The sequence below is a fragment of the Pseudomonas sp. On1 genome, from assembly GCF_033783325.1.
The window spans coordinates 267,663-324,453 of record NZ_JAWPOA010000001.1 but is presented as its reverse complement, the minus strand read 5'-3'; the positions used below and the strand labels follow the sequence as shown (position 1 = coordinate 324,453).

Annotated in this window: 56 protein-coding genes and 1 pseudogene (2 of these 57 only partly in view); 34 read left to right on the top strand and 23 right to left on the bottom strand. The window is 56.1% G+C overall.

The annotated features are described in order from the left end of the window. The 5 genes from R5C80_RS01985 to R5C80_RS01965 all read left to right on the top strand — a co-directional run. A protein-coding gene (locus R5C80_RS01985) for a hypothetical protein (RefSeq protein ID WP_319049588.1) crosses the window boundary here: on the top strand, positions 1–1,088 show its 3' portion. The gene continues 124 nt to the left of window position 1, outside the view; 1,088 of the gene's 1,212 nt are visible here — the last part of the coding sequence; its start codon lies off the left edge, out of view; it ends in the stop codon at positions 1,086–1,088. 187 nt (positions 1,089–1,275) lie between these two features. After that, positions 1,276–2,391: a hypothetical protein gene (locus R5C80_RS01980; protein WP_319049587.1), complete on the top strand. Its 1,116-nt coding sequence runs from the start codon at positions 1,276–1,278 to the stop codon at positions 2,389–2,391. 12 nt (positions 2,392–2,403) lie between these two features. Next, positions 2,404–2,652 (top strand): hypothetical protein, encoded by a 249-nt coding sequence (locus R5C80_RS01975; RefSeq protein WP_128683535.1) that lies wholly within the window; start codon positions 2,404–2,406, stop codon positions 2,650–2,652. A 208-nt stretch (positions 2,653–2,860) separates the two neighbouring features. Beyond that, positions 2,861–3,946 carry a sugar diacid recognition domain-containing protein gene (locus R5C80_RS01970; RefSeq protein ID WP_319049586.1) on the top strand — a complete coding sequence of 362 codons (1,086 nt, stop codon included), beginning with the start codon at positions 2,861–2,863 and terminating at the stop codon, positions 3,944–3,946. A gap of 123 nt (positions 3,947–4,069) precedes the next feature. Then, positions 4,070–5,212: a glycerate kinase gene (locus R5C80_RS01965; RefSeq protein WP_319049585.1), complete on the top strand. Its 1,143-nt coding sequence runs from the start codon at positions 4,070–4,072 to the stop codon at positions 5,210–5,212. A 10-nt stretch (positions 5,213–5,222) separates the two neighbouring features. Here the strand turns inward: R5C80_RS01965 and R5C80_RS01960 are convergent, their stop codons facing one another. Continuing rightward, entirely contained in the window at positions 5,223–5,726 is a 504-nt protein-coding gene (locus R5C80_RS01960) for a hypothetical protein (protein ID WP_319049584.1), read from the bottom strand. Between the two features lie 256 nt (positions 5,727–5,982). Here R5C80_RS01960 and R5C80_RS01955 point away from each other — a divergent pair, with 256 nt between their 5' ends. Next, positions 5,983–7,233 carry a TerD family protein gene (locus R5C80_RS01955; RefSeq protein WP_319049583.1) on the top strand — a complete coding sequence of 417 codons (1,251 nt, stop codon included), beginning with the start codon at positions 5,983–5,985 and terminating at the stop codon, positions 7,231–7,233. Between the two features lie 45 nt (positions 7,234–7,278). Here the strand turns inward: R5C80_RS01955 and R5C80_RS01950 are convergent, their stop codons facing one another. The 3 genes from R5C80_RS01950 to R5C80_RS01940 form a co-directional block, all read right to left on the bottom strand. Then, positions 7,279–7,803 carry an RES family NAD+ phosphorylase gene (locus tag R5C80_RS01950; RefSeq protein WP_319049582.1) on the bottom strand — a complete coding sequence of 175 codons (525 nt, stop codon included), beginning with the start codon at positions 7,801–7,803 and terminating at the stop codon, positions 7,279–7,281. Further along, a complete protein-coding gene (locus R5C80_RS01945; RefSeq protein WP_019437782.1) occupies positions 7,800–8,195 on the bottom strand; it encodes a hypothetical protein in 396 nt (131 codons plus the stop codon). Before R5C80_RS01945 ends, R5C80_RS01950 begins: the two co-directional genes overlap by 4 nt. A 163-nt stretch (positions 8,196–8,358) precedes the next feature. Then, the gene (locus tag R5C80_RS01940) at positions 8,359–10,293 is read right to left on the bottom strand and encodes a helicase (RefSeq protein ID WP_319049581.1); all 1,935 of its coding nucleotides are present in this window, start codon (positions 10,291–10,293) and stop codon (positions 8,359–8,361) included. Positions 10,294–10,701: 408 nt separating this feature from the next. On the opposite strand from R5C80_RS01940, the gene R5C80_RS01935 reads away from it, so the two are divergent. The 5 genes from R5C80_RS01935 (at position 10,702) to R5C80_RS01915 (ending at position 17,649) form a co-directional block, all read left to right on the top strand. Next, the gene (locus tag R5C80_RS01935) at positions 10,702–11,001 is read left to right on the top strand and encodes a hypothetical protein (RefSeq protein ID WP_136342214.1); all 300 of its coding nucleotides are present in this window, start codon (positions 10,702–10,704) and stop codon (positions 10,999–11,001) included. A 784-nt stretch (positions 11,002–11,785) separates the two neighbouring features. Continuing rightward, positions 11,786–12,190, top strand: a complete 405-nt coding sequence (locus R5C80_RS01930) for a response regulator (RefSeq protein WP_019486702.1) — start codon at positions 11,786–11,788, stop codon at positions 12,188–12,190. After that, the gene (locus R5C80_RS01925; protein WP_019486703.1) at positions 12,187–13,032 is read left to right on the top strand and encodes a prepilin peptidase; all 846 of its coding nucleotides are present in this window, start codon (positions 12,187–12,189) and stop codon (positions 13,030–13,032) included. The genes R5C80_RS01930 and R5C80_RS01925 overlap by 4 nt, the downstream gene beginning before the upstream one ends. A gap of 129 nt (positions 13,033–13,161) precedes the next feature. Then, the gene (locus R5C80_RS01920; protein WP_319049580.1) at positions 13,162–14,457 is read left to right on the top strand and encodes a site-specific integrase; all 1,296 of its coding nucleotides are present in this window, start codon (positions 13,162–13,164) and stop codon (positions 14,455–14,457) included. A gap of 2,100 nt (positions 14,458–16,557) precedes the next feature. Beyond that, the gene (locus R5C80_RS01915) at positions 16,558–17,649 is read left to right on the top strand and encodes a TrfA (RefSeq protein WP_272837822.1); all 1,092 of its coding nucleotides are present in this window, start codon (positions 16,558–16,560) and stop codon (positions 17,647–17,649) included. Between the two features lie 30 nt (positions 17,650–17,679). On the opposite strand, the gene R5C80_RS01910 is transcribed toward R5C80_RS01915, so the two are convergent. Both R5C80_RS01910 and R5C80_RS01905 read right to left on the bottom strand, forming a co-directional pair. Beyond that, positions 17,680–18,885, bottom strand: coding sequence for a hypothetical protein (locus R5C80_RS01910; RefSeq protein WP_319049579.1), 1,206 nt, complete (start codon positions 18,883–18,885; stop codon positions 17,680–17,682). Between the two features lie 133 nt (positions 18,886–19,018). Further along, a complete protein-coding gene (locus R5C80_RS01905; protein ID WP_319049578.1) occupies positions 19,019–20,053 on the bottom strand; it encodes a DNA-binding protein in 1,035 nt (344 codons plus the stop codon). A gap of 489 nt (positions 20,054–20,542) precedes the next feature. On the opposite strand from R5C80_RS01905, the gene R5C80_RS01900 reads away from it, so the two are divergent. Next, entirely contained in the window at positions 20,543–21,394 is an 852-nt protein-coding gene (locus R5C80_RS01900) for a hypothetical protein (RefSeq protein ID WP_319049577.1), read from the top strand. Here R5C80_RS01900 and R5C80_RS01895 read toward each other — a convergent pair. Then, entirely contained in the window at positions 21,391–21,771 is a 381-nt protein-coding gene (locus R5C80_RS01895) for a hypothetical protein (RefSeq protein ID WP_209419197.1), read from the bottom strand. The genes R5C80_RS01900 and R5C80_RS01895 overlap by 4 nt on opposite strands. A gap of 194 nt (positions 21,772–21,965) precedes the next feature. On the opposite strand from R5C80_RS01895, the gene R5C80_RS01890 reads away from it, so the two are divergent. Continuing rightward, entirely contained in the window at positions 21,966–23,273 is a 1,308-nt protein-coding gene (locus R5C80_RS01890; protein ID WP_209420863.1) for a hypothetical protein, read from the top strand. A gap of 31 nt (positions 23,274–23,304) precedes the next feature. On the opposite strand, the gene R5C80_RS01885 is transcribed toward R5C80_RS01890, so the two are convergent. Further along, positions 23,305–23,478 (bottom strand): hypothetical protein, encoded by a 174-nt coding sequence (locus tag R5C80_RS01885; protein WP_185830153.1) that lies wholly within the window; start codon positions 23,476–23,478, stop codon positions 23,305–23,307. Positions 23,479–23,608: 130 nt separating this feature from the next. Between R5C80_RS01885 and R5C80_RS01880 the strand changes: the two genes are divergently transcribed. The 3 genes from R5C80_RS01880 (at position 23,609) to R5C80_RS01870 (ending at position 25,270) form a co-directional block, all read left to right on the top strand. After that, the gene (locus tag R5C80_RS01880; protein WP_319049576.1) at positions 23,609–24,247 is read left to right on the top strand and encodes an SOS response-associated peptidase; all 639 of its coding nucleotides are present in this window, start codon (positions 23,609–23,611) and stop codon (positions 24,245–24,247) included. A 169-nt stretch (positions 24,248–24,416) separates the two neighbouring features. Then, a complete protein-coding gene (locus tag R5C80_RS01875) occupies positions 24,417–24,761 on the top strand; it encodes a hypothetical protein (protein ID WP_209418724.1) in 345 nt (114 codons plus the stop codon). Between the two features lie 74 nt (positions 24,762–24,835). After that, positions 24,836–25,270 (top strand): GTP pyrophosphokinase, encoded by a 435-nt coding sequence (locus R5C80_RS01870; protein ID WP_319049575.1) that lies wholly within the window; start codon positions 24,836–24,838, stop codon positions 25,268–25,270. Positions 25,271–25,315: 45 nt separating this feature from the next. On the opposite strand, the gene R5C80_RS01865 is transcribed toward R5C80_RS01870, so the two are convergent. Continuing rightward, positions 25,316–25,612, bottom strand: a complete 297-nt coding sequence (locus tag R5C80_RS01865) for a helix-turn-helix transcriptional regulator (protein ID WP_319049574.1) — start codon at positions 25,610–25,612, stop codon at positions 25,316–25,318. A gap of 212 nt (positions 25,613–25,824) precedes the next feature. On the opposite strand from R5C80_RS01865, the gene R5C80_RS01860 reads away from it, so the two are divergent. From R5C80_RS01860 to R5C80_RS01815, 10 genes are all read left to right on the top strand, one after another. Then, a complete protein-coding gene (locus tag R5C80_RS01860; RefSeq protein ID WP_010794461.1) occupies positions 25,825–26,181 on the top strand; it encodes a hypothetical protein in 357 nt (118 codons plus the stop codon). A gap of 125 nt (positions 26,182–26,306) precedes the next feature. Further along, positions 26,307–27,587, top strand: coding sequence for a site-specific DNA-methyltransferase (locus R5C80_RS01855; protein ID WP_319049573.1), 1,281 nt, complete (start codon positions 26,307–26,309; stop codon positions 27,585–27,587). Positions 27,588–27,919: 332 nt separating this feature from the next. Next, on the top strand, positions 27,920–28,690 hold the full coding sequence (locus tag R5C80_RS01850; protein ID WP_319049572.1) for a DUF6685 family protein: 771 nt from the start codon (positions 27,920–27,922) through the stop codon (positions 28,688–28,690). Between the two features lie 3 nt (positions 28,691–28,693). Continuing rightward, complete coding sequence (locus R5C80_RS01845) at positions 28,694–28,966, top strand: hypothetical protein (RefSeq protein WP_319049571.1); 273 nt, start codon at positions 28,694–28,696, stop codon at positions 28,964–28,966. Positions 28,967–28,989: 23 nt separating this feature from the next. Then, entirely contained in the window at positions 28,990–29,592 is a 603-nt protein-coding gene (locus R5C80_RS01840; protein ID WP_319049569.1) for a hypothetical protein, read from the top strand. 82 nt (positions 29,593–29,674) lie between these two features. Then, positions 29,675–30,457 (top strand): N-6 DNA methylase, encoded by a 783-nt coding sequence (locus R5C80_RS01835; RefSeq protein ID WP_319049568.1) that lies wholly within the window; start codon positions 29,675–29,677, stop codon positions 30,455–30,457. A gap of 118 nt (positions 30,458–30,575) precedes the next feature. After that, positions 30,576–31,304: a cell envelope integrity protein TolA gene (locus tag R5C80_RS01830; RefSeq protein WP_319049567.1), complete on the top strand. Its 729-nt coding sequence runs from the start codon at positions 30,576–30,578 to the stop codon at positions 31,302–31,304. 94 nt (positions 31,305–31,398) lie between these two features. Further along, positions 31,399–31,872: a hypothetical protein gene (locus tag R5C80_RS01825; RefSeq protein WP_319049566.1), complete on the top strand. Its 474-nt coding sequence runs from the start codon at positions 31,399–31,401 to the stop codon at positions 31,870–31,872. Between the two features lie 55 nt (positions 31,873–31,927). Then, entirely contained in the window at positions 31,928–33,196 is a 1,269-nt protein-coding gene (locus R5C80_RS01820) for a phospholipase D family protein (protein ID WP_319049565.1), read from the top strand. Between the two features lie 140 nt (positions 33,197–33,336). Further along, positions 33,337–34,917 carry an alkaline phosphatase D family protein gene (locus tag R5C80_RS01815; RefSeq protein ID WP_209418737.1) on the top strand — a complete coding sequence of 527 codons (1,581 nt, stop codon included), beginning with the start codon at positions 33,337–33,339 and terminating at the stop codon, positions 34,915–34,917. A 6-nt stretch (positions 34,918–34,923) separates the two neighbouring features. On the opposite strand, the gene R5C80_RS01810 is transcribed toward R5C80_RS01815, so the two are convergent. Both R5C80_RS01810 and R5C80_RS01805 read right to left on the bottom strand, forming a co-directional pair. Then, a complete protein-coding gene (locus tag R5C80_RS01810) occupies positions 34,924–35,220 on the bottom strand; it encodes a hypothetical protein (protein WP_209418738.1) in 297 nt (98 codons plus the stop codon). 1 nt (position 35,221) lies between these two features. Then, the gene (locus R5C80_RS01805; RefSeq protein WP_319049564.1) at positions 35,222–35,647 is read right to left on the bottom strand and encodes a hypothetical protein; all 426 of its coding nucleotides are present in this window, start codon (positions 35,645–35,647) and stop codon (positions 35,222–35,224) included. 195 nt (positions 35,648–35,842) lie between these two features. Here R5C80_RS01805 and R5C80_RS01800 point away from each other — a divergent pair, with 195 nt between their 5' ends. Beyond that, a complete protein-coding gene (locus R5C80_RS01800) occupies positions 35,843–36,226 on the top strand; it encodes a hypothetical protein (protein ID WP_209418740.1) in 384 nt (127 codons plus the stop codon). Positions 36,227–36,324: 98 nt separating this feature from the next. After that, the gene (locus R5C80_RS01795) at positions 36,325–37,377 is read left to right on the top strand and encodes a site-specific integrase (protein ID WP_282853811.1); all 1,053 of its coding nucleotides are present in this window, start codon (positions 36,325–36,327) and stop codon (positions 37,375–37,377) included. Positions 37,378–37,462: 85 nt separating this feature from the next. Here the strand turns inward: R5C80_RS01795 and R5C80_RS01790 are convergent, their stop codons facing one another. The 4 genes from R5C80_RS01790 to R5C80_RS01775 form a co-directional block, all read right to left on the bottom strand. Next, positions 37,463–37,966 (bottom strand): hypothetical protein, encoded by a 504-nt coding sequence (locus tag R5C80_RS01790; RefSeq protein ID WP_209418744.1) that lies wholly within the window; start codon positions 37,964–37,966, stop codon positions 37,463–37,465. Positions 37,967–37,998: 32 nt separating this feature from the next. Continuing rightward, positions 37,999–38,295 carry a hypothetical protein gene (locus R5C80_RS01785; protein WP_209418746.1) on the bottom strand — a complete coding sequence of 99 codons (297 nt, stop codon included), beginning with the start codon at positions 38,293–38,295 and terminating at the stop codon, positions 37,999–38,001. Positions 38,296–38,321: 26 nt separating this feature from the next. After that, positions 38,322–39,167 carry an alpha/beta hydrolase gene (locus R5C80_RS01780; RefSeq protein ID WP_319049563.1) on the bottom strand — a complete coding sequence of 282 codons (846 nt, stop codon included), beginning with the start codon at positions 39,165–39,167 and terminating at the stop codon, positions 38,322–38,324. A 78-nt stretch (positions 39,168–39,245) separates the two neighbouring features. Further along, complete coding sequence (locus R5C80_RS01775; protein WP_319049562.1) at positions 39,246–41,834, bottom strand: autotransporter domain-containing protein; 2,589 nt, start codon at positions 41,832–41,834, stop codon at positions 39,246–39,248. A 21-nt stretch (positions 41,835–41,855) separates the two neighbouring features. On the opposite strand from R5C80_RS01775, the gene R5C80_RS01770 reads away from it, so the two are divergent. Further along, positions 41,856–42,140: a hypothetical protein gene (locus R5C80_RS01770; protein ID WP_319049561.1), complete on the top strand. Its 285-nt coding sequence runs from the start codon at positions 41,856–41,858 to the stop codon at positions 42,138–42,140. A gap of 231 nt (positions 42,141–42,371) precedes the next feature. Next, positions 42,372–45,308, top strand: a complete 2,937-nt coding sequence (locus tag R5C80_RS01765; protein ID WP_319049560.1) for a hypothetical protein — start codon at positions 42,372–42,374, stop codon at positions 45,306–45,308. Between the two features lie 24 nt (positions 45,309–45,332). On the opposite strand, the gene R5C80_RS01760 is transcribed toward R5C80_RS01765, so the two are convergent. Together R5C80_RS01760 and R5C80_RS01755 are read right to left on the bottom strand one after the other, a co-directional pair. After that, positions 45,333–45,734, bottom strand: a complete 402-nt coding sequence (locus R5C80_RS01760) for a hypothetical protein (RefSeq protein ID WP_209418755.1) — start codon at positions 45,732–45,734, stop codon at positions 45,333–45,335. A gap of 303 nt (positions 45,735–46,037) precedes the next feature. Then, the gene (locus R5C80_RS01755; protein ID WP_413470259.1) at positions 46,038–47,183 is read right to left on the bottom strand and encodes a DUF4113 domain-containing protein; all 1,146 of its coding nucleotides are present in this window, start codon (positions 47,181–47,183) and stop codon (positions 46,038–46,040) included. 460 nt (positions 47,184–47,643) lie between these two features. Here R5C80_RS01755 and R5C80_RS01750 point away from each other — a divergent pair, with 460 nt between their 5' ends. The 4 genes from R5C80_RS01750 to R5C80_RS01735 are packed head-to-tail and all read left to right on the top strand — an operon-like array spanning position 47,644 to position 51,363. Further along, positions 47,644–49,131 carry a SulP family inorganic anion transporter gene (locus R5C80_RS01750; protein WP_004574009.1) on the top strand — a complete coding sequence of 496 codons (1,488 nt, stop codon included), beginning with the start codon at positions 47,644–47,646 and terminating at the stop codon, positions 49,129–49,131. Positions 49,132–49,145: 14 nt separating this feature from the next. Continuing rightward, positions 49,146–49,997, top strand: coding sequence for a universal stress protein (locus tag R5C80_RS01745; RefSeq protein ID WP_004574008.1), 852 nt, complete (start codon positions 49,146–49,148; stop codon positions 49,995–49,997). Beyond that, positions 49,997–50,356 (top strand): TraR/DksA family transcriptional regulator, encoded by a 360-nt coding sequence (locus R5C80_RS01740; protein WP_004574007.1) that lies wholly within the window; start codon positions 49,997–49,999, stop codon positions 50,354–50,356. The genes R5C80_RS01745 and R5C80_RS01740 overlap by 1 nt, the downstream gene beginning before the upstream one ends. 44 nt (positions 50,357–50,400) lie before the next feature. After that, a complete protein-coding gene (locus R5C80_RS01735; protein ID WP_014003922.1) occupies positions 50,401–51,363 on the top strand; it encodes an SdiA-regulated domain-containing protein in 963 nt (320 codons plus the stop codon). A 90-nt stretch (positions 51,364–51,453) separates the two neighbouring features. Here R5C80_RS01735 and R5C80_RS01730 read toward each other — a convergent pair whose 3' ends face one another. From R5C80_RS01730 to R5C80_RS01705, 6 genes and pseudogenes are all read right to left on the bottom strand, one after another. Then, complete coding sequence (locus tag R5C80_RS01730) at positions 51,454–51,870, bottom strand: hypothetical protein (RefSeq protein WP_004574005.1); 417 nt, start codon at positions 51,868–51,870, stop codon at positions 51,454–51,456. Next, the gene (locus R5C80_RS01725; RefSeq protein ID WP_223198351.1) at positions 51,863–53,602 is read right to left on the bottom strand and encodes a tyrosine-type recombinase/integrase; all 1,740 of its coding nucleotides are present in this window, start codon (positions 53,600–53,602) and stop codon (positions 51,863–51,865) included. Before R5C80_RS01725 ends, R5C80_RS01730 begins: the two co-directional genes overlap by 8 nt. A gap of 98 nt (positions 53,603–53,700) precedes the next feature. Then, positions 53,701–55,278, bottom strand: coding sequence for a hypothetical protein (locus R5C80_RS01720; protein WP_004573996.1), 1,578 nt, complete (start codon positions 55,276–55,278; stop codon positions 53,701–53,703). A gap of 40 nt (positions 55,279–55,318) precedes the next feature. After that, the gene (locus tag R5C80_RS01715; protein WP_004573994.1) at positions 55,319–56,476 is read right to left on the bottom strand and encodes a tyrosine-type recombinase/integrase; all 1,158 of its coding nucleotides are present in this window, start codon (positions 56,474–56,476) and stop codon (positions 55,319–55,321) included. Positions 56,477–56,595: 119 nt separating this feature from the next. Continuing rightward, a pseudogene (locus R5C80_RS01710) lies at positions 56,596–56,739 on the bottom strand (hypothetical protein); the annotation flags it as partial. Next, a protein-coding gene (locus R5C80_RS01705; RefSeq protein WP_319049559.1) for a hypothetical protein crosses the window boundary here: on the bottom strand, positions 56,700–56,791 show its 3' portion. The gene runs 337 nt beyond the window's last position; only the last 92 of its 429 coding nucleotides appear in the window; its start codon lies off the right edge, out of view; it ends in the stop codon at positions 56,700–56,702. The gene R5C80_RS01705 and the pseudogene R5C80_RS01710, both read right to left, overlap by 40 nt.

The following is a 56,791-nucleotide window of genomic DNA, read 5'->3' as shown; positions in this document are numbered from 1 at the left end:
ACAGCTTCAAAGAGCGTTACTACCTGCAGGACGTCCTTTCCGAAGGCGAGATTTCATACTCCTTCTTCTCCGGCGACTTGACCGTTAAAAATCCAGAAGTCCGCCTCGCAGCGGTCCAAACCAACGGTGCTGAGCAGTTCCTTCAGGGCTTGCGCGGCCTTTTTGAAACGGCGATTGGCCGGTCGAGCGAAGAAGGCCTGATGGGGTGGACCAAGTACCAGATGCTGTCCACTACCGGCCGCAACGCCGCGGGCGTCTACCTAAAGGCGGATGCGCTGAAGATCAACCACTCCGGCGACAGCAAGGACGGTGAGATTCACGTCCAATTGCTGGGAATGGAAATGGCAAACCCCTTCATCTCCCGCAGAGGGGCCGAAGTCGTTCTGGTGAGCGACCTGGCTGCCGACAACGAATGGGCACCTGCAGAGACTGCCAGCAGCGAAGTCAAGTTGCCTTATTCCTGGGGCACCAACATGGCAGTGCGTAGCCCGGTCACAGGTGCCTTCATCGTTGGTGCAACCGGAGACTTTGGCACCAAGGTCGACCTCGACTTCTACATCCAGCGTAGCGACGATGGGGCGGGCTCCATGAGGTTCGTGGTGACCCACCGCAATGACGGCAGCGAGGTTGGGCAGATCGTTCGTGAGGCGGAGTTTGCTTCCCTTCCTGAGCTCGATGAGGTGCAGACTTTGCTCAGGAATACCCTGAGCAGCTTCATCATTGGGGCCTACAGCTCTTTGACCGGTCAGTCCGTCCTGTTGGACGCAGTCAGCAAGTTTGCGCTCCAAACCAAGGTCGAAGACTACTCGGTGACCTTTAAGGGCTTCTCTTCGATCAAGGACGCCTTTGATTCCTACCAGGCAAACGCCGGCAAATCGCAGTTCGATGCGTTCTGCCAAGCAGCTGGCCTATCGACTTGGCAAAGTGACTTCGGGGCCAAAGCGAGAGAACACAGCGACAGCGAATGCGCGATCGCACGCAAGCTAGTCGAAGAAGGTAAGTTCGAAGAGCACTACAAGTTCAGCGAAGGAAAGCCCCTCTACGCCTCTCTCTTCGTGGGCCGGTCCTACGAACTCAACGCCAACTGATCCTCCTGCAAGCAGCCCGGGGGAACCGGGCTGCGATCTCTTCTCTCGACGTGCTTACGGCACAATCACCCCGCCGGCATCATCGCCGAACTGCCACTGGCAAAGCACAGCCCTGTCATTCCCTTCAGCTTGCCTGAAGCTGGGATAAGTCAAGGTGCTGTTATGCTGTGCCCCTGTAATTCATCAAATGATCGATGCCATGACTACGGAAACTCGGAGCAGGACCACTCTCATCTCGGTAGGCAAGCAACTCCATGCCTCCCCTCAAACCGGACAGGACCGCGCCTGTCTTGTTCGCCAGAGCGATGGGACAGAACGCTTAGCATTGATCCAGCTTGTAACCTCCAAGCAGCAAGGATCACTGCACAAAGGGGCAGAATTCTTCCGCGTTTCGTTTCGATTCGTAGGGGATGATTCAGATCCGGACTGCCAGTACCACCTCGATCAGAACACCGTGTGGTGTGTCATCGACCACAAAGACTGCCAGATCGTATTTGGCCCCACCGAAGGCATTGAGATCAGACAGCCGGGGCTGGGCATTGGCTCCTACCTCATGGCGCAACTCATCCGACTAATCCAGCAGTCGGAGATGCGTGGCAACTACCAGGTCCAGGCGGTACACCTTCCCACCGGGGCACAGAGCAAGGTCAAACCAGAGGATGCACGGGCTAACGACGCGCGGATCGAGACATTCCTGACTCGGGTTGGGTTCTACGTCTCACCAGCTGCTGGACAGAAGGTGATTGGGGTGCGGCGTGCCCAAGACCTCCGCCCTTGGTGGAACCAACAGAAAGTCAGTTTCTTGTCCTTCCCCAGTTTCGTGGAGTTGGCCGCGAGGTGGCAACGAGAGAAAAACCAGTCTGAGAAAGCCGTCGAGGCCGCACAGCGCATTGTTGAAGGCGCCCACCTGCATGCCTCCGAACTTCAAACCACGCATGCTGAAGAGGTCGCATCTCTCGAATCCAAGATTGAGCAACTGGAAGGAACGGTGCGTTCGCAAGAAGAACAACACGCAGCGTTCATTCGCGAGTTACTGGAGAAGCAGGCAGAAGAAACTCAAGGCCTGCGTAGGCAGATTGAAGAAATCCAGAAGATGCACATCCAGATCGAAGATCGGGTTACAACCCTGAACCCTGCACGGCCCTCCGTCGGGGATTCGTTGGAGGCCCGGGCGGAATCTGATACCCAGCTGCAAAGAAGTCTGACAATCAGCTTGGCCCCGGCCCTCATGAAGCTCCTCTGGGCAGCTTTAGCGCTTTCCGCGTTTGCCTTGGGTGCTGGCGCGCTGACCAACCACCTCTAATCAGGTCACCGTATGAACGCAATAGACGCTACACCTCCGGACGACTTCCCGGAACAAGTCATCATGATGGACAAGGACTTAGCGAAAAGGCATCCCGGCAAAGCCTTCTACCTCAGGATCAAGGTGGAAGCAGGGATCGAGCATGTCGACCTCGATAACGCTGTGACCCCACGCGAGGCTCGGCAAATGGCGATCTCCCAAGGCTACGCCCCAACGCATTGGATGACTGTTGGTGATCTCCGGCCGACGCGGTTTTATTAAGCATCCTGGGAAACAGGGCAGAGGAGCGGCCGAAGGGGTAGACGGTTCAAGAGAGTGGACCGGAATTTCATGAGCGCTCCCATCAGCCGCGGTGGAACTATTGCGACTTCCTCAGGGATTCTGGGCCCCGAGCAATGATTTTCCGAAAAGCTGGTGGCAACCGCCAGCCTCGGTACACTGGCCTGAAACAAAACACAGGCCGCCGGCAATGTTCGATCTTGACCACTCCCTCGCCCAGGAAATCGCTGACCGAGCGATGGCCATCCTTCCGCGTAACGTGAATGTGATGGACAGCCAGGGCTTGATCATTGGGACTGGAGAGGCAGAGCGCCTCTATACCCGCCACGAAGGGGCTCAATTGGTCCTTGCCAACAACAGGGCTGTGGAAATCGACAGTGCTGCTGCTGGCGCTCTCAGAGGCGTTCAGGAAGGGGTGAACCTTCCACTGTGCCTGGATGGCCAACTGATCGGCGTCATCGGCGTATCTGGCGAGCCCGAGGAGGTCCGCACATTCGCTGAGATGGTACGAATGACCGCTGAAATGTTGGTGGCCCAGCGGAACGACCAGCAGCACCAGATTTGGCTCAAGAAGAGGACTGAAGATGTACTGTCTGCCATCCTCCTATCCGGCCAGTCTGCCCACCGAGCCATCGTTGAGGCCCAGCGATTGGGTCTGAAACCTGATCTTCGTCGGACGGCAATCCTCCTCGAGCTGACCAACCCATCCGACATTGAGCAGGTCACCAGATGGATGCAGCACCAGGTAGCCGACGCTTGGTGCGTTCCGATGCATGCATCAGGCCTGGTCTGGTGCCCACCTCGCACTATTCCACCGGATTTTCGTGAGCGGGTAACTCGCGCCGGCATTTCACTCAGCAGAGTGGCGATCGGCACCCCAAACATCGAAACCGGATCTCTGCGCTCTGAGGTAGAGCAGCTATCTGACCTGATGGCCTACGCCCAAACGAAGATTCCAGATATCCAGTGGCTTGATCTGGCCGCTCACAGAATTCCGGTCGCAGTGTGGCGTTATCGTTCCGAGGATGGATTTCGGCAGCTGGCTGAGCCTTACCTCGCCCTGCAACAAGAGGACGGTAATGGCCAGCTACGAAAGACATTGAAGTGCTGGGTTGAGCACGGAAATGATGGTCAAGCCTGTGCAGAGTCACTGAACATCCATCGGAACAGCCTTCGCTACAGACTGGAGAGAATCGCCGATATCACCGGTTTCGACCTCGCATCCCCCAAAGGCATCACTGAACTCTATCTGGCTATGATCCTGGCTGGGGAGTAGGGATTCGTGGGCCTTGTGAAATTGCACAAAAGACCGTCATAAAGTCTGTGATTCCCACCTACCCGCCGCGCATCTGAAGCAGGAACAATCCCCTCAAACAACAGCTTGGCCCGAGGGGACTGCATGAAAGTCGTGATCGCACCGGATTCGTTTAAAGAAAGCCTGTCAGCAGAGCACGTGGCGGAAGCCATTGCCCTGGGAGTACGAGATTCGGCTCCTGACGCTGAAATCGTATGCGTGCCGATGGCAGACGGAGGGGAGGGCACCGTCGACGCGGTCCTGGCTGCCACCAGGGGGGAGCGCCGGTTAAGCCGCGTCCGTGGACCACTTGGGGCAGAGGTCCAGGCAACCTGGGGGTGGTTGAGCGAATCCCGTACGGCGGTGATCGAAATGGCGGCTGCCAGTGGCATCCATCTGGTCGAGCCTGCCGCCCGCGACGTGACGCGCGCATCCACCTTCGGCACAGGTCAACTGGTCCTGCAGGCTCTGAACGCCGGCGCGCAACGAATCATCATGGGGTTCGGTGGTAGCGCGACCAATGATGGCGGTACCGGAATGTTGCGAGCGCTTGGTGCTAAGTTCCTGGATTCTGCTGGCGATGAGCTCAAGGAGGGTGGCCTCGCGCTGAATGCTCTTCGGCGGATAGACCTCAGGAGTTTGGATGAAAGGCTACATAAAGTCCGGATTGATGTTGCCTGTGATGTCGACAACCCACTGACCGGGCCGAAAGGAGCCTCTCACGTTTTCGGCCCACAGAAAGGTGCATCACCTGATCAGGTCCTGGCTCTGGATGAAGCAATGGCCGCATATGCCGACATCGTGGCAGAGCAACTCCAGGAAGACGTTCGAGACTTCCCCGGGGCTGGCGCTGCTGGAGGTATAGGCTTCGCTGCAAAGGCATTTCTCCAGGCAGAATTCAGGCCCGGCGTTCAGTTGATCGCAGATCTGTCTGGGCTGAGCCTGGCAGTTCAAGGAGCCGACTTGGTGATCACCGGCGAGGGCAAGTTGGACGAGCAAACCCTTCACGGGAAGACTCCTGCTGGGGTGGCTGCCATCGCCACAGCTGCAGGCGTGCCTACTGTGGCAATTGCCGGTACGCTTGGAGCCGGATATCAGCGCCTACGTGACATTGGAATTGTTGCAGCCTTTTCCATCACCCCTGGTCCCATGACACTCGAGTCGGCCTGCTCTGACACTGCAGTGCTTCTGCGACATAGGGCATCTGACCTGGTGCAACTGTGGCGGCTTGCCAGTCAAAAACCTTGATTTGAAAAATCTAATTAACAGAGTCCAAAAATTGTGAAAGTTCATCGTTAGATTCAGGAAGTGAAACCCCCTTGGTGCTAGCCTGTGCGGCAATGTTTGAGATAGACAGATAACTGAAGCCATTCAAGAAAAACCACGGTGCAACGACATGAACTTTCTTGGCCTGCTTGAGTGCTTCCCATTTTTTTAAGTCGAATCCGATGCCTCCTTCACTGATTGGGGCGCAAATGAACCGATCGAAATCCTTAAATCCCAGTGAAGGAAGCAGAGAAGGCTTTTTAACTAAGGGGTTTGGGCTCAACTCAGGCTCAACACACAATGCGAGGTCATAAAAAAGCAACCAGTCGTGCTGGGAGAAAGTCTTGCTTTGGTACAAAGATATCATCAGTTGTCGGAGTTGCTCACCAAGAGCGACGTGGTTTAAACGACCTTGTGTTTGAGAACCGCGGGGCCGCTGAAGAAACAAAGAAAGCCGGTTCTTTAATTTCTGCACTGTGCTGCTCCAGTTGATCATGTGCGTTCCTTGGGTTAAGCCAGCTGAGCTGGGGCATTCAGGTGAACGGGTATCGTATCGAATGACTCTGCAGACTCAAGCAAAGCCCCATGGCTAGGATTCTCTACGACGATTCGCACCTATGCATTGGCTCCAATGTATGGTTTGGTCCTGTTACTCTTCAGCGATGAGATGGCCCGGAAGAAGTGAGTGCTGATCTCAAGTTGCAATCCAGGCGAGATCGCCTGCACATCAACCAAGGAATAGGCGACCCAAATTGAGTCAATCCCTGAAACCCGGCGAGAACACAACGATCAACCAGCCCAAGGGCCAGGTCCTGGTAGCGCATTCTGCCGGCGCAAATCTCGACGTGAACCTGACGGCCTTCCTCGTCACTGACACAGGCAAAGTGATCGATGACAGCGGAATGGTCTTCTTCAATGCACCAGAGCATGTTTCCGGCGCAGCCGCTTTCTCTCCTCCCATCAACCAGGCCGGAACGGTCAGCCACAGCATTAGCTTTGACCTGAGCCGTCTTCCACCCACAATTTCGAAGATCGCCATCACCTTGACCCAGGACGGCAGCGGTGGAGGCTTCGCCGAAGTGCCCAACCTCACTGCGCGAGTCATCGCCGGCGAACAGGTACTGGATCTTGCGCCCGGGGCCTTCGACCGGGAGACGGGGATCATCGTGCTCGAACTCTACATTCGAAATGGCCAGGCAAAGGCGCGTTCAGTCTGGCAGGGTTTCGTCTCGGGCTTGGCCGGGCTCTGTGGCATGTACGGTGTAGAGGTCGATGAAGCGCCGGTAGCTGCTCCAACCCCGGCCGCTCCCCCTGCAAAGCCGGTGAACATCACCAAGTCAGTTGTTACCTTGGACAAGCCAGGAACCTCACACAAAGTCTCGCTGGAGAAAGGTGCGGCCGCGCCTAAGGCGATCAAGGTAAGCGCCACCTGGGTGGACAACGGGGACGGTCGGGACAACGATGACCTAGACCTCCGCATCGGCATCCTTCGCCCAGATGGTCGAATGTCCATAATCCAGGCGCCTGACAAGCGAGGCTCCTTCGATGCTGATCCCTTTGTGTCCCATACCGGTGACGTGGTCAGTGCCAGCGCCTCCGCTCCAGGGATCGAAACCGTCGAGATCAACCCGGCCATCTCCCATCGCATGGGTGGCAAGGTTGCACTGGTCTGCAGTGTCTATTCCGCGGTCGACAATGGCGCAGTGTCGGTTGCCTCCCTCAAGCCGAGAATGCGGATGGAGTATGGGGACCAGGTAGTAGAGTGTGCCTTCGAATTTAAAAGCGGGTTCTTCAGCAGTCTGATTTACACCTACGTCTTGGGGACGATCGAAATCGATGCCGATGAAATTCGGATCAGCCCCAGCGGAGTGACCTCCAAAACCGGATCTGAAGCCACGCCCTGGCTGACCCGCAAGGGAGACAAGGTCGAACTGACGATGGACGGGCCGCACGTGTTCAAAGGCCGTCCGCTCGAGCGGAAAGGAAGCAAACAGTACGTGTAAGGCGCTAGCCCAGTTGCCAGGCGTGAGCCTGGCACAGGGCTTGCACTACGGGCGCGTCCAGGATGACTGGTCGGTAGGAAGATCCCCGCGAGGATCGTTGACCACAATATTCCCATGCACCGGCAACTGATCGGTGAAAAGCACCAGGTTCCGACCTCCAGGGTTCGCAACGGACTCGAACAGAATCCCAGCACAGTCAGCCTCGATAGCCAGATCCCCGATAATCCAGCTCGGCGGTTCAACGCCGTCGTTGAAGCGAATCTTTCTCCAGTCGCAGAAGAAGTCTTGCCAGATCGGGGCCCAGGTATCGTTATAGCCGCCGGTGAAGTCGATCACTCGATCCAGACTGAGGGAATAGCTGACCAGCAGACCAGGAGGAAGGAATGCGCTTGCTTGCTGAAACTCAGCGATGGCCGTTGCCGACTCAAGCGAGAGGTATAGAGCCTCTAGCCCCTTTCGGTTAACCCGGCCACCCTGAGTTGCAGCTCCAGCTCCAGATGTAGGCGCAACGGACCACTTGGGAGTGTGCATTCGGTAGCAGGGGAGGTCCTGCACTCCGATGATTTTCATCCTTGGGCACCAGCTTCCCAAGATTGAAGGAAAGCGATCAGCTGCTCGGTTTTTCCTTCGCTGACCACTTCCTCCGCTGTCTTATAGCCGAACGTGGAAAGAGGCTCGTTCTTAAACCAGAAGATGGCATTCGTCACGTCCGTGCCCATGTCGGTCACTGCGCGCAGAACCTTCACTGAATCACGAATGTAGGCCTGGACCTTTTCCGATTCAGGCGCGTTGCGCACAGTGTTGCGATGGACATGGGCCCGGAGCGCCAAGGTCTGCTGGTCCATCGAAAAAACCTTGAGGAAGCGCTCAGGAGAGAACATCACACGGTTCACCTCTTTGAGAGCGTCCATCAAGCCCGCGAAGTTGGTGGGGCGAAGCTCTAATACGGCTTTGCTGGCCATGGGTTGCCTCCTTTAGGATTGCACTTACTATGCACAATTCTCGCACAATATGCGCATCTTTCAAGCTGCCGCGACGCTCGGCCCCCAGATCGCCCGGTTGGCCGCCGGCTATGATCGCGGACAAGCCGCGAGCAAGCGGAGGAGGGGGATTGCCTCCCGCGGGCTAGGAGCACCTCGCCCTGGCCGCAGTATCGGAAGCCCATTCCTGAAGATGCCCAGGTACAAAAAGCTGATGACGGGCGCGGGTACCTCCTGTGTAGACCGCAGCAAAAGCCCGGGCAGCATCCAGACGATCGGAACCGCTGCTATCCAATAGCTCAGGGGCCAGCATCACCGAATTGACCTCCGAGTTCTTGGCCGCAACGACCGTTCCCAGTTTGTAGGGCGCCTTGCCAGCCTGGTCCAACTTCATGAGGCTGCGCTCGAAGTCCATTGTGGAATATCCCTTTTCAAGCATCCGGTCTATTCGATCAAAGGCGCTCTCCCTCTTCGAGACCTCCTTTCGCAGCGCGTCCCAGGAGGTGTACTTGAACAGGGCGCCGTGTGTCGGTCTGATTCCTTCGCGGTAGAGCCCTATGCAGTCGAGGACAAACCACCTGAAACCTCCCTCGCACCCTGGCAGAAGGCTGAACTGAGCCTTCGCGTTGGCCAGGCGCTGGAACCACTCAAACATTCCCCACTCAGACCACACCAAGATGGTAGTAGGCTGCTCGGGAATGAAGGGCCGGCTATAGAACACAACCCTTGTGTCTTGTTCGCGGTTCCCCTCGAGCGGGTGCACGTCGACCACTGGGTTCTGCTCAATCAGGGTGTTCACCGCAGCTTCCATCTCTCGGCCTGAACGGAGAGAGTGGAATATTTCACGCCGGCGAACGTGTGGCGCACGCTCCACAGCGGCCCCGTCCAGGCGCTGGCAGGAATCCCCCAAGGTGATCACCGGGATAGAGCACCGATCCAGGAATTGAGCCATTGGGGCAGGGAGGTCATGGGCCTCATCGACGATCACGTGAGTGAAGCCTGGCTCGACTACCGCTGTACTGCTGAGCGAAACCTCTTTGATCCGGTGGTAGCCACGGACAGGTAGCTCCAGTGATGAAGACGAGGGGAAAATGGTCTCTTGCCAGAGTCGATTTGCGCATTGGACCAGAAGCTCTTTCTGGGGCACCGAGTACGACCCGCCCAATGATGGAAGATGATGAACTCCAATCTCGGCGTCACGGCTTGTGCAGTACCGGAAGACCGTCCTGTTGGCCACTGAGGCGACTTGACTGGGAGTGAGGTTACCAACGGGCTTGAATTCCAGGTGGTTGGCAATCTGGCTCATCTCTACACGCGCTCGTCTCATCGATAAGCGGAAGGATCTGGAACCATGCCGTCCGACATCCAGTTGAAGCGAGCGGACTGCAAGCTCCGAGAAAGTCATACCCGTTACCCGGCCAGTCCCGACCCTCTGCTGCAGGGCATCAAGTTGCACCTTGGTCATGGCCAGGACAAGAGGGCGGTAAGAGGTGAGGCAGTCGATGAGGCGCTCGATCATGAACGTCTTTCCCGTTCCAGCGAGAGCCTGGAGGTGAAAGTCCTCATCCAGTTCCGACTTAAAGACGCGGAATGCCCGGGCCTGTTGGGGGGCGAGGGTGAAGGACTTTCCAGCTGCGTCAACAAACCTCTCGGTAAATGGATTCAATGCCTCAGCATGGCGTGAAGCGAATTCGAAATCCCATTTTCGGTTTTCTGTGAGGTAACCCTCTGCATCCAGATCTTCGGGGTCGAGAAGACGGACAGACAGTGACCGCAGCTGATTTAGCCCGGCGCTGAACAACTGAGGATTGAAGCGGCTGAACACCAGAGAGGAGAAGGAAACACCCTGGCCAGCGGATTCCAGGTCAAAGCCAGCATCTATAAGGCCCGCTAAAGCGCGCTCCAGCCGAGCACTGGGATCTGTTGTCTGGGCCAGCGTCGGCAAGGACTGAATAGCGATCACGGCGGCCAAGGACGGAATAGACCACTGCGCAAGCAGCGCTGCTGATGAGCAGTCGCGATCTTCCAAGGCATTCGCCTGAGGTCGGGAGAGAGGGAGGAACAAACGTGTTCGTGGCATACCTTGGGCACCTTAAGCACACAGCACCCAGCGCGTAAATCACCCGGGACGTACTTGAACTAGATTCTGAAAGTGAGTGTAACGACAACGAAGGTGGAAACCAGCCAAACAGTGCACCTGCCGAACGTGAGGAGACATGGATCAAGCGAACGCCTGATCCCGTGCGGCTCAGGCTTCTAATTGCCTTTAGCCAGCCGTGCGGGAGCAGAGAGCACGAGACTGGGCCTTGCTTCCTGTAATCGTGATTGCGCCTCAGGCATTTCCGATTATTGTTATAATCGGAAATGCTAGGCATATCTGTTTTTATACCCTTTAAGAATCAAAGGCTCACACTGATTCCCTTGCTGACCAGTTGCCTCATCAGTCCGCTGTGCGCCTCCTAGCCGTTTCCCAACACCCAGGTCACTGATGGACAACAATCGCGGCGGCCACTCGCATGTAAAGAAGCGAGCCAATAATCCTCACAACCTTGCCGGCAAACGCCAGATTAGGGTGCACAATTACGCTAACGAGGTCGTGCCCTTCATCGTTCACGGCAAAAAGGCCTTCCGCGAAAAGCATGTGAAGAAAGATTTCGTAGCGAATGGCGGCGTTTCAAAGGATCACACACGAACTCTTTCTCGCCAGGCCAAGCGCAGCAGCGTCCCCAAATGCTCTTTGGAAAGGCCCAGCGCTTTGTTGCGGGCTCACCAAATAGGCCGTTGGTGATATCTCGGCAGCCGGTGTACATCAGTAATGGCAATGGGTTCCAGGAAAAGGTGTTAATACACGTCTTCGATCCGAGACATCGGGCGTTCATCGCCAGACAATTCCAAGATCCATAAATCGTGCAAACAAGGCCAATTCTGGGTTTGAGGTAAATTCAGCAAGTCAAAGGGAAAGTTCGGTATTTACCCTGCCCTTATATATTGGCGAAGGACTATTCCGTTCGGATTTCCGCTTTATAAGTTAAGCGGAAATGCGGAGTTACGAACAGCTTGTATACAGGTTGCAAACAGAAAATAGCCTTGTTATCAACAGGCTACCGGAATTCGATGTGCGGGACCGGAATTTATTGAGCGCCAACCGGAGTTCTATGTGCGGTGGCCGGATTAGCATGTACGGTTACCGGTAATTCATGAGCGGTCACCGGAATAATGTGTACTAACACCGGAAAGCTGTGCGCGTCAAGACGCAGTGTAAACGCAAGCCCGCTGCTTGTTGCAGCCATCTATCCACACCCTATAACCCCAGTTGGTAATCCCACGTTTAATAACCCGATTCTTTCTAACCCCTCTACTTAAACCGAGCATCGCACCCTGCTGTTGCTTGCAGCTAACCCGCCAGCAACTGGAAAGCGTCATCCTGGTTTGACTGCAGGTGCTCCTCGCTCCCTACCCTGGCCAGTGCAATCCGGCCCCTGTTTTGGTTTGACCTGGCCATGGACGTCGATAGGCTGACCTAGCCCGCTGGATCGTGCTCGTCCAGCATTCACAACAAACGGAAGGTCACTATGTCCAAGGCCCTGATTGTCGACGACTCTCGCACCGACGCCTACGTATCCCAGAAATGCGCGGATCAACTGTTCGATGAAGTCAAAGTGGTGGGTACCTTGCAGGAGCTCCTGCAGGTGGTGCCGTCGTTCAAACCCGACGTGATTTTCATGGATGTGTACCTGGGCGAATGGCACAACGGCCTTTCCCACATACGTGAACTCCGCTCGGGCCAGGGCGATCTCAGCATCACGCCGATCATCGTTCTCTCGAGCAAAGCCGCTGAGGAAGATAAGCGCCTGGCAGTCGAAGCTGGCGCGGCCGGCTACATCGTGAAGCCAGCAACTCTCGACAACATGATGGAGTCCCTTCGTCGCTACGTCCCTGGCTTCATCCCGAAAAGCTGGGGGACTGTCATCGCGTGATTGAAATACTCCAAGCAGACCAAGAACTCTTCATTGGCATCGTTGCGCTTGTGAGCCTCATGGTTGGGAGTTTCCTCAACGTCGTGGCATACCGGCTGCCAATTATGCTGGAACGCGCCTGGACAGTTGAGGCTCAGGAATGCCTGGGCCTGCCTTCAAGCGAACCAGTTGATCGATTCACCCTGTCGTCGCCCTCCTCTGCTTGTCCCAATTGCGGGCACAGGATTCGCCCTTGGGAGAACCTACCAGTGGTGAGCTACATCGCGTTACGCGGCAAATGCTCAGGCTGCGGTACCAAGATCAGCATCACTTACCCTGCCGTTGAGTTGGCGACCGCCCTCCTCTCCGCGTCGCTGGCCTGGCACTATGGTGTAACTCATGCTGCTTGTGCCGCAATAGGGCTGCTGTGGATGCTCATAGCCCTTTGCCTGATCGACCTGAAAGTTATGCTGCTCCCTGATGTGATTACACTTCCAGCCCTTTGGCTCGGTCTGGTTGCCAACTATTTCGGCGTATTCGCGTCATTGCACGACGCGGTAGCAGGGACAGTGGTGGGATATATGACGTTCTGGACGATAGGTAAGCTCTTCTACGTCGTCCGCGGTGTCGAGGGCCTGGGCCAGGGTGATTACAAGCTGTTTTCACTATTTGGTGCCTGGGGAGGATGGCAAGTGCTGCCCGCGACTTTGCTGATCGCCAGCTTGACCACTGCTGCTGTGGGGATGGCGTTCAGACTCGGCCGAAAGGACCGCTATCTGCCGTTTGGTCCTGGTCTGATCGTAGGTGGGGTGATCTCCCTGGTCTTCGGCAGCGAAATCAATCATTGGCTTCTGTACCGGTAAACGCTGAAAAACGGGACCGGAATTTCCTGAGCGCCCCATGATCCGGGCGCTTCAAGGACAATCTTGGCTTGTGCTACGAAGCAACGCGGTTAACCTTGGGTATTCGCTTTCTATTGCTCCGAGGTCCGCTTGCCAGCTCCAGCAAAAACACCGAACAGTGGCGTCCGCCCTTCCCCACTGTTTGATACCTACGAAACCTTTCTCTCGTCGTCGGCTGCTGAGTATGTTGCAGAGCGGCCGGCGATTGAGGAGTTCCTAAAGGTTTTCGCTCCCCATATTCCGGCAGCAAATGACCTCGCCCATGCGCGAGCGTTTTTGAAGTCCTATAGCGGCCAAGCAACTACGTTTAAGGCTTATCGCACGCAGGTAGAGCGCATCCTGTTGTGGTCCTGGATCATCGCAGGGAAATCGATTCTGGACTTGCGACGGTCTGACGCTGAGAGATTCATGGATTTCAACGTGGCTCCGCCCGCGAGCTGGGTGGGAGATGCTGTGCGCCAGAGGTTCCTCCCAAGGGGGGGCGTCTACGAACCGAACCCTGCCTGGCGCCCCTTCGGCATCAAGATTCCGAAAAGTGATCGAAAGAGAGCCAAGGAAGCCGGGGAGGATTTGGGGGTGTCTGGTTACAAAATGGCTCAGGGCAGTATCCGGCAGGTCTTTTCTATCTGTAGTTCGTTCTTCGAATTTTTGACCCAGGAGGACCTGGCTCAAGGAAACCCCTTCAAGGCGATCAAGGGCAAAAGTCGTTGGATTAGGACCACAGCCAAACGAAGTGGCGGGAAATCCCTTACCCAGCTGCAGTGGGACTTCGTGATTGAGACCGCGGAGCTCATGGCTAACGAAGCACCGGAATCTCATGAGCGCACGTTGTTCATTGTCTCTTCTCTGTTCTCTATGTACCTACGAGTCTCGGACCTGGTAGGTAATCAGCTCTGGACTCCAACGATGGGTTCGTTCGTCAAGGAGGATGAAACTTGGTGGTACGAGGTGGTTGGTAAAGGGAACGTAGAAGCGCGCATTGCAGTGAAGCCTGACTACCTCAAGTACCTGAAGCGGTACCGCCAGAGCCGTAATCTCACGCCCCTGCCACTGAAGGGAGAGCAGGCCCCTCTCCTCACAAAGTTGAATGGTGCCCCGGGATTGAGTGATCGTCAGGTGCGGAACATTGTCCAGGAGGTCTTTGATCGGGCTTTGAAGCGAATGCACGAGGAGGGACGATCGGATTGTGAAGTTGACGACCTACGGGTTGCCACCCTGCATTGGCTTCGTCACACAGGGGCGACCTTTGATGCTCCTCATCGTGATGCAAAAAACCTTCAGGCCGATCTCCGGCACAAGTCGATGAGCACGACTCAGGACATCTACTACAACTCGCTGGACGATCAGCGTGCGGCTGAAGTTGAAGGTCTGACAGTCAAGCGCTGATCCAGCGGGCGGGTTAGCGCAAGCAACAACAGGGATTAGCCTGCGATCGGCTTACCGTCTGGGTTAGAAAACAGGGTTATCTTTCTTGGGGTTACCGATTGGGGTTATAGGGTGTGGACAGATGGCTGCACCCCAAGGCCTGTCTACAGTAGGCTGCTCTGACGCTGTACACCAGATTCCGGGACCCGTACAGCCTGATCCGGTAGCCGTACACGAGGCTCCGGTCAGCGCTCAGAGGACTCCGGTTGATGCACGCAAGATTCCGGTCGCGCTCAGGGGATTCCGGTGGCGTACACCGGAATCCGGTCTCCTGTTGATAACTAGCTTTAAATTAATGGATAACCTGTGTTTAAGCTGTGCGTAACCTGTGCATGGTAACTGCTTTGCTTTACCGACACATCAGTCAATCGGCTTTAAATACAGTGGCTTGCAGCTGCATCCGGCAACTTTTTGATGAAAGCTTGAGTCCCGCCTAGCAAACGACCGGAATGCTGTGAGCGTACGGGTAAAGCCTCTTCTGAACCGGAATTTGTTGAGCGGGTGCGTTCAGGTCTGGGATGCGGCTAATGCGAGACCGGATTTCTCTGAGCGCTGCCCCCCCAAACGCCCCTACCCGCGGGTAGGGGCTCTACGAACCGGAATCTCCTGAGCGCGAAGAGAGGCAATGGGGGTGGACGTGGACCGGAATCTTGCGAGCGCCCGGGATCTTGCCGGCCTGCGCCAACATGCTCATCGAGACCAACCGGAATTTCGTGTACGCCTAGTCCGACGCAGGCTCTGCCAGTCAGACTAGCCGATGCGCAGATCGACCGGATTTTGGTGAGCGGGTACAAGGCACTCACACAAGAATGAAGCGGTCTAGGAGCAGCTCGAGCTCCTTGGCGGCCGCTACCCTCGTGAGTTGTACGGGGGCCAGCAACAGCGGAAGGTCCTTGATCACGTTCCTGATCCACAACTGGTACTTGATGCCCTGTTCTCCAGCGTCGACGCCTGACTTATGGAGCGCGCGGCCGAGCCAATAGCCCCAGCGCCGGCGCCATCATGGTCTTCGGCGACCAGGAAGAAGCGATTGTGATGACCACCAGGCTCTCATGCTGGAATTGCCGGAATTCCGTGAGCGGGGAAGGTGCTGGGGGAAGGCCACGAGATTACGGCTGTGCTGAACTGGCTCTTCCGGTACCGGATTCCCTTGAGCGCCAATTGGCTTGAAGCTGGTTACCCAGATAGACCGGATTCTATTGAGCGGTGCTTACTGCCTCCCAATCATCGAGGTGGATAGACCGGAATATCGTGAGCGCAAGTCATAATGACTGTTCTATGGTGAACCGGAATCTGGTGTACACCTACTCCCCCGGGGCTTAGAAGCTGAGCCATGGGGGCAAGAGTTGGTGTGCGATTGAGAGGTAGAGGTCTGAACACCGGAATTTCATGAGCGCTGCGTCCACCTGGGCGCTACACCGTTCAACTCCGGAATCTGGTGAGCGCCCGGTTGCGCGCCGGCTGGGGAGGCAGAGGACGACCGGAATTCTGTGTACGGACCGCCACGCCTGGTCTTCTCCCTGTTGGGGCATCGATCCAGGCGGGGAAGACCACATCAGCGCGTTGCCGCGGATTTTAGTGGAAGACCAGATCCTATAAACCGGCCGGAATTTGGTGAGCGGCCTGTATTTCCTGCCCTGAGGCGTGATCGGAGATCGGCGCTCCGCAGAATGGACCGGAATTTCATGAGCGGTGAGTCAAAGAGCGCGCATTCTCGCGACCGGAATCTGGTGAGCGTTCAAGCTTCGGATCAGTTGCCACGGTAACCGGAATCTGGTGAGCGCCCCGTTTTTCACGGGATACAGGAAAGCCTTGCTCCGTTTTAGCGACCGGAATCCAGTGTACGGTATGAGCGATGCCAAGCAGGTTGGTCGATTTTCTTCGAGCCGGAATGCTCTGAGCGCTCACAGGATTCCGGCGATCCGAACCGCCAAAGCGGATCTCAGAACGGCTTATGCGAAAACGGTCTTGATTTGGACTAAAAAATCAAGATGAGGGAATATATCCTTTGCATCAGGTTTGTCGAGACGGACGAAACGCGAAAAGTAAGAGAGATAGGCCATGACCGAGTTGAAGCTGACACCTGAAGAAGTACGGCAGGTAGCTGTAGATGACAGGCGATTCAAGCTGCAAACAAAGTTCGATCTGGAATCAGGTCAGGGCGTTCTCCCTTTCACCAACGAGCGTTTCTTTGAGCAAAGCAACCCCATCGTCCGTTCAGCCCTCTTCTCAGCGGGCAAGATTCCCAAAGGCCTCTTCTTCCAGGAATGGACAGAGATCTTCTCCTTGGGATCGGGCTCGATCTGGTACCGCGGTCCGGCGCTGTCTACTGATCACGAACTCGTCCTTGCTCGAATCATGGTGCTGGCCCGCGGCAGGTCACTGACCCAGTCCGTCAAAGTCAAACAGGCTGATGTCTGTCGTTGGCTCAAGCTCGACGACTCCGGTGCGAACTTCAAAAAGGCCCGAAGGATTCTTGATGACCTCGCCGGCGGCGAACTGCGGATATCAAGCAAGCCTGCTCTGAAAAGACTCTACAACCTGCTCACACGGCCTCCGCTCGGGCTGCCAGATAGGGACTTCTTTCTCGAGTACATCAAGAATCGGTACGGCGACCAGATCAAGGAGATCGCGGCGGCAATTGAGTCAGATGATACGGTGGTCGATATCAGCATGCGGTTCTTGACCAACCAGGCAAAGAACCACAAGACAGGGCGACTTCTGCTTAACCTTGACCCGATCGCTGCAATTTTCTTCGATGGTGTGAATACCACCCTGGTCCCCTTTGAGATCATGGATCAATTGGATCGATTTGGGACCAAGCTTTTGCCCTTCATCGCATCCCATAGAGATGGCGTATGGCCTATCGGGCTTGAGAAGTACCACGAGTTCAGTGGTTCAAAATCCGAGTATCAGAAGGTCAAGCGGCGGGTGAAGTCGGATCTCAAAAAGCGATTCGAAGACTGGCAGGCGAAGGCCTGGATTGAACCTGGTTGGGACATCTCCAGGAACGATGACGGGGACGAAATAGTCCGAGGGCTGAAGATCGGAGCTAAGGTGCGCATCCGTTCTGAGCTGGAAATCCTTACAGCTGTAGGGGATGACTTAGAGGATGCGGATGACATTGATGCCGCCGAGGCTGAATCAGCATGAGGCGCGGTGACCGCGCCTCATGGGGATGACTTAAGCAGCGCTTGCGTTCGTGTCAAAAGCTAGGCATTCAGAAACAGGGATGAACTCTTGCCGCCGGCACAGCCACGCGGAAAGGAAGGTGTAGGCTGTAGTGAGCGCGGCGATTATGGCCATCGTTTCTTTCTTCGCCCTTCGATTCCTTGCATTCGCTCTCGCCTGGGACTCCCCTTTGTACTTGGTGCTTACGAATAGCGATGCCACCAGTGCGCCGATCACCGCATAGAACACTGATACCAGCGTCATTTTGGCGATGAGCGACAGGCTGATGCTCAGCCATCCCTGATTGGTTCGCACTGACGCATACACCGCGAACATCAATGCAAGCATGAAACCCGTTAGGCCTGCGACCATTGCGAGTTGACGGGGGAGCTCGAGCCAGTTCATCAAGAAGGCCAGTACCACGCCTGCAGCCGGCAAGAGGTTCGTAATTGCGGCATCCGTGTAGTCGTTGTAGATGGTTCCTTGCCCCTGATGGTGCCTCCACATCGCCCAAGCTGTCAGAAGCGCACCCGCCAGCAGCATGTACTTCCAGGCCGGGCTGGATTTGAACTGCTGCCACAGAGATTTCTCCGGCGCGCGGTATGACGGCGAGAAGGAGGTTGCACTCGAAGCTTGCGCAACCTGTTGGGGTGGTTGGTACTGCGGGATTTGGGCTAGTGCCTGCTGGTGCTCTATAGCTCGTTGAGATTCGATCGCTTGGGCGGCCTGAGCGCGCTGCTGTAGTTCGATGATCGCCTGCTGGCGCTGATTCTCGATCTGCGTCTGTCGAGCTGCTTCTTCAGCCGCCAGGCGCTCCTCAGTTTGCCGCTGCCTGATGGCCTCCTCTTCCTGGTGCTTGATGAGCTGGGCCTGAGCTAAAGCCGATGCCGTTTTACCCCTCTCTGCCGTCACATATTGATCAAGTGCCTGGATGCGGGCGCCGATGGTTTTGTCGAGGCACTTTTGGTCGGTACATGCATCCCTTGTATCGAGCCATTCACGCTGCGACTGACGGACCGCCTCGTACTGGTCAGGATTTACCTCCAGGGCGGTCTTATAGGATTTGGCTAACCAATCGTCCAACCCGGAAAGGTAGCCATCACGGCAGATCTCTTTTTCGGGGAAGCTGCTGGCCTTGGAGCAGTCAAAGCTTGCTGCCACAGTTTGGCCGGCCAGGATGGCCAGAAGCAGACCGGAGGCTGCTGCACGAAGTTGCATCAAGATCATCCTTTACTTGTTGATCGCCTGTCTGCGTTATCGGCGGCCCACGGCGGTTTATGAGCCCCCGTTGACCATAACGCCCGAGCCGAATGATGCCAGTCAGCCCTACTGATGGCTATCTGCCAGGCCCTCAGGTGTTTCCTTCCGCACCACGTTCTTCCGCGGATTTGGCGCGGGAGGAAAGCTCTGCCTTCATGCCCTCCAGCTGGGCGGAAAGGCGTCTCACCTCGCTGTTCTGAGTTCGAGCAGAGGCTTTTGCTTCCACCAGTCGCTCCTCGGTCTCTCGTCTCTCCTTGATGGCGCTTTCAAGCTGCCTTTCGGCCTCCGAATGCTGGGTTTTTACCGTGACGAGTTCTATTCTCAAGTTCATGAGTGATTGTTCTGCGACCTGCAGCTTGTCCTTCGCTCTGTCAGCCTCAAGCGTCAACTTCCTGTTCTGCGCTTGCAGGTCGGTCAACTGGGAGGTCATGCCAGACAGTTGCTTATTCAGGCTAAGGATTTCTCCTCTCAGTTGTATGTTGTCCGCCGAGAGGGTGCGGTTGTCTTCGCGCAGAGAGGTCAGCGCGTTATCGAAAGTCGCCTGCTCCTGCCGACGTTGCTCGTTCAGAGATGCGAGATAGTGCTCATGAGCATCCCGCTCCGCTTGTAGGTCGTGGGTTAGCTTGCTGGTCGAGCGCTTCTCCACCTCCAGGTTACGTTGCGTGTCAGTCAGCTCCTGGGCCATGCGGCCCAACTCAATGTTGGCCGAGTTCAAGCGCTCAGTCAGTTCGCCTAGCAGCCGTTCGCGATCGGCAAGAGTGCCTTCAGTCTTTGCAAGCTGATCGAGGGTGGCTTGGTGCACCACTCGCTCGCCATCAAGGACCTCCTCCATTTCCTTGATTTGCGCCTCGCAGCGCTGCTCGCCTTCACGAACGATCCGCTCGGAGTTCTCTTTCATCTTGTCGTGAAGCGCGTGTACCAGGGCCTGCAGCTCGGTCTGGATGCGCCCGCCATCGCCCAGCATTTCGATTTCCTCGTCGCGGAGGTCCTTCCAGAACCTCTGCACCGTCGAGTAGGAGCCGCCTGTGATGGCCTGTATGGAACGCACAGTAACCGGGGAACCCTGGTTACGGAGTTGCGCAATAGCCTGGCGAACCTCCTCTTTCGTGATCCCAACGCGGCTCATGGCTGCCCTCCGTATCTATTGACAGTATCCGAAAACTATGACTTAGCGCCATTTTACCGGCGAACTTTTGTTACTTGAATTACGTAACAGGTAATTACGGTAATAGTATAGGTCATGTGCAAGAGAAACGGGTGAAAACTCACATCGGATAAAAACTGTAATCCTGGGTCATTGCCTAAAAAAGGCCCTGTACGTGATTTCTGACGGTTTCATGTGGGGTGTAGGGCGTACTTTGCGCGTACGGACGAATTTGAAAGCGGGGCTGATTTGGCTACTAATCGTCGGGGCTGTTACTGAGAGGGGCGGCCGCAAGCTGGGAATGCAGGAAGACATACAGCCTTCCAATATCGCGATGAGGTGGTGAGCCGAGCGCGAGTGTATTCTGTCGTCCTTGCTCTAACTGAACTCACAGGAAACGGAATGAAAGGGCCGGTCGCGACAGTCGAGCTCTGGGAAAAGGGCCGATGTGTTTTCAGTCACGCGGTCTCTATGGATCTGCTCCAGGCTGCTGTTGATGACGGTTGTCATTTGCTGCTTGTAGGAGGAGACGGGGCACCGGTGCTTGGCAAAGATGCAATGGTCCCCCTAGGTAATCTGTTGAAACGACAACGGAGCCAGCGCGGCCAGCAACCTGCTGGTCACCCAAACACTGAAGATCGCTCGCCCGATGTCAGCTTGCGGTGGCTCATCGCACTGTTCGAATGGGCCTGTCAGAATTCCCCGCTCGCAGAAATCCGGTACGTTCACCATGCCGAGCTCAGCCTTCCCACACCGAAGCAGCCCTTGCTTCGGATTGAACAGCATGACTCAGGCCGCTACGCCCCTCGGACTTGGGAAAATGCCAAGAGCGCTGACATTACCGTCGCCTTTGCCTCAGATTTCACAACTCGGGGTGAGCAATTGACACTGCGGGCGGCCGGTGAAGCCTATGTGGCCATCCCCGTTTCAATCGAGCCAGTCGCTGCTGCCCGGCGCCTCTATAAGGCGATGTCGACTGCAAATGCGCGAACCTTGAATGTCGCCGGGAACGGTATCTACACACTGTCTAAGCATGGCTGGACGCAGGAGAGCATCAATGCTTGGGTGTACCAAGTCATTGGCAAGGTCCACCAGCACTGGCCAATCGAGTTCATCCGATCTGGCGGCCAGACAGGAGCTGACGTTTCCGGTTTGGTTAGTGCGTATGCGTTGGGGATTGATTGTCTGGGCCTGTTTCCGAAGCACTTCCTCCAACGAGCGAAGGACAACGTTGATGTGCGTCGTACTGCAACAGAGCTCGAAGCTGAAATTCGGACCTGGGCATTGTTGCTTGGAGTTGCGAATCCATCGACTGATGATTAGCTCTGGGCTGGCGGTGGGGCCTGGCGCAAGCGGTAGGCATCGTACCCCTGCAAGAAATAGCCTTTGGATACGAGGCTGTTCAACAGTCGCTGATTGACGATCGATTGCACGTACACGATCAACCCATTGCTGTCCGCAATCCGTTCTGCATTGCTCAGGAAGTGTGTGAATTGCCCCTTCCCTCGCTCGCCTTCATCCGTGACTTCAAGATCAGCCAGGTCAAGCGTCCAGCGGACTTCCCCGTCAATCCAGCGTGCCGCGATCCGGGCATAGACCATCAGGTCGCCAAACTGGAAGCGAGATCTAGCCCCCATAGATCTAGCATTCGCTGCAGCGAAAGCCTCAAGGGCTAGGTAGTTGGTGGCGTGACTGCTCATTGATGGGATTGCTCTTCTTGGGCTCCAAGAACTGACCGAGTTCTTCCTTCAAGGCCCGCCCCATTTAGGTGGGCCATTTCACGGTGAACTCCAATAATACGCTCGGCGAGCAAGCTTTCAGCCCGCCCTCTTCATTCGTACCATTGCCAACTCACCGTTATCCTCCCGATCAATACCAAGCCCGGGAGGCCTCAATGGAAATTGTCCACGCGACCCGTCCTGATGGATCAACGGTCCAGCTGCGAGCTGATGGCACGGAGGTTGGTACAACCGACAGTGACCAGAAGCTGCTACATCTACTTCCCAAGCTGCTTTTGGATGACCCTCTAACTGAGGCCGTATCCCTGGACCGAGTGGTGTTGGAGGTCATCTCCGACGTCGATGGTTTGCTCCCGGCCGAAGGCGTGGTGATCCGGCAGCCGTACCCCAATTCCTCCTACCTGGTCGGTGGCTCGGTGCGTAATCGCAATGGTTGGTGCGCACCGGCGGCCAATCTCCCTGAGCGCTTCGAAGTCGAGTTCCGCTGGACCTTCGTGTCACTGCTCAGTGACGGAAGTGATTGGGTGGTTCGCCATTTCATCCAACTGGAGCTGGAGCAAGGCCCATTTCGGACGTACACCATGGCGGTGTCCAACTGGCCAAATGGCCGTGCCTCGGTCCCGAACATGTACCGCTATGCCACGGCATTTCTGAAGCCCTCCCAGGTGCTGGAGCAGCACAGAAAAGGAAGGCCGACGCTGAATGTCGGCGTGTTACGTGATGGCATGCTCGGCGTGACGTTCCGGGAGGAGATGCGGATTCCCCCAATCCCCTACGAACAGGCAACCAGCATTCACCTTTACCAGAAACAGCAGCTTCATGAAGTGGTCCAGCTGACAGACTTCTCGTTGCTGAATGATGAGCACAAAGCAAATGGTGCTCTGGAGATGCCAGCAAGGGTGCTTCTGGATGCGATCTCTCTGGCAGCAAAAGTTCCATACAAGCGCCCCGAGGTACCTTCCGCGACACCTGGAAGTTCCGAGGATTGCCTTGGGCAATTGGAATCGCACCCTGCTCTACAGTTGCTTTCCGACTGGTGGAACGCTCACCGGATTCCGGTTGCTGGAGAGTTGCCTGCGGCGATGGTCATGCCCTACATCAGGGTTCAGGATGATAACTCCTACTGGTGTGGGTACCGAGAGATGCCCAACAGCACCATTGAGGGCATGAACTGCGTTTCCAGTTCATGCGCTACCTGTGGTGATGCGGTCCTGCTTCACTTCATGGCATCCGTGAAACACAGCGAGTTCCCAGATGGCTTCCTCGATGTGAGATGCCTGGATGGTTCCGAGTGGGTCGAGGTCGAAGCAACTCGTGAGCAAATGGCTAAGGGCGAGTATGACGAGGCCTACTATTGCCTGGCAGCGCTTGCCGGATTCCCTAACAACTTCCCTGCGGCATACCGGCGACTCTTGCAGGATTCTTTTGAAGCTCCATTGTCGCAACCGTGTGACTGTGCGTGAGGAATAGGCGGGCATGGGGCCCGCCTTTCGCTTATTGGTCTTGGATCACCTCGATGTAGCCTGCTGATTTCTCCACGGTGATTTCACCGCAGTGCGGACATTCAAGTGGCCAGCGGTCCAGGTCACCCAGCGCATTGGGACAGAATTCACGGATGGTGAAAGGTTCGCTGCATTTTCGGCATATGAGTTGGTGGTCTTCGTACATAAACATTCTCCAATCAGAAGGGCTTGCTCGATCTCTTGACTGAGCCTTTACCCTTTACAGTTTTTCGAATAGGTGCCTATTCCGGCGGGTCAAAAGCTATGCTTTCAGTCCGACCCGAAGGAACTCAAGCATGTGCAGTCACTATGAGGCGCCGGAAACTGAGCGGTTGATCGCTGGTTATGGTGTGGCCCCCGAGGGGCAGTTCAAGATCGATCTCTGGCCCTGCTACGAAGGCCCATTTATTCGCCTGCGTAACGATGAATCTGATGAAGAGGAAGTGCCTGAATTGGAGGCGGTAGTCGGCCAATTTGGACTCTTACCTTTTTGGGCCAAAGCACGATCGTTAGGGCGTAACACCTACAACGCTCGCACCGAGACTGTAGCGACCAAGCCTACCTATCGAATGGCTTGGCGAAAGGCGAAGCATTGCATCATCCCGGCCGCGGCGATTTATGAACCTGATTGGCGATCAGGGAAATCGGTCCCCACACGCATCAGTAGAACGGATGGCGGAATCATGTCGATCGCCGGGTTATGGGAACTGTGGAAGACGCCTGATGGCGAGCTGCACTCCTACACGATGCTGACGGTCAATGCGGACGACCACGCACTAATGCAAAATTTTCATAAGCCAGGTTCAGAAAAACGCATGGTCGTCATCCTGCCAAACGGTCTGATCCAGGATTGGCTGCGCGCGCCGGTGGAGCGAAGTATGGATTTCATGCGGCAGTACCCTGCTGACCGACTCCAAGCCGAAGCTAGGGCATGAGCATTCTCAGTCGGAACCGCTCCGCTGGATGCTTTCAAACCCTAAATGGTGCCCTCACCTACACACGCGATGCGCTCGACAAGAAGCTCCTGACTAAGTGAATCCCCCTAGTGGCACAGGAAGACCGCGTGAATGATGGCCACCAGACGAGAGACCTTAGGAATGAAAGATGGTAGCTGACAGTTTCATGGGTATGTCCGCAGCCCTGCAGAACACCTCCGCGTTGACTGTGCTCCTCAAGCATTTGGCAGAATCTGGCTGGCTTCCGCATGAGGTACTGCGAGGAAGCGAGTGGCTGTACACCCCCGACGTAACGAAGGTCCAAGAAAAGATTCTTTGCTGCGACCCACCGGTGATTCGGCTGTTGCAGAACGGTAGCAACACTGCGCTGATTCGCCTGGATTGGGGCGAATCGCCTTCAAGGATGGTCGCGGATTACACCAAGTCTTGGGGATTTGAGCCCGTGATCCAGCAGGCCCTGGCAAGCATGAATGAAGTTGATGTCAGCCAGTAGAATCATCATCTACAGGCGTCTGGCGGGCGGCCTAGCCCTCAGGCTCGCCCTAGGTAGGAAGGGAGAGGACAAAGATGGTCTTGATTGAGATGGCGCTCCAGCGTGCGCTGAGCGCATATATGGGCAAGGTCGATAAAGCTGGCATGCCTTATATATTGCACCCACTGCGTCTGATGGCCAGATTCACTGACCCGTTCGAGCAAGCGGTTTCACTTCTTCACGATGTGATTGAAGACAGTGACACCACCGCGAAGGATCTACTCAACGAAGGCTTCCCGGAGAATGTAGTCGAGGCCGTGGTCCTCCTGAGCCGGCGCCGTGGGGAGAGCTACGAGGTATTCATCGAGCGGATCTGCCCGCACCCGCTGGCGCGTAAGATCAAGCTGGCTGACATCGAAGACAATCTAAACGTGCTGAGGCTGGCTAGCCTCGGGGAGTCGGATCTTCGTCGTGTGTCGAAATACCATCAGGCCTGGAGACGCTTAAAGAACTTCGAAGCAGGTCAGTAGTCGCAAGGCAGTGGCTTTTTTGAGGGGTCACCTCACAACAAAACCTTACCGATCGAGGGCTCCAGAAGAGTCTTGATTGTCATGCATTTCGTCCAACTGGCTCTGGATGTGGCTGGCAAGCTCTGAAATGCTCAAGCCGAACACTTCGCTAAGGGAAACCATAGTGTCGAGCGTGGGCGAGCGCTCCCCGCGCTCAAGGACCGAGATGTAGGTGCGATCTAGACCAGCTTCGAACCCAAGGTGCTCTTGAGTGAGTTTGGCAGTTTTTCGCAGGTTTCTAAGTGCGCGGCCAAAAGCCACGTTGTGATTACGAAAATGGATAAGGCTGTCCCAGCTCGACACTCGAAAAGCTGGATTTTTCGGGATTCCGACTATAGTCGTCTTCCGCTTATAAACGGAATTCGCCCCTATTTTGCCCTGACCGCTTCTCGTATGGATGTCTTCACAAGATCGGCTTTGCATCCCCCGACTTGAATTTCATCACCCCCCTTTCAGCTGATCCGGCCCCCCCCACCAAGTAATCTGCAGCTCTATTCTTTTGTCTTGGAGCTGCAATGAACAACGACTATCTCAAGCGCGTTTCTCAGTGGATCGTAGGAGAAGATACGGGGCTTTCAGCGATTGCGATTTGGTCGAGCATGATGGGCGTCCAGCCCGAGGATGGCTTCTGCACACCGTCCGATCCTTCTGACCTGGGTCGATGCCTGCGCCTGTTGGAACTGGTACCCGAGTGGAAGGCGCGAATCTCGGAGATGGCCATCCACGGACGCGAATGGGCTGCTCTCGTTTCGCACTGGGAGGAACTCCATCAGCTGATGGACGATGAGGTGGGGATCGACTGGAGTAAGGGGAACAGTGCCCTGCGCACCTACGAACGAATGAAGGCCATTCAAGGACATCATCGAACCTGAATCACATTCGCACGGGTTCTGGCACAGCCGGAGCGCCCTGATCATCTCCGGGTGATCAATTGGCCAGTTGGCCAGTTCCATCGAACCGCCGCGAAAAGTCTGCGGCCGCGAGTGAGAATGAAACGATGCGCACCACCCGTCTCAAACACAAAGTCAGCGCCCCGGGCCAGGGCGAACTGTTCGCTGTCGACCAGATTGCGGGCATCTACAAGGCCAACCCCGACAAGCCCTTAACGAACACCGCGCTCTACGACATCGTCACCAGCCACCTTGGCGTTTCCACGGAAGCCTTGAACGAGCTTGCGCCTGTTGGGGAGAGTGGGCAGAAACACAGTCTGGTTCGCCGCGCTATCCGGTGGACTCAGCAATCTCTGAAGCAGATGGGTATCATCGAGCGCGTCAACGGAGAGCGCGGCGTGTGGCGTTTGACCGAAGATGCCAAACGCGACCTCAATCCAGCGAAGTCTGGTGTGAAGGTGCTCGGCTTTCGTACTGACCTGGGCCTGGCCATCTGGGGGCCAAGCGCCGATATCTTCAAAAGGCTCACAGTCCCGGTCGTGCTTGCGCTCCAATCTCCGCCGTACCCGTTGAGGAAGGAAAGGGCTTACGGCAACCCTGATGAGCGGGAAATCGTCGACTTCATCTGCGCCACGCTCGAGCCTGTGGTCGAGGCGCTGGCAGAAGAAGGCAGTCTCGTCTTGAACGTATCGCAGGATTGCTTCCTCCCGGGACTACCGGCGCGATCGACCTATGTGGAGCGCCTGGTGCTGGAAGTCTGTGATCGATTTGGACTCTACCTGATGGACCGGCTCATCTGGGAAAACCCCGCGAAGGCTCCGGGGCCGGTACAGTGGGCTTCGAAATCCCGTCAGCAACTCAATGTTGGGTATGAACCTATACTCTGGTTCGCGAAGAACCCGCTGAAATGCAAATCGAACAACAACCGTGTCCTCCAGCCGCATTCCGAACGGCATCTGCGGTTGATCCAGAATGGTGGCGAGAAACGCCACACGAACTACGGTGATGGCGCATATCGCCTACGCCCGGGCAGCTTCAGCCACGAGACTGCCGGATCGATCCCGAAGAACGTGATCACCCGTGGACACCGTTGCGCCTACGGCACTCAACACCGCAAAGCCGCGGAGACCCTTGGCTTGCCGACCCACGGTGCTCCGATGCCCTTTTCGATTCCGGAGTTCCTGATTCAGTTTCTGACTGAGGAAGGCGATCTTGTAGTGGATGCCTGGGCCGGTCGCAACATGACATCCCTGGCAGCCGAGTTGCTCGGCCGCACCTGGATGTCGGGCGAACTGATGCTGCAGCACATCCGCACTGGCGCTGAATTGTTCCGTGGACGGCCAGGGTTCTGGCTCAATCCACAGATCGCTGCTGCTTTCGGCCGCTGAATCCCACGAAGGTTTTTCGACTAGCCCCTTGGCCGTTATCCTCAAACACTGATGGCGTGCCGTGGGTTCGGCCCTCCAACTGGGGCGGATTGACAGCTATGCAGCCACCTAAGTCCCGAGAATGGCTGGGATTCAACACAACGGAGAAAGGCGATATGCGTGACACATGGGCAAAGGTCCTTCGCTTCAGTTTGGACTGCCTCGGGCATCCGGCCTCCCTTGGTCATATGCTGCAGCAAAACCGCGATCTGAGGTTCGATATACCAGGGCAGCCCTGTTCGATTGCCTCATCGGAGGTCGTTCGGTGGCACGAGTGGGGCAAGGGGAGCTACTTGACCGGAAACTGGCGAGCACCTGGGGAGCTGCTTGGATGGAAGGCTGTTGGAACCGAATTCTGCAGCTACCACCACACCATCGATGCGCTGGCCAACGTTGGCTACACAGAGATCGTCGAGTCCTGGGAGTGTGAGATCCAGGATGTCCAGGGACTTTGTGCCTCCAAGTCCGAGCTTCGAGATTTCGATAGCCTCGATGCTATGGCTGTGGCTAGGACGCAGTATCTCGTAGGGGAAATCACTCACGCGAACCTTGAAAAGAGCCTGGGCTGGTACGAGATCCGCATCCTTCATCGCGACTCCACCGACGACTTCTTTGCATGCCACCAGTGGGACGGCCGAGTTTTCTTGATGAACTCTGGGGGTTCCCATCATTTCGTGGCTGGCCGCTACCTGGCTGCCCGGTTGGAAGTTCCCGTTCCTCTGAAAGGCCTTCTGCGCGTCCACCGCCTTTCTCAGGCCGCGGTGTCTCGGCTGGTTGGCGAGTACGAGGTGTTTGCCCTGAGTGATGATTCAGAGGCTTTCCAACGATTCTTCGATGCAATGAGGGAATACCGGGCCGGTTTCCTTTGGACACCGTTGCCTCGCCACCTCGACGGCCGGGCGGTATTTCTCCCTCGAGGGGATGCAAGGGCAATGAGAATAGTTCCCTTGATGCGCGCGGCGGGCCACTTCGATCTGGGAGCGCATCTCCAGGAACTATCTGCCAAGCCAGTACGTCTCCCGCGCATTGCCTCAGCTCGCCGGCAGATGGAGCCTGTTGAGTAACCTATGGATAGCGAGACCCCGACTTGGAGAGAGTTCAGGCCGAGCAACTGGACGCGCCGGGATATGGCGGGTGCGGCCCAGCCGCATGATGAAAACGATCAGCCAGAAGCCGACTATTGGCTGGCGTGGCCGCCGTACATTACCGGTGACAAGTCGGATATTGGTCATCCCTCGAAGGTGATGCGCCGTCGATTCCGCTCCCGCGAAGCTGCGATGGCGTATGCCGACCGCACCTGGCCCATTGATTCTAACTCTACCTGGCCGACTTCGCCTTAACGGCCTCAAGCTCGAGAAGACTCATGAATCCCTTCGCCGTAGATGCAGAGTTCCTAATTGCGGTTGCCATCCCCGAGCAGGTTGTCACCTCCTCATTGAGCCCCATCATCGAGATCCACACCGCTGGCCTCAACGACCTTCCCTACCCCCTGTCCACCGCCACGCTTTGGGTAGCATGCTGTGAGTCATGGCCTCATGCCGATCCAGACTGGGAGGGGCTATATTTCATCAACCTGGCGATTAAGGCTGATCACCTGTTCTCCCAGGTTGGGCCCGACAATCAGTACCTGACGCTGGATGTGAGGCCGGGGACCGTTTTTCTGACCAATCCTCTGGCCCTTCACTGGCTGCAGCCGAGCGATAAGCAATTGAACCGGATCGCGGAAGGACTGCAGGAGCGACGTAATGGCTACATCGGCCTGCAGTGGGAGGTCGCCTATCACGAGATAGATGCGAAGGTTCTTTGGTTGAAGGAAGAGCTAGAGAAGCTCGGAAACGTCGAGCAGCTGGGCTGCGACATTGCCCCCTTGCTTATCCAACCGGAAGCGGACTATGTCCAGGCCCCACCTGGTCACGATTTCGTAATTGGCCCGGAGGTTCGGGCTTTGCCCCGCCGTAAGAGCTGACCAACCATACCAAGCGGCACCGGTTCTGGCACAACCTATCCCACTGAATACTGCGCCCATCTAGAAACTGATGGAGCGCAGTATGTCACCCGCAAAGCAGCACACCGACAACCTGGCCAAGCTCATTCATTCGGTGGGCTACCACCCACCCCGCGAGGTCTTTCAAGACTTCTGCGAGATGGCAGCCGTGGCGGTTTCAAACGCAGTAGACGTACTCCACCGGGAGGCCCGGGAAGCCCAGTACATGCGGCTGATCCAAAGGTACAAGCAGAAGGATCAACACCTATTCCGTGCAATGCTCGATGAGTTACAGCAGGCCCTGGAAAAAGACCCCAGCGATATCTTGGGAAGGCTGTTCATGGAGGTAGGCGGCTCGAATTCTCGGAGTGGACAGTTTTTCACCCCAGAATCGATTAGCCAGGTCCTTACGGACCTGACGCTTGCTGATACAGGACATGTTCAAAGTCTTATCGAGGAGCGAGGGTTCATCACTCTTTCGGAACCCTCTTGTGGGGCTGGTGCGATGGTCATCGCGTTTGCACTTCGCCTGCGAGAATTGGGCATCAACTACCAGCAGCACCTGCACGCCACCCTGGTCGATATCGACTGCAGGGCCGTCCACATGGCGTATCTGCAACTGAGTCTTTTGCATATTCCTGCCGTGGTAGTGCACGGAGACACGTTGACCCTCAAGCAGCACAGCAGTTGGTACACCCTAGCCCACGCTATGGGCCTCTTTGGTATCAAACTGCGCCGGGGGTTTAGTTTGGACAGTGCAATGGGGCGGGAGTTGATTGGCAATCAATCTGGTCAGGAGGACGCGGACTCTTTGCATGATCGGAGGTTGGCCATGGCGATCGGCTGATCAGCTCTCTTGTTCAGCGTCATCCAACGGACGGGGATTTGCGCGTGACCCTTTGACTTTGGAGCGTCGGAAGCGCCCGTTATCCTCCCTTCTTCGATGTAAACCCAGGGGGATCGGTGTGAACGAGAAACAGAATGCGCTGATGGCCGTTGCAGTTGGTGCCGTGGTGCTCGCGTTTTCCGCGGGCGGCTTTTTCATCGCTCTGGACGCGAAGAAGACGGCCGACCAGTACGCCAGAGAAATCGATAAGCTGAAGCAAGAGATTACTGATCTACAGGGGCGTGCCGGCGAGGCCGATGCCAAGATCGAGGGTGTAGTTAGGCTGGTGAAGGAAGTGGTCGAGCTTGCTCGCGGCCCTGCGGCAGCCGGCAAAGATGGTAACGGGAAGCCTCCGTCGTCTGAGCACGCCAGCCCGCTGGGAGCAACAACTGGCGAGGCCAAGTCTGCCCCAGGATCTACTACCCCAAGCGTCAGTACCGGAGTCAGCGGCCCCAAGACCAAGGCTCTGGCCGAGCTGCTGGACACTGAACAGAAAGTCGATGGGCCGGTCACTCCTGACAAAGTCGATAGCCTGCTGGTGGAGCGAATCAGTAACAACTGGCACCGTCCGGCAAGTGCAAAGAATGGCATGCAGGTCACCATCGAAATCGAGATGGATCGGAAGGGCGTGATCAAGCAAGTCCGTGTTCATCAGTCGAGCGGCAATAAGGCCTTTGACACCTCCGCGGTCAAAGCAATCCAGGACGTCAAGGCAATTCCGGAAATAGCCTCCCTTCCCACCGACGTGTACCAGAGCCTCTACAAGAACAGAAAAGTGCTCTTCACCCCCGAAAGTCTTGGGAAATGATCGCGGTACAGCCTAAGCCCAGTTCGGCCACCGCTGAAGGCCCAAGACGTTGACGCCTGAACACAAAGATCAGGTCAAAAAAAGAGGGGGGCATATGCCGAGTCCGGAGCATGACAAGCTGACAGCCATGGGGGCCAGGTGGTTCAAGAAGAACGGCTTCCCTGTGGTTACTACCGAAATTTGGGCAGCAGGGAGCCGTGAGCGGCCTGATGTTCTGGGATTCCGTTCCATGTGTTCCGGAGTGATTGAGGTGAAGGTCAGCCTCAGTGACTTCCGAGCCGATCGCTTGAAGCCGGAGCGGGTTTCCGGAGGCTTGGGCAATTACCGTTTCTACCTCTGCCCGGAGGGGTTGATACGGCCGGAAGACCTTCCTGCCCGTTGGGGCTTGCTGTACGCAAAAGGAAGATCTGTTGTGCCGGTGGTTAGCCCCCCTGGTAACCTTTGGCCAGGCGTCCCTCGTAACGCGCTCGAGGAGAACCTGGCGGCTGAGTGGCTCCCCTTCCTCCACAGCCCCGACCTCGATGCGGAACGGGCCGCCCTCTTCTCAATCGCGCGCCGGCTCAGTTGAAGTCCCCGCTCCTTGCTGCCAGCCTGTCCTGAAGATTACGGAACAGGTTGTCAGCATGGCGGACAGCAGCATCTTCACCAACAGCCCCGGCCAGGACCAAGTCCTCAGGCCTTTCCAGCGGCTCATCTCTACAGCGTCGCATATCCGGCTTGCAGCGCCCTACTTCACTCGCCCGGGCGAGATATTGGAAGCTGCGGAGCGTGGCGCGAAGATTGATCTCCTGGTGGGGCTCAATCCAGCGACGAATCCCGCCGCCCTGCGCCAAGCACTCGAAGCAGACAACTGCTCCATCCGGTACTTCACGGATGGGTTCCACGCCAAGATCTTCCTCTTCGATGGCGTGGCCATGTTGGGCTCAGCAAACCTCACGGATGGCGGCCTGGTCAGCAACCGAGAAGCAGTCGTTCTGCTCGATCAGCCTGGCGATGAAGAGCGGATCAGAGACCTCGAGGAGCTGTTCGCTGTGCTTTGGGACAGTGCCGAAGTTTTAACCAGGCAGGTCTATCTGAAATTCAAGGATGCCTGGGAGAAGGTCAGTCGGATGGACAGTCGGGATACCCCATTTCAAAGCCTCGCTGGTGTAGAGCCTCCAACTCTCCTTGCCGGCAGCGGACATAAGACCGCTCAGCAGCATTACCTCAGTGATCTGAGGAAGACTATCTATGAGCAATACCTGCCGGCGTTTGAGGAGGTCGTCGCAATCCTTCGTGAGCAAGGCACTCGCCGACCTGAATTCAACGGCCTTGCATGGGGACCGGAGGTGAACCGCTACTTGAACTGGGTGCGACTTGAGCACGCCCCAGGAGATGCCGCGTGGCAGGATGCACCGATCCGCCGGCCGCAAGATCGAAAGCCCCAAATCCAAACCTTGGCCCTGGAATGGCTTTCAACCGCTACACCTCGGATTCCAGAGGATTACTTCGAAATGCTTGAAACACTCCACGCTGTGATGGAGAGCCCGGAGTCGATCCGTGCTAGCAGCAAGGAGCAGATCGCTGCAGCGCTGATGTGTGTCCACGCATTCTCCGAGCAGCTCCGTTTCACATTGGGTGGCGCTGAAGCCCTGCCGGCCAAGTTTTGGAAAGGGAACCGGGAGGACCTCGGTCGTGTTCAGGACACCCTGATTTACCTGATTCATGGCCACGAGGAGTTTGCCGCACGCATTGGCTCCGTACTTTACGATCCGAAGTACAAACTCGCTTCCTTCGGCCGATTCTGTGCATTGGAGTTGGTCGGAACGCTGAAGCCAGAACAGGTGCCCCCAATCAACGGACGGATGGCCAAGGCGCTGCGGTTTCTCGGGTTTGACGTCCGCGCCACATAGAGACTTCGGGCGATCGAGCATTTTCTCTGGCACCGGCTAGTATCACATTGCAACCATCGAGAAAGCCGCGGCCGGCGCTGTGGGGTGACTGAAAGTCAGCGAGGACGGGGCTCATACCTTTACGTCAAGGAGGACAGCGCATGAGCCTGTTACTCGGCCCCATCCTTCATTTCCGCGGCATCCACAACGATCTGTACCAAGTCTCTGCTCTCGTTGTCCTGGACAAAGGTGACCCCAAACCGAAGCCTGAGCCTACAAACTGCGCGGTCGATAAGGTCACCCGTATCGCTTCGATCCCATTCGGAAGTCCGACCCAGGATGTCTGGAGGGTAGACCTATCGACGTCTCAGAAAGCTGCCAGGTCTCAGCAGTGCTCCTGCAGTGTGTCAGGAGGCAAGGCGAGCTTCTTCGTACCTGCCCTTGGGGAGTCTCCGAGGGTTGCCTATGGCTCGTGCAACGGATTCTCTGCTGACAAGTACCGCAAGAAGGTGAAGGACAGGCAGAACGAACGCTGGTTCGACATGGCTGCTCGTCACAAGATCAAGGGTAAAGAATTCCATGTCCTGGTCATGGGTGGAGACCAGGTTTACACCGATGACTTGATGGTGATACCCGGAGAGATGAAGGACTGGGCAGATCTGTGGCATAGCAAGCAGGTAGCTGCGAAATGGTCACGAAAGCTGGAAAAGCAGGTCGACGAATACTTCACCCAACTCTATGTCCAGCGCTGGAATCAGGCCGGGCCGCGCGAGATGCTGCAGGCGATCCCCTACGTGGCCATGTGGGACGACCACGACATCACCGATGGGTGGGGCTCATATCCTCAGGACCTGCATGAGTGCGACGTCTACCAGAACCTCTTCCGGCTGGCGACGCGGTACTACAGACTCTTTCAGCAGCAGCTGGCAGAGGACGAGGTCCATCCCTCTGCAGTACCCAACCAGAGTCCGCAGGCTAAAGGATTCAGCCTTGCCTACTCTGGTCTCGGCGAGGTCGCATTCTTGGTTCCAGATCTGCGCAGCGAACGCCACCCGGATCTGCAGATAGCTGGCGGCTTCAGCCCGACGCAAATCGCTTCGGAGTACACTTGGGACGCCATTTTCGCTTGGCTGGATCAGCTCGATCCCTCCAAGCACAAGCACTTGATCGTGTACTCGAGCTTACCTGTCGCCTACCTGGATCTGAATGCCGCAGAGGTGGCTCTCAGCGCCCTGCCCGGGCAGTGGGAACTGGAAGACGATCTCCGCGATCATTGGCGAAGCAAACCTCACCGTGACGAAAGGCAGCGACTGATCAAGCGCTTGATGAATTTCTCGGCCAAAGGCACTCGGGTGACCATTGTGAGCGGTGACGTCCATGTCGCTGCGGCGGCCGTAATCGAGTCGAGCCTTCCGCAACATGGGAATGGTGCAGGAGCTATCTTCCAACTGGTATCTACCGGGATCGTGCATACCCCGCCTCCAGCGGTGGCGGTGTACTTCATGGAGAAGTTCGGGGCAGGTGAAGAGGTCATCGAGTACGGAGTGAAGGCCCGCATGCTGCCGATCGGCTTCAAAGGTCATTACTTGGTACCGGAACGGAACTGGCTCAGCCTGGAGCCTGATGGGAAGGGGCGAATCTGGGCCAATTGGCACGTGGAGGGGCATGATCACCTGCTGACTCAGGTAATCGATCCAGTCGTCCTCCCTACAGTGCTCCAGCCTGTCGTTGTGAATCAGTAGGCGGGACTACTCGGCGACGATCTGGGCCGGCCAGCGAGCGCTGCCCAGGGAGGACTGAGGGAAGCGGGTGACCCTTCCCTCAGCGCTGGTCAGGAGGTAGTCACCGGACATTGGCTCAATTCGGAGAGTGCCGTGCAACTCGCACTCGGCGCTGGCGCAGTTTCTCAATCTGACTGTGGCGTTTTCAGCTTCGAAGAACATTGCCGCAAGCCGGTCCATGTTCCAAATGGCGATCAAGCCAAGGATCAACAGCGGAATCACCACCTCGGTTTTGAAGCTTTTCAGCTTGTCACCACGCCGCACTTCAGGGCTTCTCCGGAATCACAAAGTCTCCATTCGGCCGGCGAAGCGCGACACGACTCCCATCGCGCAGGACGCTCCATTCCTCCTTCTTCAGGCTCCCGCCTGCAGCTACGTCGGGAAACTTCACGTGCACCTCGGTCGCTGTCGGCGAAACCTCAACGCATTCCTTGCTGTCCTCATCGGGAGTGGGACCGAATAACTTGGCCATAACGCCGCCCTGCGGTGGGCAAGCGTCTTCGCCGATGATCGGTGTGGACTTGCCGTCGATCATGACTTTGTAACCCGGAAAGAACACTAGGCTGATCGGCTTTTGCAGGTCCGGGTACTGGGCGATAAACGCCTGGCTGACATTGGCAGCCTTTTCGGTTACGGCATCACAGCCGGCTACCGATGCAAGTACGAGTGACAAAACGATGGAAGGTTTCATAGTCGTACTCAGTATTGGTTGTGCCGGTGATGATAACGGCCGACGTAAAGATTTCTCGGGGAAATGGCGGCCTGGGTGATCTCCTACAGGAGTGCGTGGACTGATGTTGGGATTCTTCCAGGTTTGGCTTCTGGCACGGTGAGGGGGCCGGAGAATGGTCGTCACCGTTCAACAGCACCTCAGAAGGAGCTCCAAATGACTGGCTTCACCTCCGGCTTCAATACCACCAACCTCAAGGTTCTTCGTGGTTTGATCAACAGCGCACTGGCCAACCTCCATCCCGAAATCAGCATTGAGGCTGGAAAAATCACCTACGACCCGCAGGGGACCTGCACGATCAAGGTCGAGGCCACGGTCAAGGGCGCAAAGTCCAAAGCCCAAACTGAACTCGAACAAGCAGCCAACCTCTACGGGTACGACGTGTCCCAAACTAAACCGCATACCAGCCTGGGCCCCTGCAAGCTGGTGGGTTTCAACTCCCGGGCCAGAAAGTCGCCATGGATCGTTGAGTGTCCGAAGGGGCGCTATAAGCTCGAAGACGATGTAGTTGAGCGGATGTGGGGCCAGAGCAAGCAATAATCACATTCGTCACGCGAGGGCGCTGCCAGGACCACTGGCAGCGTTCAAAACGCGCAGGTCTGCGTTAGGATGCTTAAACCCTTTCAGCGACCTTGACTATGAGTAAGCGACTCGACAGCGACAATGCCGGCAATAAGCTGATGGCCATGGACTTCGAGTTGAAGTCAGCCCTCATCGATAGCGCCGCAGGTAGCCCGAACACCGACAAGGCCTACCGGCAGGCTCGTGAGCATTTCAAAAGCAATGGGGGGCTACTCCCGGCCACCGAGGAAATGGTGGATCGGTACGTCCGTACTTTCGCTGGAGAGCTCTCAGTTAACACCCTGCAGTTGCGAGTTGCAGCCATCGCGAAGTGGCACCAAGAGTTTGGCTTCCCTGACCCAACCAAGGGTAAGGTGAAGCGCACTATGAAGGGCATCCGGGCGTTGTTCAACAAAGCGCCCAAGAAGGCCCTCCCCATCGCGATCGAGAATCTGCGCAAGATGATCGACTACCTGGACACGGCTGAGCGCGCCGCAATTTCTGCCGGCGATTTCGCCAAGCAGCTGGCCGCTTCACGCAATCGGGCGCTGGTGCTTATCGGCTTCTGGCGTGCCTTCCGGAGCGACGAATTGAGTCGGATCGAGGCACACAACATCACGGTGATTCCAGACCGGGATATGCGGATTTTCCTCAGAAAGACCAAGCATGACCGTGATGCGCTTGGCCAGGAATTCATCGTGCCGGCCTTAATCGAGCTTTGTCCCGTCAGGGCATATACGCATTGGCTCGAAGACTCTGGTATCCACTATGGGCCCGTCTTCCGACCTATCACCCGCTGGGGGCGGATGGCGGATGAGGGGCTGTCGAGCTCCGCCATCGGTCCCATTCTGCGTCGAGTAGCTGAAGCCGCCGGCGTAGAGCAGCGCTATACCAGCCACTCCTTCCGACATGGCTTTGCCAATTGGGCGATCGATGAGGGCTGGGACCTCATCAGCATGATGAGGTACGTTGGCTGGAAGAGTGTGCAAAATGCCCAAGGGTACGTTCAGCCCAAGTTCAATTTCGGCAAGCTCTCAATCGGTCAGCCGGCCCCGCTCAGCGCGCCGCGCTGGGAGCCTGGCCATGGTGAGGTCTTCCCGGGCATCGTGGAGCGCTTGGAAGATGATTAAAAAAATCGTGACATCTTGCCTAGCCACGCTGCCCCCAAGATCTAAATAGCCTCAAAGGGTTTTCGGTGGACCGTATCGTAGCAACTCAGGAGTTGTCTGCCTTTCGGCTCTCAACCTTGGGAACAACCCGGACTTTACAGCTCATCGTCGAAGTCGCTGATTCGAATTTGCAAGCCTCAACAAAGGTCAGTTTGTCCTTGTTGACTTGAGGTAGAACGTAAAAGCCAGAGGACTCGGGGTCAGCATCGAAGAACACCTGTTGGACGGGATTGAAAACGCCAGGTAGTGACTGCACGTACCACCAGGCGGCTAACGCGACGCCTGCGAGAGTCGCCAGATCCTGCAGGAACTTGAATCGCACGAGCAGGCTCAGCGCAACCAGCAATAGACCAGCGGCCGTCACCAGATAGCTCAGAGATACGGCCGGGCCGTATAGAGCCAGCAAGGTGAAGCCAGCGACCATAGCGAATGCTGCTGCGTATGCGACCTTCTTCAACCAGTACGATTTCCAACGGCACTCGAGTACGTAGAGCCATTCGGTCAGCCGCCTCCACTGGACGGCGATTTGATTCTTCAGTTTCTTCAACATCAGTGAGGATTTCCTTTCTGAGAATGATGGAGTTAGGGGAATCGAATGAGATCCGGCGGTAGGGAGACGTTGAAATGTTGTGCCAACCCGCCGCGGAATCGCTCCCATTCTTCGGCCGCGGCCGGTTCGTGAGTGCAGTCCAGGCATTGGCCCTCCCCCGCCATCTGCTCTGCAATCGTCCGGTGAAGGTCAATGCCGGCATGCTTGGAAAAGCGACCAACGCTGTTGCCGTCCGAACAGTTGACCCAGACGGTACCGCCGTCATGGCTGACGAGAACCTCGTAGATCAGTTCGCTGCCTTCTGGCTGGATGATGATCTGCTGTTGCATGACCGCGTCCTTCAAAGAAATTAGGGCTATTCAGCTTGGGATGATTGGGGGCTTCCGCTGATGTCGCACTTGAAAGGCAGATCCCTTACCGCACGCCATGCGTCGGCGTAGCCGCGGTCGTGAGACGCACCTGGCACCACGACGGTGGACAGGCATTTTGCCTGGACCTGCAGGCTATACGCTCGTACGACTTCAGCAGGCACCACCTCGTCGTTTTGACCGATCAAGTGCCTCTGGGGGATGCCGGCGAGGCGAGCCGAGTATTCCAGTGGCGACAGCGATCCGAGCAGAGGGGTGATGTTCTTGAGCTTCGTCCAGGTCACAGGATCGACATTCCCTGCGATGGTTTGAACTTGCCCAACGTCATCACGCTCGCCGGCGAGGATCAACGCTATGGCAGCGCCGCCGGAATATCCCACCAGGTCGAAGGACTCAGTCCGGTACCGGGTTTTCAGGTTGTTCAATGCGGAGTTCATGGCATCAACAGACGCCCGCCCAAAGCGTTCGGACGTCCAGAGCGCTGGTTTGCATGCGTCAGTGACGACGAACTGGCAAGGCCGGGCCAAGTACGCTGCTGGCGCGGGATCTTCAGCCGCGAATTGAGCCATCAGAGACGTGTGAGGTGTTGGATCTGTACTCGGTTGTGTTCGGGTGGCCCAGGCATGGCCATCGCCCTCGATATACACCCGAAGTGTGCGGTACCTGGTACCGGCGGGCACTAAGGCCTGGATATTGTAGGTGGATGAAGGCAATACCTCAGGGTGCAGCCTGGAGCCGCTCGAGATTTCCTTGAGGTTGACGTTGCTGGCGCAGCCTGAGAGGGCTAGGAGCGCGCCGGCGGCGAGGATAATGCGGTTAATGGCGCTGTACATCGGCTTTACTCGGTCACATGGACAATGGCCCGCACGAGGCGGGCCAATGTGATTTGCTTTTCGACTTCCTGGTATCGCTTAGAAGTCGTAGCGAGCTTTCAGCGTGAAGGTATCGGCGTTGAAGTCGGCTTTGCGCAGGTAGTTGTACGAGGCGCCGAAGGTCATGGCACCGACGCTGTACTCCGCGCCTACGCCAGCCTCGTAGCTGTTGCGAGTCGGCTTGGCGGCGTTGCTGACAAAGGCGTTGCCACCCAGGACGAATGCGCTTGTGGTGTCAGCCTGGTCGGCGGCGAAGTCGTGGTAGGTCATCAGGGTGACTTCCGGCTTCAGAGTGCCGTTGCCGACGCTGAAGTCCTTGGCGAAGCGCACACCTGCGCCCAGCTCGGCAACTTCGATGCGCTGGCCACCTACCGACAGTGCCGCGGAGGAGCCCTTCTCGGTGTAACCGTCGATCTTCAGGTTGCTGTAGCGCAGGGCTGCACGAGGTTCGACGATGTAGCCGTCACCCACGTTGAAGCCGTAGCCGCCCAGGACGTTCAGGCCGAACAGGTCGGAGTCGTAGTCGCCCTTCGCAGTGGTGCCAGCGATGTAACGCTTGGACTCGTTGTCGTTCTTGCCGTAGGTCAGGCTGGCGTCGACGAAGACTGGACCTTGTTTCCAGCTGCCGTAGGCGATCAGAGCCTGGCTCTTCACATCGGTGCTGTTGCCATCGTCGGAGTCGACATCGCTGGTGGCGTAGCTGTAGGCCAGACCGAGGGTGGTCTGGTCGTTCAGCTTGCCGTCGGCGCCGATGATGATGCCATCGGTATCGGCGTTGAAGCCTTCGATCTGATTGCGACGGTTCTGGTCAGCGTCGCTATGCAGTGCCTTGATCCATACACCGGTTTCCTGAAGAACGTCGCCGGAGGACATGCCGGACGAGGAGCCCAGGCGGGAGTTGATGGCGTTGGAAACCAGCGATTGGGTACCCATCGCAGCTTGGGTAGCGCCGCCGTTCACTTGGGGAGCCAGCTGCTCGGCCAGTTTGGCGAGCTCGGCCTCGGAAGCGTTGGCGAAGGCCTGGAAAACCTTGTCGTCGCTGCTCATGTTACCCATGACCGAGTCCACGAAAGGAGTGATGGCGTTCAGCGCGTTATTGCTGGAACCCTGGCCTTTCAGGATGTCATGAGCGGCACTACCGGTCTTTCCGGTAACGACAGCTGTGACCAGCTGCTGGCCGATTTCGTAGGACTTGACCTGCAGCAACGCGGAGCTGCTCTTTACCTCGAGGCCGGAGTTTTGAATGTCGTCTGCAGATACCAGGGTATAGGCAGTGCCCTGGCGGGTGCCGGTGAAGTCGCCCGGGTTGGCGGTGACATTCAGCTTACTGCCGGCGGCGAAACTGGCGGTACCGCCGACGCTGACCACCGGAGTGTTCACGTTGGTGCTGTCGCTCAGGCGGACCTGCAGAGCTGCGCCGGAGGCGATGCTCAGGTTGCCGGTCAGGTCGGTGTGCAGATTCGACAGGTTCAGTTGGCCGCCCTTGATCTGAACATCATCGGCTTCGATTTCACCACCGATGAAATTGGCGTTGCCATTGACCTGCATGGAGTCCAGGCCTTCGATGTCGCCGGCGATGGTACCGCCGTTGAAGCGAAGGATGGTCTGCATGTTGCCATCGATGGACTTCTCGCCACCCTGAATCAGGCCGCCGTTCTGGGTGATGATGAAGTGGTCGGTACCGCTGCCATTGCCCGGCCGATTGCCGATCTGGATGGCAATGCCATCGGCAACGATGTTGCCGCTGTTCACGATGCCGTTGTTGCCCAGATCGGAGTTGGGGCCGGTGGAGTCCATCACCAGGATGCCGCGGGAGTCGGCACCGCGAGCGATGATGAGGCCGGTATTGACGATGGCGTTGTAGTTGGTGTCGTCGACGGTAATGCCAATTGCATTGGCGCCGCTGGCAGTGATGCCTCCGCTGTTCAGAACGTCATGACCGAACTGCACATCGTCCAGCTCGATGCCTATGGAATTGTCGCCGGACACCGAGATGTTGCCCTTGTTTTCAACATCGGCGCCGATTTTGGTCTGGTTGTTCACGTCAGCGCCGTTGGAGAAGGCGGTGATGCCCTTCGCGCTTTCACCAGTCGCGACGATGTTGCCGCTATTGATGACATCGCCCGCCAGCTGGGTGTTGCCGATCTCGATACCACGGGCTTTGTCGGTTTCTACGCCGTCCGGATCATCCAGTACGTCGATATTGCCGTTGTTGATCAGGCTGTTGGCACGGACGCCGTCCATCACGATACCGACCGCACCGGCGCCGGTCAGATCGATGTTGCCGTTGTTGGTGATGTCGCCAGTGATTTCGGTTCGAGTGGCGTTCTGGTCGTCGCTGATGTCCAGGTCCAGCCCGTCGACAGCCGAGCCACGCGCCGTGATGTTAGCGTTGTTGACCAGGTTGCCGTTGATCTTCACGCCTTCAAAGCCAACCCCATCCTCGCCTTCGATGCGCTGAGCATTGCCAGTCAGGGTGACGTTGCCGTGTTCGCTGAGCGACAGGGATACTTCGGTATCACCGCTGACGTCCTGGGTCAGCTCGGTTACGCCCGAGGCAGCGTATACGTGAGTGCTTGCTGCGATCGATGCCGCCAGCAGAGTCTTGCGCAGGGTGCTCTTGTTCACAGGTACTTCATTCCTTGTCTGATGGTCTTCAGCCTCCTTGCACCTGACGAAGTCTCTACTTCGGGCATCGTAGCAGTGGAGGTGAATGGCCAGCATAACGAGGAAAGCATTGGATTCAAGCGAAGAGCAGTATTTTTTGACGTCACTTTGCCAGCAGTTCATTTCTCAGATTTGGGAATGAACCGCCTGAGTGTCCATGAAAAATCAGATGGTTACCGATGTAACCAATCAAGATCATCTGATTTTTGGCAGAAAATTGGCGCCCGATATTTGGATGTGAAGCTTTTCACAGATGGCATGGCCTAGTAATATCACTGCCCGATGTCTCATAGCAGACACATAAAGCTCCGCGCGTATGCGATTACGCAACCGTGGGGTCCGTTGAAATGAGGGGGGAGCAGTGCTCTCTACTAAAGCCGGTACCAGCCTGTGGCTCGGTTCCTTCGCCTCCATTCGCCGAGAGCGAAGGGACGGTTTCTGCTTTAGTAGAGCGCACCTTTTTGGGTGTTCCCCCCTGATCCATTGGAGGGGGGTACCATGCTGTCGAGTGCGACGATTTCTGTCGATGATCTTCAGGCCAGGGCGTTGGCCGCGGATGAGGCTGCAAAGCAGGAGTTTCGAAATAAGGTTCTCTCTTATGCGAACGACTACAGGTTCGCACTGAAAGAGGCCAGCCGCCTGTTAGGGGTTAGTGCCGGGTTCCTACGAAATTATGCCGCCCGGAACAACATCGAGTTCTCAGATCCTGATCTCCGGACCAAAGAGGAGAGCAAGTCGATCTTCAGGCAGTACGAGGAGATCCGCTTGTCCAAGGAACCCAAGCGCGTTGAGCCGCGTAAGCCATTGCTCAAGCCCGACGAACTCCAGTTACCGCCGCAACTCGACCTGCTTTCCAAGAAAGCGCACTGGGAACGCCAAAACAAGTTTTTGGAGCGAGTCCAGGAGCTGGCCAAGACCATGACCATGAAAGAGGTCAGCAAACTGGTTGGTGTCAGCCTTCGTTTCCTCAAGAACTTCTCCTACGAACACGACATTGAGTTCGTGGGTTCCAAAGCCCGGCCGGTTAATGAGGCGCTGTCCCCTGTCTTCATCGCCGAAGAGCCGCCTTGCCCCAAACTCATCGAGTTCCTGTCCCGCCCCATGCCTCGGGCAACCGACATCTGCGAGGACGAAATCACCGAGAGCGAAGAAGTCCCGAACACCGAGCTGGTCGACAGCCACGCGATCGTAGAGGACGTCACCACCCCCGAATCGAGCGAGTGCGCAGCAGCCACTGAAGCTCAGGTGGAGGTCGTTCAGGACCAGAGTGTGGGTGGGAATTCAGAGTTCGATCGTTATAGTCCGAAAGCTCCTGCACTCCGGAGTGATACCGACTTGAACATCCTTACCCTCCCCCACAATCGGGCTGATGAGACAATATCGACATCAGCTTCCGTTGACCAACTAACCGCCGCCGGAGCCTCTCCAGGCATCAACGGTGAGCGTTTACTGGGCAACCTTCCACTGCCAGCGACATTTGTGAAGCAGAGGAGCCAGGGTGCAGCCTGGACGGCCTGGTATGGTTCAGCAAAAGCGGTGGCCAGCGTATTTGAACAGATATGCAAAGCGAAGATCTCCGCCCTCGGCGATACGCGGATGCTGATGCGTGTACCGCCCCACGCCGCGCTGACCTCGTTGTTCATTTCTCCGCAGTGCTTCACCGCGATCGTGGACGCATTTCCGGCCGATGAAGCAGCCAATCTTTTCCCCGCTAGCCGCTTGGAGGCCAACCTCAAGCATTTGCTCGGTGCTGAAGTGGGAGAGATACGATCACTCAGCAATGGAGGTACCGCAGCGGAGGTTGCCCGGGCCGTAGAGTCGATCTGGCCTTGGACATCGCGTCTCCATGACCATGGCGGCTTTTCTCGGCACAACTGCGTAACCCTGCTAACGATTGGTGCACTGCTGAAGGCATTCCACCGGCCCAATCTCGCGTCGACGGATGGGTTCCGCATCGACATGGCCATCACGACACTTCTGTCGCTGCTTCCTGACCCGCTGGATCGTCTGATCGCCACGTCGTCGACACGGGTTCGGCAGATTGGATATGCGGGCCTAGCGGGAGTCGAGGTGGCTGATGAAGCTGGTGCTGGAGAGTTTTGGCAGGCGGTAGGGACTGAAACCTTTATTGCCTGTGTCAATGAGGTCAAACGGCGGGCTCCCAAAATTGAGTCGGGCCTCACTCGCGTTTCGTCTTCGGAGCTGAAGGTTTTCGAACTGGAACGAACGCTTTTGGCGGCGCGCCCCGACTCCCAGGTGCTACACGAAATCTACTCCAACTTTGTCAGTAATACCGGCTCGCCCAACTGGAACAGCTTGCTCGACTCTCTGGAGTCCTACTCGGCCACAACCGAGATTCCGTTGGACGCCAAAGTCTTCACCCGTGATCTGTTCAACAAGCCTATTCAGAAACTGCCGACTCCAACCCTGGAGGCAGTACAAATCTTGCGAAAAGCCATCTGTACCAGTCTTCTGCAGGAGGAGCCTCTGGCGTTCCAACAGCGTGCAGAGAGGCAGATGGACGCAGTCCAGAAGGTTCAGTCGCAAATCAAGGATCTGGGTGACAACCTGACCGCGGCGAACATGCTCAAGCTGGCTGATCTTGCAGAGCAAGGCCGGACTCAAATACTGGCGAGTCGTGAGTGGTTTGAATCGGAAATAAAGACCTACGCGGCCGAGGTTCAGCACTGGCGAGAGTTCTTCGCAGATTGGCAACGCCTGGCGGCTCCTGCGGAGCAACTCAAGGAGAAGGCCAAGTCTAAAGGCAAAGAGCAGCCCGTTCAGGTAGTGGAGCCTGTTCCCGAATCTGACGTGGTGAAGGAGCTGCGAAGTGAGCTCGCTGATGCAGAGGACCGTAACCAGCATCTCGAGCAAGAGCTGAAGGATGCGAAGAGCGAGGCTCATCGCCTTCGCCAGGTAGTGGATGCCCGGCCACTTCCCACTCAACAGTTCGCCCCTGTAATCGAGCCATCTCTCCTTCGCCGTATTGCCACCCGTAAGGGCTTCACTCCCGTCGACGTGCTTGCGTACCTGCAGGTGGTTTCCGGCGATCGTGTGGAGATCCTGGAGTCAGCGTGGAAGTCGGCGAAGGCGTCGGAAAAGTTTGCCTACTCCGAGCGCATGCTGGATCTGCTGGACACCCTGGTCAACCCCTACTTCGACTCCCTGGCTGCGGGCAACCCGGACTCTGTGTCACGCGAACTCCTTGGCGGCGCCTATGTCGCCAAGGAGTCGGATGCGACCAGCAATTGCGGCAAGATGCGCGCTCAGCGTGAGTTCATCTACCAGGGCCAGCGGATGTATTTCGAGCGTCATCTGAGGGTTGGCTCGGGCATCGGCAATCAGGTGTGTATGCGCATTTACTTCCAGATCATCGATTCGAAGATCGTCATCGCGTACGCCGGTGAGCATCTGGAGATTGCAAGCACAAATTGAGCGGTGATACCGCCTGGCTGGCCATCAATCGATGGCCGGCCGGAGCGAGAGTCTTTTCGGGGACGGTGCCCCCGATTTCCCCCCATGATTTTCCCTTGCCTTGAGTTTCTTCAGCGCCTGATTCTGTCGCTTCCGTTGCAGGAAGGTTCCCATTCCGCGATATTCCAGGAACAGGTCGAGGTCCTCGTCCTTGTTGGGCCGTATTAATGCTATGTAGCCTTTGGAAATGTAGCGTGCAGGCTTGTCCCCTCGCTTTCCCCCCAGCAGAAGGGCTTTGCGATCATGCTGAAGCACAAATCCGATGAAATGGGTTCCTGAAATCAGAATGATAGAGATCTCTACCTTGTGCTTCAGGCAGTAATCGAGATAGCGATTTTGCTCAACTTGGGAGCGATCAATCATTGGCGTTGGTGTCTGTTGGGGCATATACGTCCTTGTGCCCTTCACTGTGGTTTTCATCAGGCAGCATAAAGCCGCACCACCTAGCCGGGGGCGGCTTCTGAGCATTTTTCATACCGGATACTATCGGATTGCCATCGGTTTTTCCCCTTATCTCACATGCCAGAGGAGAAAAACCTAAGCGCCCCCTCTCTGTCTACGAACGGTCTGTAGAAGGTTTTCGGCAGGTTCGACCAAACCGCTAGAAAAGAATTCTACGGATCTCTGTCTGACAGGCTGATAATTGTCAATTAATCGGTAATTGCAGGGTTGCGGTTGACGATCGGTGTTTCAGCGGGCCCGAGGAAGCTCCCGCCAACTGGTCGTGTATGAGGGGGAAAGCATTTCGCGTCGCATCTCCCAGCCAGCTTCCATAGGAATTGACGCTACGCGCAAGGCCCCGCGTCCGAATCGTTCATTCACCAAGTCCATGGTGGCCATGAGACGATCGACGTTGCGCCGCGGTTGCGGGGCGAACATGTCGTGAGTCATACCCTCACGCTTGCTGAGTCGACAGAGCTGGATGCTGCATTTCGAATATGCGAACCCGGCCCGGTAGATATCGTGCAGACCTTGGTTCGCGGCCTGAATAAGGTCGCGGGTGTCTGCAGTTGGTGCTGGAAGGACAACACGGGCCCCGTTCCAGTAACGGTCTGCAGGATCGGCAAACTGGCTGGTTTGAACCGAGACAACGAGCTCGCGGCAGACGGAGCCCTGTTCCCGAAGTTTTTCCGCTGCGCGAGTGGTGTACGCGGCCGCTGCCTGGCGCAATTCCTCCAGGAGGTAGACACGCCGGCCGAACATCTTGGACGACATGATCTCTTTCTTCGGATCTGGTTCATCGTGCATCTTCAGCCACTGCTCGCCGCGGAGTTCCCGGGCCGTCCGCTCAAGAACCTTTGAGAACATCCTTCCGATGTGTCTCGGGTCCGCGTTGGCCAGGTCGAATGCAGTCTTGATCCCGAGAGAATCGAGTCGACTGGAGAGACTACGGCCCACCCCCCACACCTCGCCCACCGGCGCCAGTTTCATGAGCTTCTGCTGGCGCTGATGGTCCATCAGGTTCACCACGCCGCCGGTTGCCGGCCAGTTCTTCCCTGCCCACTGTGCGAGCTTGGCCAATGTCTTGGTCGGCCCGATGCCCACCCCAACTGGGATATTCACCCACTGTCGAACTCGCGCCTGAATATCCCGGCCCAACTGCTCCAGGTCGCCGGGCATTCCAGTAAGGTCACACCAACATTCGTCAACTGAGTAGACCTCGATGCTGGCGACCAGAGTGCTAATGGTTCGCATCACACGATTCGACACGTCAGCGTATAGCGAATAGTTGCTCGAAAAGGCTGTCACGCCCCTCTGATCGAGAAATCGCTTCACTTTGAAATATGGGTCCCCCATCTTTAGGCCCAACGCTTTAGCCTCCCGACTTCGAGCGATGATGCAGCCGTCGTTGTATCTGAATGATCCTAACAGTTAGTTTGTTGTAAGATATTGATTTATAAGGGAATTAACCCACTAACATTTTTTGATTATTTTCCTTCGTTCCTGATGGCGATACTCCTCGACTAAGCCTATTTCAGACGTGGCTTCGCAAAGCAGGGCGGCGGATCGCAATCGACGATAGCTTCACTGTATACTTTTGGCTCCGCATACCCCTTGAGCTACAGGAACACCAGCATGACTGTACTCCAAACGCTCTACTGGCAGCCTACGCCGCCTTAGCGCTACGCCCCCTCGCAACACCTCGCCTCCGCCAGTTTCGCTCGCGGCTGCGTACTGCTGTACGCCCGGTTCTTACACCCAAAGCGCACAGCAAAATAATCCTCACAATTTGAATTCGTATCGACGCGCTCGCCATTTCCTGGCATGCGTGCGGTGCATTGCTTTGGATATTCTGATGCTACAAACACTCAAACAAACGTGGTTTTCCAACGTCCGTGGCGACGTGCTCGCGGGGATCGTCGTCGCACTTGCGCTGATCCCTGAAGCCATCGCTTTCTCTATCATTGCGGGCGTCGACCCCAAAGTTGGTCTCTACGCCTCATTCTGTATCGCCGTAGTGATCGCCTTTGTCGGTGGCCGCCCAGGCATGATTTCAGCCGCGACAGGGGCCATGGCACTGCTGATGGTGACCCTGGTCAAGAACCATGGTCTTGAATATCTGCTGGCCGCCACGCTGCTGTGTGGCGTGTTGCAAATTGGTGCTGGCTACCTGAAGCTCGGCTCGCTGATGCGCTTCGTTTCGCGCTCGGTGGTGACCGGCTTCGTCAATGCGCTGGCGATCCTGATCTTCATGGCTCAGCTGCCCGAGCTGACCAATGTCACCTGGCACGTCTACGCCATGACAGCCGCAGGCCTCGGCATCATTTATCTGTTCCCCTATGTCCCGAAGATCGGCAAGCTCATCCCATCGCCGCTGGTGTGCATCATCGTGCTGACCGCCGTTGCCATGTCGGTTGGGCTGGATATCCGCACGGTCGGTGATATGGGTCAACTGCCGGATACGCTGCCAATCTTTCTCTGGCCTGACGTGCCGCTGACGTTCGAGACGTTGGCCATCATCTTCCCTTACTCGGCAGCACTGGCCGTGGTCGGTCTGCTGGAGTCGATGATGACCGCGACCATTGTTGACGACCTGACCGACACCCCTAGTGACAAGAACCGCGAGTGCAAGGGCCAGGGCGTGGCCAACATTGCTTCGGGTCTGATCGGCGGTATGGCCGGCTGCGCGATGATTGGTCAGTCGATCATCAACGTGAAATCCGGCGGTCGCTCTCGCCTGTCGTCCCTGGCAGCAGGCGTATTCCTGCTGCTGATGGTGGTATTCCTCGGCGATTGGCTGAAGCAGATCCCAATGGCTGCTCTGGTAGCCGTAATGATCATGGTATCCATCGGCACCTTCAGTTGGGATTCGCTGCGCAACCTGAAGAAGCACCCGTTGTCGACCAACATTGTCATGGTCGTCACCGTGGTGGTCGTGGTCGCCACCCACAACCTGGCCTTCGGCGTGCTGGCCGGCGTGCTGCTGGCCGCGATGTTCTTCGCCAACAAGGTTGGCCATTACATGGCAATCAGCTCTTTGCTGGACGAAGCCGGCGAGCATCGTAGCTATAACGTCACCGGCCAGGTGTTCTTCAGCTCGGCAGACAAGTTCGTCGCGGCCTTCGACTTCAAGGAAGCCCTGAACAAGGTAACCATCGACCTGAATCGCGCCCACTTCTGGGATATCACCGCTGTTGCAGCCCTGGACAAGGTGGTTATCAAGTTCCGCCGCGAAGGCACCGAAGTTGAAGTGCTGGGTCTCAACGAAGCAAGCGCCACTATCGTGGATCGCTTTGGTGTTCACGATAAACCCGACGCCATTGATCAACTCATGGGCCACTGAGAAGGAGAACAACGATGACCCAAGTAATTGCCTGTATCGACGGTTCCACCTCGGCTCCAGCTGTGTGCGACTACGCAGCATGGGCCAGTCTGAGCCTGGAAGCCCCGCTGACCTTCTTGCATGTGTTGGATCAGCGCCAGTACCCAGTTGCGGCCGACTTGAGTGGCAATATCGGCCTTGGCAGCCGCGAGCATCTGCTTGATGAGCTTGCTTCCCTGGATGAACAGCGGGGAAAGTTGGCCCTTGAGCAAGGGCGGATCATGCTTGCGGCCGCGAAAGAGCGGGCCATTAAGGATGGCGTGGCCGCGCCGGAGTCCAAGCAACGTCATGGCGATCTGCTGGAAAGCCTGCAAGAGCTGCAAACCGAAACGCGCCTGCTGGTCATCGGTCGCCAGGGCGAGTCTAGTGGCAATCTGAGTCAGCAGGTCGGAAGCCAGCTGGAGAGCGTGATTCGTATCATGCACCGGCCAATCCTGGTTACCCCGGCCAGCTTCCAAAAGCCCAAGAGCGCGATGCTGGCATTCGATGGCGGCGCTACTACCCGCAAGGGTGTGGAGATGCTGGCAGCCAGCCCGCTGCTGAAGGGGTTGCCGATCCACCTGGTCATGGTTGGCCCCGTAAGCGATGAAGCATCTGCACAGCTGGACTGGGCGCAGAAAGTGCTGATCAACGCCGGCTTCACTGTTCGTGCCGAGACCCGGAGCGGTGAGATAGAGCCTACCCTGCACGCCTATCAGAAAGAGCATGGCATTGATCTGCTGGTGATGGGGGCCTATGGCCATTCCCGTATCCGGCAGTTCCTGGTCGGTAGCACCACGACCAGCATGCTCCGCACCACCATCAGTCCGCTGTTACTGCTGCGCTAATGGCCATGGACGACGCCCTCGATCTTGCCCATTTCAAGACCCTGCTGGAACAGCGGGCTGCCGAGCTGGATCGATTGCTGGAAGACGCTGAGTCTCGCTCGCAATCGGTAGAGCTGGATCAAAGCAAGGTAGGGCGTTTGTCGAGGATGGATGCACTCCAGCAGCAAGCAATGAACGATGCCATCCGCAGTCGGGCGCAGCATGAACGCGTCCGCCTCCAACTGGCCCTCAAGCGTTGGCACGAGGGTGAGTATGGCTGGTGTAACCAATGCGGCGAGTTGATCGCCTCGGGCCGCCTGGAATTTGATCCGGCCACGCTGCTGTGCATCACCTGTGCGAGTCGCACTGAGTCGGGTTGAAATCGTCACGATTCGTGGCGTCAGCCCCAATTAACGAGATTTCTATGTATTTGTTGGCAAAAAACTGGCTGGGCCGAACACGGAAAACAAGCGCCTGGATGTGGGCACTGCTGTGCCTTGTATTGCTTACCGTATTCCAAGTCCGCACCCATCACCTTGATGATCGTTTGTACTTCTGGATCAAGACCAGCTGGCACACCGACGATTGGCAGGAGCGCTCTGTGTGGCTGCCTGGCTATCGGGTTGAACTGGATGCTAAGGCGGTTTCCGGTGTGGACAGCAATCTTTCGGGTCTGACCTTTGACCCTGACCTAAACCTGCTGTGGGCGGTCACCAACGGCCCAAACGAACTATTGGCCCTTAGTCGTGACGGTGATGTGGAAAGGCGTTACAACCTGGATGGCTTCCACGATGTGGAAGCTGTGTCCTATGCCGGCAATGGCCAGCTGGTAATCGCCGAGGAGCGCCGGCAGAGCCTGGTTATCGTGGATGTCCCCATCGCCGAAGACGGTAAACTTTCTCCTGGTCGACCATTGAGCCGAGACCAGTATCCAGCTCTCACCCTGGCGTTTGGCAAGGAAGACAACAAAGGCCTTGAAGGGCTCGCCTACGACCTGAAAGGCGACCGCCTGTTTGTGACCAAGGAGCGAGATCCTCGCCAATTGCTGGAAGTGAGCGGCCTTCGTGCCAGCCTGGCCGGAGGCTTTTCCTTGCACGTGCGTGACCTGTCCAGCCTGGTAAAAGACAAGGTGTTTGCGACTGACCTGTCTTCAGTCGTCTTCGATCAACAGAGCGGCCATCTGATATTGCTCAGCGACGAGTCGAAACTGCTGATTGAAATGACCGACGAGGGCAAGGTGGTGAGTTTCCGCTCCCTGGCGAGAGGTTTTGCTGGTTTGCTGAAAGGCATACCCCAGGCCGAAGGCGTAACCATCGACAATGAAGGGTATTTGTACGTGGTCAGCGAGCCGAACCTGTTCTATCGCTTCACCCGTGAACCAGATTGACCAGTCAACAAGCTACAGTCGGGCGTGATCGTGGCGCTTGAAGTGGTGGTCTACGATTTTTGCCGAATTCAGTGGGCTCCCCATCAGGGCCTAGTTGGGCCCTGGTTTCAGAGGGAGTGCGGTGACCTTACCGTTGGCAACCGCCTTCAGCTGAATCATCTCGAATATTAGTCGCTGGTTAACCGAAGCCAGCCGAGCTACCTCCGCTAAAAGCTGATCATTCTCTGCACGGAGCACCCTGTTCTTTTCTTTCTCGCTCATCAACGCTTGATGCTTAGAGTCTCGCTGGGCTCGCACCGACTTGCCAACGATGTTGCGAATCCTTTCCGCTATGCTTGGGTAAGTGTTATGGATGAGTCCCGGAGTCACACCTGCGGCACGGGCAACGGATGTGATGGAAAGCTTTTCGTCACCAGCAATTAGATCGTCGACGACCTTGTTGAGCGCGGCGAGTGTCTTCGACCTGGAGCGAATAGGAGAGTCAGGGCCCACCGCCTGTCTAGTCATTTGCCGCCTCCTCCATTTCCTCAACTGGAGAAAGGCCAAGGCTGGTAATTACATCTAGTGCAACCTGCAAGTCGCGTTCTGCGCGCTGCCTAACAGCGGGGCCTGCATCCTCAATTTTTATCAGCTCTCGCTGTTGAATGTAGATGTCCTGCCAAGTGCTGGCGAAGACTTCATCGATCACCGAATTTTTGCACCCTGGACACCGTGTGGCTTCGTATAGACCAGCACCTCCGCAGCCCCGCTCTGTGGCGATGCACCAGCCGTGTCCAGTCGCACGAATGTTGGCATGTGGGGCGGTCTGGGCAAGCAAAGCAGCTCTATCCTTGATTGGAATCGCCCGCAACTCCACAATCTTTTCGCCAGCGCCCCCTGCCAGTGGCTGATCATCGAGCCATGATTCGATCAGGTCAATTTTAAACTCTGTCATCTGCTGGAAGATCTCATCAAAGAGAGTCAGGTCTTGCTGCGGATTGGATGCATAGAGTTGGGTCATACTCATGCTGCTGTGTTTGAACTGCCATTTGAGGTAGATCAATGAAGTGCGGCCCATACGGGATTCTACAAAGCATCTTGCATATGTTCGCCTGCATTGATGCGTCCTCAACGGCCAATCGCTTCCAGCGGCTTTAGCTATACGGTCAAACGCAGCATTGGATGCTTGCCCGCTGAGAGCCTCAACGTGATGGCTTTCCTGAACTTTCCCTCCTTGTGTGTTTCGTCCCAAAAATAGTTTATTCGCGTCTTTTCGGGCTTTTTCGAGCCTAAGGAGATGTTCAGTTGAATACGAAAAATCCCGATTGCTTGCAAGCTGTCTAATCTCTTCATCCAGCTCTTTTCTGATGGGTACTGAATATTTTGCCAAAAGACTTAAAGCTTCAATCGTCAGTTCTGGTACAAGATATTCGACTTGGCCTTTACCTGTCTTGTGCTCGATTGTGGTCACCCAGCAAAAGGTAACCCCGTTTTTTAACTCTTTGCGCCAAGCGCCAACCTCAATTCCAATTGCCTCGTCATTGCGCATGCCGCTAGTGATTGAAACTATATACAGAACAGCATCTCTGCAACGAATTGCCATCCGTTCATCACTAGGATGATATCCAATACCATTGGCTGCCAATTCGGCCTTCATCTCCCGGACAATGCTTTCGCAATAGTTGAAAATCCTAGATTGTTCATCATGAGGAATAATATCTGTTCGCCCGACGTTTTTAGTGGCAGCACCCAACCCTTTTACATTCGCGACCCCACAAATCCGCCACAATGTCGAATTACCCCAAGGATAACTCTGAATGGGAAACATCGTGTCGGCAGAAAACACCCAAAGAAAATCAATAACCCGTAATCGCCCATACAGCGGGAGAGGCTTTAACTTCAATTCATATTTGCAATGATGAACGTAATTGCTGACATGGATCGGACGGACATCTGCAAAGCTTGAAACTCCTAGATCGTTTAACCAGCGAACAAAAGGCATCGCGCTGACGACGGCGAAAGTAGTAATGCCCCGTGCGATAGGAGGTTTGGATCTAGGCATTCCTCTTTTAAACCAAGCATAAGCAACAGCTTTGCAGTCATCAATAAGCGCCCGAGGCATGCCCATATCCCAGTTGATGAATTTATAAGAATGAGCAACATTGGCCTGATCAAAAAACGGGCGAAGATCCCACTGTGCATCGCCAAACCTGCTAAGAACGAAGGTTTCTCCATCTTCATTAACGATAGCGCTGATCACGATTGCATCCCGCTCTGCGGGACTTAGGCCATTCGCTGAAACTGGTTGTGCGATGAGGACATCATATGCCTTTAACACCGCACTCGTGGTTCTTATGCTCAAATTTCACCGTCCAATTTTTTCTTCATGAACTCGATTTTTTTAGCCCAGAACAAGTGCGGAGATGACTCAGCCTGAGCCCTTGCTTGCGAAACCAATGCAAGATCAAACTTCTGGGTGAAATCATCTATCAATCGAATATAGTCAAACTGACGCTTGCGCCATGCGCCCCACTCGTCCGTGAGAAAGTATTCGACTTCTGCATACAAGAATTGTTGGTAGCTGAACAGCCGGTATAAGTCCTCCAAGGTGCCTACAATTGCATAGCTAGGGCAACCGAGGCAGTGGATGAATTCAGAACAATGATTGACGCCATCCTTTGGTGCCAGACTACCGTAAAGGCTATCTTTGCAGCCGCCTGGCGGGGTTGGTATAACGTTTATGCCACGTAGTTTGTCCGGAAAAGCCTCCCCAACAAATGTCGCCCCGTCGATCTTGATCTCATCGTTGATTTTCAAATAGTGATTATCGGCGACACCAGGGGTATGACCCATAACGGAGGAAACTTCTATAATGTCGCCACCACTCAGTTTCCACAAACGGCTTTCCATAGTCTTTCGCAGCCGACTAAGCGTGACATTTAGCCGATTGCCTTGATCATCCTGAAGCGCATGACGCTCACAAATGCTTTTTGCCGTGACATATAAAGCACCGGGTGTAAGGGTAACGATGTCGTTCGAGCGGCCAGGCTGGCCCGAGCGATATAACCACACACATGAAGATATTTCATCAGGTGCCAGTGCTACGAGTGGCTTAGAAATCTCCAGCGCCTTATTGAGGACTGCCACCCCATCCAGGGGAATAGCACTGTACTCATCTAGCAGATTAGTCTGACGGATTGTTTTGCTCTGTGCGCCTTTACCTCGACGTTTGACGGTAGTAATCAACCTGAGATTAGGAATAAATGGGTGAGGCTGTAGGGCATCCCTCTTCATCTCCAAGAGCGGCGTAGTATTGATTCCAGACCTTGCCGCAGTAATTAGTAGCAATACAGCCATCGCCTCCGCGCCATTTCCAAGGAATGCACCCTTATGGATGGCAATAAGATCTGACTTCAAAGCGCCAATCAGCCTTTGCATTTCACCCAAGGTGAGCGGATCTGCATCTTTAGTGCTCTGCGCATTATTAGGAAATGGATTGAGGGGCAAAAGATCGTCAAGATTGACTTCAATAAATCCATATTCAGCCAAAACAACAACTAACGACTTGAAGCTAGTATAGTAATTCTTGGCTGTCGAGCCGTTAGGGTATTTTAGCCTCAGCCAAGAGACGTATCGCTCCAAGTGGCGTTTGGTAAGACTGTTTGGCGTTGCAGGTGGCGACTTGACCGAACCGCCACTCAAGAAATTTATAAAAAATCTTAGTCCGTTCGTAGAGTAACCAATCAAGGTCGTCACTGAGAAGTTTCCTCCTTGTAGCAAAGCTTTGATAACGTGAAGACTTTGAATTGCCCAAGCATCGAAGCCCAAGCCTAAATATTTCGTATGATCGAGTTGCCTGTGGTTTCTCGGATTTCTCGGCAGGTCAATCTTGATATCATCTTCGACAGCCTCGAATCCTTTTGTAACCGACCGCATAACCGCCTTGTAGCTTTTTTGCCGAGCCAATGGTGCTACCTCAGATACGCGAAACCGAATCAGTCATAAACATCATGTCAATTTCGTCCTCGTGAGCAAGGACGGATTGGGCTTCAAGCTGGTTTATGAGATGCAAATAGATCATAGTTGTTTGCACATCTGAATGCCCCAGCCTATCTCGGACATACAACAATGGCTCACCTTCAAACTCTTTACTTTTTCGAAGAGCAAGCAAGGTATAAGTCCCATAGGTGTGGCGTAGCATGTGGGCCCGAACATAGAAGCCGCACTTTCTTTCATAGGACTTCATAACGTCCACTACGGAATCTTTTGAATAATGCCTGCCTTCATTAGTCAGCAGCAGCGCGGTAACACGTCCATCACTATTGGACTTACGAACCTCTCGTTGGTGAAGGGAGTAAGACCACATGCTCTCCATCAACGACCATGGCACGTCGATAGTTCTAGGCCGGTCGTACTTGATATGCATGTCTGAAGGATCAAGAGCAACACTGATCATTTGCCCTGGGCGCAGTCCCTTCTTCAACCTGGGGTTGAACACATATTTGAGAGGAAAAGACCTCGCCTCACAGGAGCGAAGGCCGGTACGCACCATGAGGTGGAACAATATCTGGTGGCTTGGATCGGTATCCAGGGCAAGGCATACCTTGACTTGATCCTTGGTCAGGAATTTGGTCAAGCGCTTTCGGTCGCGAACCATCACCGAAACTTTCGTGCTCTCGGCTCCGGGCCGAGCGATATGACTGAGAAGACCGGAATGTTGGGCAGCTCTTACCCTTTTCTCACCGAAGGGCAGCACAGTTATCAGGTTGCGCTGCTTAGCCCATCGGTAGAACCTCACGATCAAGGCCAGACGATTGTTCACCGTGCCGGGATCAAGTGCTAATTCTCCGCTCGACCAATCCCTATACCTCGACAGAGCACTCAGACCGTGAGCCGGGCTTTCCTCGTCCCAGGCCAATCCATTGGCTTCCAGGAAGGCAAAGTAATCGTACAGACGCCGTCCATAGGCTTCCCAAGTCAAATCGCTTAGGGCCTCACCTGACTCGATAAGCGTGTGCCAAAGGAAGGATTGAGCTGGCTCGACTGGCCATCCCTCTGACCCAATCAGCAACGGAAAGCCTTCAAAGGATCGACCTGCTAATGCTAGGTCTTTTGTTGCGAATACCAGCCTCATGCCGCTGCCCTAAACCACTTCCAATGGATTGCCTTATGAAGCCTGGAAACTGCTGCTCCAGAGGGGTTCAGAAGGTGGCGCGGACTCTACAGGATTTACTAACGATTCCCACCCCTCAGATCGTTGTTCGAAAGGACCACAACTGCCTTCTGTGCCAGGTCCGGACGGAAGATCCGCTCACATGAGCAGTAAAAGCTGTTGCAATCGACCAGGGCAAAGACGCTCACAGCATGCTCCTCAGCAGCATGCTGATCACTCCCCATAGTTCCACCTGGTCTTCGTCGGCCAGGATTTCACGATGGCGGCCGTCAGCTC

Excerpts from the sequence above, each read along its gene's own strand:
- R5C80_RS01980 (WP_319049587.1), top strand. The coding sequence starts at position 1,276 with ATGATCGATGCCATGACTACGGAAACTCGGAGCAGGACCACTCTCATC.
- R5C80_RS01975 (WP_128683535.1), top strand. The coding sequence starts at position 2,404 with ATGAACGCAATAGACGCTACACCTCCGGACGACTTCCCGGAACAAGTC.
- R5C80_RS01970 (WP_319049586.1), top strand. The coding sequence starts at position 2,861 with ATGTTCGATCTTGACCACTCCCTCGCCCAGGAAATCGCTGACCGAGCG.
- R5C80_RS01965 (WP_319049585.1), top strand. The coding sequence starts at position 4,070 with ATGAAAGTCGTGATCGCACCGGATTCGTTTAAAGAAAGCCTGTCAGCA.
- R5C80_RS01960 (WP_319049584.1), bottom strand. The coding sequence starts at position 5,726 with ATGATCAACTGGAGCAGCACAGTGCAGAAATTAAAGAACCGGCTTTCT.
- R5C80_RS01950 (WP_319049582.1), bottom strand. The coding sequence starts at position 7,803 with ATGAAAATCATCGGAGTGCAGGACCTCCCCTGCTACCGAATGCACACT.
- R5C80_RS01945 (WP_019437782.1), bottom strand. The coding sequence starts at position 8,195 with ATGGCCAGCAAAGCCGTATTAGAGCTTCGCCCCACCAACTTCGCGGGC.
- R5C80_RS01940 (WP_319049581.1), bottom strand. The coding sequence starts at position 10,293 with ATGCCACGAACACGTTTGTTCCTCCCTCTCTCCCGACCTCAGGCGAAT.
- R5C80_RS01935 (WP_136342214.1), top strand. The coding sequence starts at position 10,702 with ATGGACAACAATCGCGGCGGCCACTCGCATGTAAAGAAGCGAGCCAAT.
- R5C80_RS01930 (WP_019486702.1), top strand. The coding sequence starts at position 11,786 with ATGTCCAAGGCCCTGATTGTCGACGACTCTCGCACCGACGCCTACGTA.
- R5C80_RS01915 (WP_272837822.1), top strand. The coding sequence starts at position 16,558 with ATGACCGAGTTGAAGCTGACACCTGAAGAAGTACGGCAGGTAGCTGTA.
- R5C80_RS01910 (WP_319049579.1), bottom strand. The coding sequence starts at position 18,885 with ATGCAACTTCGTGCAGCAGCCTCCGGTCTGCTTCTGGCCATCCTGGCC.
- R5C80_RS01905 (WP_319049578.1), bottom strand. The coding sequence starts at position 20,053 with ATGAGCCGCGTTGGGATCACGAAAGAGGAGGTTCGCCAGGCTATTGCG.
- R5C80_RS01900 (WP_319049577.1), top strand. The coding sequence starts at position 20,543 with ATGGATCTGCTCCAGGCTGCTGTTGATGACGGTTGTCATTTGCTGCTT.
- R5C80_RS01895 (WP_209419197.1), bottom strand. The coding sequence starts at position 21,771 with ATGAGCAGTCACGCCACCAACTACCTAGCCCTTGAGGCTTTCGCTGCA.
- R5C80_RS01890 (WP_209420863.1), top strand. The coding sequence starts at position 21,966 with ATGGAAATTGTCCACGCGACCCGTCCTGATGGATCAACGGTCCAGCTG.
- R5C80_RS01885 (WP_185830153.1), bottom strand. The coding sequence starts at position 23,478 with ATGTACGAAGACCACCAACTCATATGCCGAAAATGCAGCGAACCTTTC.
- R5C80_RS01880 (WP_319049576.1), top strand. The coding sequence starts at position 23,609 with ATGTGCAGTCACTATGAGGCGCCGGAAACTGAGCGGTTGATCGCTGGT.
- R5C80_RS01875 (WP_209418724.1), top strand. The coding sequence starts at position 24,417 with ATGGTAGCTGACAGTTTCATGGGTATGTCCGCAGCCCTGCAGAACACC.
- R5C80_RS01870 (WP_319049575.1), top strand. The coding sequence starts at position 24,836 with ATGGTCTTGATTGAGATGGCGCTCCAGCGTGCGCTGAGCGCATATATG.
- R5C80_RS01860 (WP_010794461.1), top strand. The coding sequence starts at position 25,825 with ATGAACAACGACTATCTCAAGCGCGTTTCTCAGTGGATCGTAGGAGAA.
- R5C80_RS01855 (WP_319049573.1), top strand. The coding sequence starts at position 26,307 with ATGCGCACCACCCGTCTCAAACACAAAGTCAGCGCCCCGGGCCAGGGC.
- R5C80_RS01845 (WP_319049571.1), top strand. The coding sequence starts at position 28,694 with ATGGATAGCGAGACCCCGACTTGGAGAGAGTTCAGGCCGAGCAACTGG.
- R5C80_RS01840 (WP_319049569.1), top strand. The coding sequence starts at position 28,990 with ATGAATCCCTTCGCCGTAGATGCAGAGTTCCTAATTGCGGTTGCCATC.
- R5C80_RS01835 (WP_319049568.1), top strand. The coding sequence starts at position 29,675 with ATGTCACCCGCAAAGCAGCACACCGACAACCTGGCCAAGCTCATTCAT.
- R5C80_RS01825 (WP_319049566.1), top strand. The coding sequence starts at position 31,399 with ATGCCGAGTCCGGAGCATGACAAGCTGACAGCCATGGGGGCCAGGTGG.
- R5C80_RS01820 (WP_319049565.1), top strand. The coding sequence starts at position 31,928 with ATGGCGGACAGCAGCATCTTCACCAACAGCCCCGGCCAGGACCAAGTC.
- R5C80_RS01815 (WP_209418737.1), top strand. The coding sequence starts at position 33,337 with ATGAGCCTGTTACTCGGCCCCATCCTTCATTTCCGCGGCATCCACAAC.
- R5C80_RS01805 (WP_319049564.1), bottom strand. The coding sequence starts at position 35,647 with ATGAAACCTTCCATCGTTTTGTCACTCGTACTTGCATCGGTAGCCGGC.
- R5C80_RS01800 (WP_209418740.1), top strand. The coding sequence starts at position 35,843 with ATGACTGGCTTCACCTCCGGCTTCAATACCACCAACCTCAAGGTTCTT.
- R5C80_RS01795 (WP_282853811.1), top strand. The coding sequence starts at position 36,325 with ATGAGTAAGCGACTCGACAGCGACAATGCCGGCAATAAGCTGATGGCC.
- R5C80_RS01790 (WP_209418744.1), bottom strand. The coding sequence starts at position 37,966 with ATGTTGAAGAAACTGAAGAATCAAATCGCCGTCCAGTGGAGGCGGCTG.
- R5C80_RS01785 (WP_209418746.1), bottom strand. The coding sequence starts at position 38,295 with ATGCAACAGCAGATCATCATCCAGCCAGAAGGCAGCGAACTGATCTAC.
- R5C80_RS01780 (WP_319049563.1), bottom strand. The coding sequence starts at position 39,167 with ATGTACAGCGCCATTAACCGCATTATCCTCGCCGCCGGCGCGCTCCTA.
- R5C80_RS01770 (WP_319049561.1), top strand. The coding sequence starts at position 41,856 with ATGGTCTTCAGCCTCCTTGCACCTGACGAAGTCTCTACTTCGGGCATC.
- R5C80_RS01765 (WP_319049560.1), top strand. The coding sequence starts at position 42,372 with ATGCTGTCGAGTGCGACGATTTCTGTCGATGATCTTCAGGCCAGGGCG.
- R5C80_RS01760 (WP_209418755.1), bottom strand. The coding sequence starts at position 45,734 with ATGCCCCAACAGACACCAACGCCAATGATTGATCGCTCCCAAGTTGAG.
- R5C80_RS01750 (WP_004574009.1), top strand. The coding sequence starts at position 47,644 with ATGCTACAAACACTCAAACAAACGTGGTTTTCCAACGTCCGTGGCGAC.
- R5C80_RS01745 (WP_004574008.1), top strand. The coding sequence starts at position 49,146 with ATGACCCAAGTAATTGCCTGTATCGACGGTTCCACCTCGGCTCCAGCT.
- R5C80_RS01740 (WP_004574007.1), top strand. The coding sequence starts at position 49,997 with ATGGCCATGGACGACGCCCTCGATCTTGCCCATTTCAAGACCCTGCTG.
- R5C80_RS01735 (WP_014003922.1), top strand. The coding sequence starts at position 50,401 with ATGTATTTGTTGGCAAAAAACTGGCTGGGCCGAACACGGAAAACAAGC.
- R5C80_RS01730 (WP_004574005.1), bottom strand. The coding sequence starts at position 51,870 with ATGACTAGACAGGCGGTGGGCCCTGACTCTCCTATTCGCTCCAGGTCG.
- R5C80_RS01720 (WP_004573996.1), bottom strand. The coding sequence starts at position 55,278 with ATGCGGTCGGTTACAAAAGGATTCGAGGCTGTCGAAGATGATATCAAG.
- R5C80_RS01715 (WP_004573994.1), bottom strand. The coding sequence starts at position 56,476 with ATGAGGCTGGTATTCGCAACAAAAGACCTAGCATTAGCAGGTCGATCC.